Genomic DNA, 57,671 nt, shown 5'->3' on the forward strand with positions numbered 1-57,671 from the left:
AAGCGAATTCACGGAACTTTAGGGTACGTATCGCCTGTTCAGTTTGAGTCCATGTATTACAAAAGGGGAAGCTAAATGATTGATGTTGTCCACTTTCTTGACAGAGGTCCATTACTACAATGCAATTTCCTATGATTTACTGTTATACACGAAAACAGCGGATTTGATTGTATGAAATACAACCTAAAGAACTTATTACTACCATCCCTGCTGTTTTGATTGCACAAAATACAATGTAGCCTCCAGCTCGTGTGCTCTGAAAGCTATCATTAGGCCAGCGCTCAGAGCATCTGTCTGCGTGTAACATGACTCTGGAAGTCGTGGCCGATTTAGAGCATATCTATGCCGCGCATGCTGATTACACTATTAGCAGGAATGGCACTAGCGCTATCGGGCGCTATTCTACAGATTATTACTAGGAATAATCTGGCTGATCCTGGGCTGCTAGGGCGGCTATTATTTATCTATTCTCCTATCAGCGGAAGGTAGGCTTCACACCGTTCAAGCTTGTTCTGACTGGTGTAGGGTTCTCGTCGTCGCCTTAATTGGCGCCCCTTACTTCGTATACTTGCTGTACCGTTCGAAATAAGAGAATATAGACAAATCCATTTCTATTTCATATGATATAGAAAATAACAATGAAATGAGTAATAGATCCATATAGCTTCACGATAATAGCAAACCTGCCGAAAAGCAGCGACGCAAAACTATAGGGCCTAAGGGTGAGAACCTAGGGCAGCCAGTTGCCGAACGAAGATAGTGATAGGAACAGGCATTTATGCTCGTTGTTATTGCGTAATCTGAACACAGTTCGGGGTGAATCCGGACTGTGTTTTTATGTTCGCAATAATGAACGGGAGGATCATCTTATATGAAGAAAATCATAATTGCCTTATGCGCCGTACTTTTGACTTATATAGCGATCCCCGAGGTGATACTAGCGAAAACAATCTATAAGTATACGACCAATGCCAATTTATCAACGTGGCTGTGGGATACCTCAGAGATAGTTACTCGTCCTAATGCTGTAATGAAGGATCTTATCAACCATTCGGTGAAGGAATTAAGGCTGCAGATAGATCCTACTATTGCTTATAGCAGCTATAAAGCTTTTATTAGTAAAGCGAATGCGAATGGAATTAAGGTTCATGCATTGGATGGGGCACCTCAGTGGGTTGCCGACGATGGCACAGAGCTTCAAACCGCCTTTGTTAACTGGCTGAAAGACTATCAAAAGAAGGCAGCCGTTAATGAAAAGTTTGCAGGCATACATTTGGATGTTGAGCCTTACGAGAATGAAGATTATGAAGATCACAGTGAAAACTATTTGGAAGCCTACCAATCCATGATGCTTGATTTCAAAACCTATTCTAGTGAGCTTGAAATTACATTTGGAATTGATATTCCATTCTGGTTCTATGGTGTGAATTATACGAACCAGTATGGTGCAGGCAATATTGCCGAATGGCTGTGTCAGCATGTGAAGCTGATAACCATTATGGCCTACCGGGATAAAGCGGAGGGAACGAACGGTATCATCAATATTGCTGCTAAGGAAATGAAGCTATTCGAGCAATATAATGTAAAAGGCACGATTGCCGTTGAAACAGGACGGCTTACGGCTTCCACTAACTTTGTAACCTTCTATGAGGAGAGCAAAGCGTATATGGACCAGCAGTTAGAGATTGTATATGACAGCTATAAGACCCATTCGGAATTTAATGGAATAGCCATTCACTATTATGATAGTTGGATGCGAATGAAATAAGAGAGTAGAAGAGAGCAGCCCCAGGCATCGGAGGGGTTGTTTTTTTATCTTACAGTTTATTTCCAAATTTATATAGTTTTCGATAGATTTGTCATAGGTATATAGACATCGGTTCTAATTACCTATAAAATGTAAAAAGGAGGGATTTTGAGGGTGATGTCTAGGAAAAAGGTATGGATACTATTGTTGATGATTTTACTAATTACTGCTATTGTCATTGGTTATGAACAACTAGCCTCAGAGAACCACTCGGAGGAGCGGGCCGTTGTTCCTAAGGTGAACGGAGTTAAATATGTTAGTAAGACGGATGCTTCTTCCTTCTATGTCCTTCAAGGTGACCAGTGGAATAAAATGTTTATCAAGGGCGTGAATATCGGCGCAGGTAAACCGGGGACTTTTCCAGGAGAGGTCGCTATCACCTATGAGGAGTACTATAGATGGTTCGGTTATATATCCGCAATGAATGCGAATACGATCAGGGTGTATACGGAGCTGAGACCACAATTTTATAACGCTTTATATGATTTCAATCAAGAAGCCAAAAAAGAAGGCAAGCCGCTTATCTACGTCATCCATGGTGTTTGGGTGAATGAGAACGATATTCTAACCATTGATGATGCATTCGGCAGTGAAGATAAAATCATGAATGATGTTATCCAGAGCGGCAAAGATATCGTTGATATCATACATGGTAACAACTATCTCCCCGTTCGCAAGGGTCACGCAGACGGTACATATACAGCCGATATTTCGGAATATGTCGTGGGTTGGATATTAGGCATTGAATGGGAGCCTTCTTTTGTTATGGGTACGGATGAGAATAACACTGCACGCAATCATTATGATGGAGAGTTCCTATATACGGAGAATGCTTCTCCATTCGAGGCTTTTCTGGCAGAAGTAGGAGATAAGATTATCACGTATGAGATGGACAAATACAGTATGCAGAGACCGGTGGCATTCTCCAACTGGGTGACGACGGACCCTCTGGAGCATCCTAATGAGCCCTACTTAAATGAAGATCGAGTAGAAGTGAATGTAGAGCACGTGAAATGGCATGATACCTTCAAGCCAGGCATGTTCGCGTCTTATCACGTCTACCCTTATTATCCAGATTCAATGAGCTTCCAGACGGATTATATTGCATACATGGATTCCGAGGGTAAGCCTAACCCATATCTCGCATATCTGGAGGATATCAAGAAGGTTCATACGATGCCGATTGTCATATCTGAGTTCGGTATCCCGGCATCAAGAGGCAAAGCGCATGAGAACGCAGTAACAGGGTTTAACCAAGGGTTTATAGACGAGAAAACGCAGGGCGATATGCTGGTACATATGATTAACGACATTCACACAGCAAATCTTGCGGGAGGGCTGGTCTTCTCATGGCAGGACGAGTGGTTCAAGCGAACGTGGAATAACAGTGAGCTAGATTTGCCGGATTACCGTCCATATTGGTCCAATGTTCAGACCAATGAGCAGCATTTTGGCTTATTGGCCTTTGATCCAGGTGAGACAGAGAACATCAGCTATGTCGATGGGAAGGTTGATGAATGGGCGAATGATGCCCCTCTCTACTCGAAGGATGGAATGAACTTATATATCAAGAGCGATGAAGCGTATGTTTATTTAAGAGTAGATGCACCGGATTTTGACTTCAATAAGGATAAGCTGCTCATACCAATTGATAGTATAGATGGCCAAGGCAATGAGCAATATTCGGAATATGATACAACCTTTAGTCATCCAGCAGATTTTGTCATTAGCATTAATGGGTCTGCAGATTCTCGTCTGCTAGTGGATGCCTATTATGATAATTATTATTTCCGTTATGCGGTACAGAATAAGTTTATTGACAAGAATGAAGCATTTCAGAAGAAAAATTCTGGTCTATTCAATCCGATTATGTTGGCCTTGAGTAGAAGGATTACAATTCCGAATACGGATATCGAGATTCCATTCACCGGTTATGAAACGGGTCTTCTTGAGTATGGCAATGCCAATCCGGACAGTCCGGATTTCAATTCACTCAGTGATTTCTATTACGAGAATGGTCAATTAGAAATAAGAATACCATGGCAGCTGCTGAATGTGATGGACCCCTCGAACAAAGTAATCATTGATGACATGTATGCTCGCGGGAAAATATCGCCACTTCAGATTGAGGGCATTCATGTTGGGCTTGTCCGGATTGACAATCGTAATAAGGAAGAAGACATGCAGCAGGTGCCAATGAACAGGTATACGTGGAAGAATTGGGAGATGCCAACGTTCCATGAGAGGCTGAAGCCCTCGTATTATATTTTACAAAAAGGGTTCCTAGAATTAGAGTCTAGAAATTGAGGTCTGGAATAAAATGAACTGGAAAAAACTTAAAGTACGATACGTGATACTCATCCTGTTATTCGTCGTTCTAGCGGCACCCTTCGTGCTCTGGCAGAGTAAAGGCAGCAAATATCTTGATATCGTAGTGCTTAATAAGACCTTCCCTATACAGACTAACGCCTCTGGAGAGGGGAGTGAGCTGGATTACAGCAAGCAGAGAGGGCTGTTCTGGCTTCTTGGTTATATGGGCATTAAGCAGCCGGAGACTAAAAAAGCATATGATATTCATCGCGATTATTATGGTAACTTTCTGGTGGATGGAAGGCTGGAGAATAAACCGCTTGAGCAACGGCCAACTGTTCCTGATCTGATCTATTTATCGGATATGTATGGCACCGGAGGTTCTAGAATCAATGGGGTAGAGGCCGCAGGGATTTCTGGTATGACTGATGAAGAGATTGCGTTCATTGCAACCAGCTATGAGAAGGGGACAACTGTCATTGGGGAATACAACATTGCAGGAGACCCGACAAAGGCTAACGTATCGAAGGAGCTGGAATCGATCTTTGGCTTGCATTACACGGGCTTAGCGGGCAAATTCTTCTCCGACCTATCCTCAACTGCCGATGTGCCTAGCTGGATCAGAGCTATCTATGAACAGCAATACGGCAGACAATGGAATATGACTGGCGGAGGTATCGTTATAGCTGGCAATAATAGAATTGTCGTCCTACAGCGTGATATTGGTTTTACTGGACGAACACTCCAAGTGAGTATGACGGAAGAGAATACGGATGTCTATAATACGAAGGAGATTGACTATTATAACTGGTTTGAAATTGTGGAGCCAACGAATCAGGATTCGGTAATTGCTTGGTACAACTTGAATCTAACGAAAGAGGGAGAGGATCAGCTAAAGCCATTCGGCCTCAGCCAGAAGCTCCCTGCCATAATTGCTAATCAAGCGAATGGGAAGAGCTCCTATTATATGGCTGGTGATTTCACGGATTACCGAGCGCCGGACAAAATCAAACAGTTCTTGGGAGCAGCCGCTTTGTATCGTTATTTCAGTATCGATAATGAGGGTGATTTATCATACTTTTACTGGAATTTCTATATGCCCTTTATGTCTACCCTATTGCGAGATCTGAAGCCGTTAGACCAGAGCTTATCTTATACAGGGGAGACGGAGAGGTTAAGCGACGGGAAACAGCTCGTGTCCAAGATAACGGATGGGCAGTTCTCGGTGTACAGAAATGGCTCGTGGAATAAGCTGTATGTCAAAGGCGTTGATATCGGGGCTACCATTCCCGGTACGGTAAACAGCGGCTTGCCTGATGACCCAGCCTTTTATAAGGATTGGTTCGAGAAAATTGCAGAGATGAACGCCAATACCATTAGGGTTTATACGTTGATGCCTTCTGAATTCTACCGTGCCCTTGATGTCTATAATTTCAATCATCCTGATAGAGCACTATATCTCTTACAGAATATATCGACTGCTCAGACCCCGCTGGCAGATAACTATTGGGATAGTGACTATAATCGGTCTTATCAGGAAGCCATTAAGCATACAATTGATGCCATTCATGGCCAAGCGACGATCACTGATGGGCAGAATCAGGATACGTACAAGAGTGATGTCTCAGGCTATGTGCTGGGATACTTAGTAGATCCGGGACTCCGTTCAGTATCTGTTGCAGCAACGGATGCAGCGGCTTCCAGTGGGTACACAGGCGAATATGCATCTGCTGGTGCTAACGCTACACCAACCGAAGCATGGCTTGCATCTGTGGTGGATAACGTCTATCTGTACGAGCAGGTCAACTATAATATTCAGCACCCGACTGGCGTGGTTAGCCATCCAGAGGTGGAAAGCTTGTATCATAATCTGTACGGTTCAGCAGCTGATAAGGCCAGCGCGACTGTTACGCTGGGTCATATTGATGTGAGTAATAAAGTAACAAGCGGGCTGTTCGTGGCCCATCGTATTTTCCCTAATCAACTAGGGTTTGCGGAAGGCAGTACGACGGGACACTTATCCTCCTTCACAGGATTCAAGGAATATTTGAATGCCTATGTGAAGGCTCAGAACAAATACCCCGTATTAATTAGTGAATTTGGTCTTCCAACGAGCAATGGCTGGAGCGAAGAAGAGCAGGGTAAGGGGATTTTCACCTTGCTTGCTCATATTAAGGATAGCGGCGCTATGGGTGGTCTAATCTATGAATGGTCTGATGAGTGGGGGAAAAGCAGTGAATCCAGCGCGGACTTCATGATTCCGTATAACCGTGGGGTTCTATGGCATAACATGGTCGATTCTGCACAGCACTATGGCATTATGGCGATGGAGTCAGCAGTTCCTACCACGTATTCGGTTAATATGCGGGGGACCGAGCCCTTGGATACGCTAGCTCTGGCTGCGGATGAATCTTATCTGTACATGAGAGCAGATTTCAGCAAACTGCCTGATTTTAATAAAGAAAGCTTAATGATTTACCTTGATACGATTGATCGTAGGAACGGAGAATATAAGCTTGCTTCTAATCTGGCTGAGACATGGTCAGGGGTAGAGTTCAATATTCGGCTCGATAGTCCGGACCAAGCAGAATTGCTGGTCATTCCAAGCTACAATGCAGCCGAAGGGTCCTACTATACTGCAGTGTCAACCAAGGGTCTATTCGAGAGAATGAAGAAGGAAATCTCACCGGCTTATGTTACACAAGCAGGCAAAAAGGTAGATGCGGTGTATGAGGATGCATCAACCTTAACGGCGGGGTCTTTTGAGAACAGCTCAAGCCACTTTTATGTGGACGATAATCAGTTGAACATAAGAATTCCATGGGCAAGATTGAACTTCTCAGATCCATCCAGCCTTCTCGTAATCAATGATGATCAGAACAAGGGGAAACTAACGAAGAAGGATGCCCTTACAGTCAGAATGACTGATGGTATTGCTGTATCCTTGATGATCATGAACAAAACAACCGAACACATAAATTATTCCTTCCCAGAGAGCATTACTTCGTCAGGATACAAAATCTTTACGTGGAATACCTGGGATACACCAAGCTATAAGCAGCGGTTGAAATCGAGTTATGACATCATAAAGACCGCTTTTGCCGAATAATGCAGACAATGGATAGGAGGGGGACGCATTATGGATAGTGCATGGTTATTGCTGTGGATTTCGCTTGGATTAACAATCACTTTTTTTGTTGCTATTGTATGTTCTTGGATGTTTTCTTATTTGAACCAAATGAAAGTGCAGAAGTCGACTCGAATATTGGAAGAGAAGCTCTCCTTATTATTAGAGCAAGACGAAGAGCGGAAGATCCGTATACAAGGGCTGCGGGATTATGTGAAAAAGAGCATTGCTAGAAAAGAGCTGCTCATCAAAATCATGATTGCATATGATGAAGCCTTTTATAAGAACAATCATAGTCGAATGATTCATATATTGGAGCAGACTGAAGTTCTATCATACTTAATGAAGATGCTGACATCCAACAGCTCCAATAAACAAGCGCTTGCCTGTCGGTATATTGGCGACTTAGGGATAGACTCTATGACTGAGAGTATGTACAAGCTGGTTAATAGCAGCAATAATGATGTTATTTATAATCAGCTGCTAGCCCTTGCCAAGCTGGGAGATCTGAAGGGGTTATCAACGAGTTTGACTGCGGACTCCGGTAATATTAATCTTTCATTCAGAGCTGTTGTTGAAGTGATTAATACGTTTAATGGTTCCAAGGAAGAATTAATTAAAGAAACCATAGAGCTGAGCGATGATTATATGAAAGGAATCTTAATCAAAGCAAGCTCGGATAATGATTGCAGGGGATTAATTGACTGCTTCGTGAAGTATTCGACCAGTGACAATAAAAATTTGAGAATTGCTTGTGTTAGAGCGATTTCTGACTTGAAGGATGCTGCGAACGAGCCCTATGTGATTGCTATGCTTGAGGATAAAGACTGGGAGGTTCGGGCAGCAGCAGCCAAAAGCCTGGAGAAGCTAGGAACGTCTAAGAGCTTTGCTGCACTTGGGAGAACAGTTAACGATAGTGAATGGTGGGTAAGGCAAAATTCAGCTAGTACCTTAATTTCTATTCCTGGCGGAAGAGAATACGCGGATATAATCATTAACGGTGATGACAAATACGCAAGAGAAGCAATCTCAGGTGCTTTGCAAGTGACGTCTTAGCCTATTCGAATTATTCTAGAGAGTTGGTATTTTCATGTATATATTTTGGCAGTTTATTTTATATTTCAGTGGTTTCTGTATGGTGTACACGATTGCCATCAATCTATTCTACAATGGTCAAATGCTGTTATCGGCTCTCGATTTGTTCAAATATCTGAAAAAAATGAAATTTTCCGATTACAAAAGATATATTGATTCTAAAAATATGATTCCTATCTCTATTATTGTCCCTGCTTATAATGAAGAACAGACCATCGTTGATAATATTAAATCTCTGCTGGCGTTGGATTATTATGAATACGAGATTATCATTGTGAATGATGGCTCAACGGATTCAACCCGCGAACGCATCATCAGAGATTTTGAATTAACTAAAGTCATTCAGCCGGTTAAGAAAAGCCTGCCGACCAACGAGATCGATGGTATTTATCGGAACCCTAAATATGAGCGTCTTATATTGGTCGATAAAATCAACGGGGGTAAGGCAGATGCCCTCAATGCTGGAATCAATGTATCGTCATACCCAATCTTTGCGTGCATTGATGCGGACTCCATACTGGAGAATGAATCGTTGATTAAGCTTACTATGATGTTTGTTGAGGACCCTGAAACTATTGCAGTAGGCGGAATCGTTAGAATTGCGAATGGCTCTGATATAAAGGACGGCAAATTGATTAATATGAAGCTTCCAGCAAGCCGGGTAGCAACCTTTCAAATTGTGGAATATTTGCGGGCATTCCTAACGGGACGTACCAGCTTAAGCCGACTGAACTCTGTCCTTATTATTTCTGGAGCATTCGGCGCGTTTAACAAAAGCGTAGTGATTGAGTGCGGGGGATACAAAGTAAACACCATTGGTGAGGATATGGATATCATTATCAAGCTTCATGAAAAAATGAGGAGAGAGAAGAAAAAATACAAGATCAAGTTCATGGCCGATCCGATATGCTGGACGCAGGCTCCGGAATCACTTAAGGATCTGAGAGTTCAACGCAGACGCTGGCAGATTGGGTTGCTGGATAATCTAGTTGCGTACAAGAAGATGCTGTTCAACCCCAAATATGGCTCCGTTGGCATGGTAACTCTGCCTTATTACTGGTTTTTCGAATTATTCGGACCCATTGTTGAATTCCTAGGCTATATTTTCATTCCATTGGCTTACCTATTCGGCTTGCTAGAGTTCCAGAGCTTTATCATTTACTTCATTATAGCCTTTTTACTCGGTACGACGTTGTCCTTGGGGAGCTTATTGTTGGAACAGTTCTCATTCCGCAAGTTCACATCTTTCTGGGATATTATGCGATTAGTACTATTCTCCATGCTTGAGAACTTAGGCTATCGCCAGCTAACGATTCTATATCGTATTGAAGGAATTCTGAAGTTTAGAAAAGGACGGCATTCATGGGGATCGATTCAGCGCAAGAAATTCGTATCTAATGAATAAATGACTAAATGTAAATCTCTTTCCTAGAGTAATAGGGAGGAGATTTTTTTTGATATATGCCTCATTTCTCGAATGTTGCCCAAAAGTACACATTTTTCACTAAAGTTTGAATGGTTCATGAGTGTTTGTACTTATTTCTTCACTAAGCTTGCATTCGTATTCTACTTCTTCACTACGGACAAGGATACAATTAAATCGCTGAGGGAACAGATATTGGTGCGAAGGGGGATAACATCCATATGCTCAGGAAGCTTGGAGAACCATATTACGCAAGGGATCATTACTTAGCTGTTGCTCATTCTGATGTTATTGCTATTGCTGGATACACTCCAAATGGTGACTGGGTATAACCGGCTAGGAGAAAATGAAAGCGCTTTAATTAATTATTAATAGGGGGATTAGAAGACATGAAATCAATCTCTGCATTATCTAAGCTATTGCTTGCAATCATGATTGTATGGCCAAGCGCAATGGTCCCTGCTTACTCGGCATTTGCCGCAGAGCCGGAGATTTCATCGAGCGGGGTGCTATTCGAGGATGATTTTCAAGATGGCAATCTGGAAGGCTGGACGCTTAATAACAGCAATTTCTTTAGTGTTGCTAATGATACAGTCATTACTGGGAATAAAATGCTAAGTGTAACAGTTGGTGATGAGGCAATTGCATCAGTTGCTGCTGATGTAGGAAGTAACTATATCTATGAAGCAAGCATACAACCAGTGGGCGGAGGGTCGTATCCAGGTCTTCTGCTTCGCTATACAGATGTGAACAACTATTTCTTATTACAGCCGCAGCCTAAAGAGAAGAAAATCGTTCTCTCCAAGAAGGTGGCCGGAGTAGGAACTACGCTTAAGGAAATCAATTATCCTGTAAGCACGGCTCAGTGGCTGAAGCTTAGAGCAGTGGTTGAAGGAGATACAATCAAGGTTTATTTGAACGATAGCTTTATATATGAAGTGAAAGATGCTGCATTAAGCACAGGCAAGCCTGGATTCCGCTCAAGATGGGAAGCTGCTGGACTGGATAATGTGTTGGTCTACAGCATTCCAAGTCCTAAGCCTGAAGCGCCAACCGCTCTACAGGCACAGGATATAACTTCATCGGAGGCTACTATTAGCTGGGAAAATGCAGTAGAAGGAGCGTCCTATCGCGTCTATCGCTCAACGGATGCAGCTTCTGGGTTTGCTCCCGTGTATTATGGTACAGACAAAACCTTCCATGATACGAATCTGGCGTCTGGCGTGACCTATTATTATCAGGTTGCAGCAGAGGTCAATAAATACGAGGTCACCTCTTCCGTGCTTCCTGTGAAGACGGTACTGGTGCTGCCAGAAAAGCCGGAATTGCTGCCGGGTATCGTGTCCGCCTATCTGTTCAATGAGGGAACAGGTACGCAGGCTGCACCTGCAGGGGCAAGTGCGAATCAGACGAAGGCGACGCTGACAACGGGTGCCTCTTGGACAACGGATCGTCTGGGCAATGCAGGCTCAGCTGTCGATCTTAACGGTACGAATGGTCATGTGACATTACCGGCTGGGGTACTGAAGGATTTGAACGAGGTCAGCTTTGCCTTCTGGGCTAAGCAGGATACGTTGAAGCAGTGGACCCGTATTTTTGACATAGGACTTGGCACGAACAATTACATCTTCTTCACACCCGCAACGGGCGGAGGAGAATCCCGATTTGTTGTGAAGAACGGCGGCAGCGAGCAGATCGTGGGTATTAGTCCTGCTCAGCAGGCAACGGATCGCTGGATTCATTATGCTATGACCTTGTCGGGCAGTACAGGCGTGCTGTATGTAGATGGCGTTGAGGTTGCGCGCAGCAACAGCATGACGATCAAACCGAAGGATTTGGGCAGCACGACACTGAACTATATCGGACGCTCTATGTTCAGTGCTGACCCGTATTTTGACGGTAAAATTGACGACTTCTATATCTTTAACCGTGCGCTCGGACCAGCTGAGGTTGCGCTCTTCACCTATCCAGAGGATCAGAGCAAGGTAGCAGCGGACAAAGCAGCTCTGACAATTGCCGGAGACTTGTCCAAGGTGATGACGAACCTAATACTTCCCGCTAAGGGAACGAGCGGTGCATCTATTGTATGGGAATCGAATAAGCCTGCCGTTGTGAATGCAACAGGCACAGTAGCTCGTCCGGCTTATGGGGAGCCAGATGAAGAGGTTACACTTACAGCAACGATTAAACGCGGCAATGTCGCTGATACCAAGGAGTTCCAGATTACGGTGCTCGCAGAGCTGTCGGATGAAGCAGCGGTTGCGGTAGACAAAGCGGCTCTCGTCGTCCCTCACGCGGATGGGGCCACTGCGAAGCTGGCGCTTCCTAGCATAGGGGCTAACCGTAGTGTGATTACGTGGGAGTCTGATCATGCGGTTAACCTCAGACCAGATGGCATGGTCAGCAGACCGGCGATCGGTGCTGATGATTTGACCGTCAGGCTGACGGCAACGATCAAGCGGGGCAATGTCGTTGATACACGGACATTCGATGTTACCATTCTCGCTCAGGATGCGGACAGCGCCTACCTGTTCGCGTACAAGAAGCTGGTAAGCAACGTAGAGACACTTCATTATGCGGTCAGCCGCAATGGCCGAAGCTGGACGGAGCTTGGCACTAACCCTGCTTATGTAACGGATATTGAAGGATCGAATACATTCAAGCTGTTGTCCGAGGATAAATGGCTGAAGTACATGTATGCGAACAATACATGGACGCTTGCTTCCGGGGCGGATCAAGCTGGCGCATGGACGCAGGAAGCTGCAAGCTCCTTCACACTTCCTTCAGGAGCACTCGCAGGAAGCTTCAAGCGTATCAACGAAGCCGATTGGAGCCGACTGGTTCATGGCTTGTCGACGCCGAGAACGCTTGATCCGGTATTGACTATATATACCGAGAAGGGCATCCAGCCGCGCCTTCAGGATCTGGTCAAGATTGATTATACGAACAATCTGTATACAACCGTCCCTGTAACATGGGATACGCTTGATCCTTCCGCCTATGCGAATACGGGAACATTCAAGGCGCAAGGTACATTGACAGGTACATCAACAGTCATTAAGGCGGATATCATCGTACAGGATAACACCGGCAAGTCCGATATGATTCGTAACGGGGAATATTGGATCGACGATGAGGGCGGCATGATTCAAGCCCACGGCGGTTATATCATCAAAGTCGGCGATACCTACTATTGGTTCGGAGAAGACAAGGGGCACAATTCAGCAGTATTGAAGGGTGTTGCAGTCTATGCATCCAAGGATCTGAAGAAGTGGGAGTTCCGCAACACGGTGCTTACGACAGCTTCCCATCCAGAGCTTGCTTCGGCGAAGATTGAACGTCCGAAGGTCATTTATAATGAGACAACTAAGCAATATGTGTTATGGGGACATTGGGAGGAAGCGGGTAACTACAACCAAGCGAATGTCGTAGTGGCGGTATCTGATACCGTTGATGGCGACTACACCTATGTGAACCGGTTCCAGCCTGGTGGTATGCAGTCCCGCGACTTCACAGTATTCCAAGATGATGACGGCAGCGCCTATCTATTCGCTTCCTCTAATAATAATGCGGATATGAACGTATTCAAGCTGACGGATGATTATCTGTATACCGAGCAATTGCTGTATACGCTGTTCCCGGGCGGCAAGAGAGAGTCGCCGGCGATTGTGAAGAAGGACGGCATCTACTACATGTTCACGTCCGGGCTGTCTGGCTGGTATCCGAATCAAGGCTACTATGCTTCGACGAAATCCTTGACGGATAAGAATGCTTGGTCCGAGCTTAAGCCTTTTGGAGATCCAGCGACGTACTACACGCAATCCGCTTTTATACTTAGTGTATACGGCTCTGACACAACTTCCTACGTATATGTAGGCGATCGTTGGAATCCAACCGCTTTAAGAAATTCCCAATACATCTGGCTGCCGCTCGAGCTGAACAATGGCATTGCCAAGCTTACTTATGCAGGTGATTGGGATTTGGATGCAGTGACGGGGCATTTTGCAACCTCGACTGATCTGTTGGTATCGCAAGGCAAGCCAGCTGTGGCAAGTGCGCAGTCTGCCAGCAATCCGGCGACGATGGCTAATGACGGCATTTATTTCCATGATTCTACAGGTGACGGAGGCAACGATAACTTCTATGATCCGGGTAGTGTTGCTTATCCGGTGACATGGAGAGTTGATCTGGAGCGGGAGTATGACCTCAGCCGTATCGATACAAGCTGGAGAGAATGGAATGGCTCTGAGGTGTATTATACGTATAAAATCGAAGGCAGCAACAATGATGTGGATTACACGCTTATCGTGGACCAAAGCCAGAACCGTACAACCTCGTTCACCAGCGATAAGCTGACAGGGAAGTATCGCTATGTGAGGCTGACAATCCTCGGTGAGTATGGCCATACGAACAATGCAGGTAATCCAGTAACCTGGTACAAGGGCGTTCATGAGGTGAAGATTTATTCCTCGGATATGCAGATTGATGCGCCGAAGGGGCTGCTCGCACAGGCTGTGAAGACATCCCCTGCATCAGAGCTGACAGCAATCAGCCTGGATTGGAATGCTGTAGCAACAGCTTCTTCTTACAAGCTGTACCGTTCTGAGAGCGTGGATGGCGAGTATGAGGAAATATACAACGGCAGAGCGCTGGCGTACGAAGACTATGGTCTTGCAGCGGACACAACGTATTATTACAAAATAAAAGCTTCCCATGCTGGCGGAAGCTCAGAGTTCTCGGATTCTGCTAGTGCGAGGACATCGGTAGATTGGGATAGTCTCTTCAGGTATGACAATACGAAAGAGATGTTCTGGAAGGATGATGCTGGCAACAACGTACCAAGGGCAACCTTGAAGGGGCCGGATGGCACTTACTATCATTATCAGTACGTCTCCGATAATGGCTTCAAGGAGCTTAGGTTGTATACATCTGACGATGAGAAAGTCTGGGAGGATCTAGGTGTCGTCTTGTCGCGTGATGATCATGCCGAGCTCGCGGCAAGTAAGTTCGAGGCCATGAACTTCACGATTAATAAAGATGGCAAGGTTGTCATCTGGCTTCATTACGAGAACAACAAGGACTATACGCTTGGCAGAGCGGCGGTAATTTCTGGTGAGCTTGGCGGACAGCTGACGTTCCACGGCAGCCTGAGCCCAGGTGGCAATGACTCAAGGGATATTACTTTCTTCAAGGATGACGATGGCACTGGCTACATTGCCTCCGCAGGTAATTCGAATGCGGATATGTTCATCTACGAGCTATCCGACGATTATCTGACGGTTGAGAGAGTCGTAACGAAGGTCTTCGAGGGCAAGCATAGAGAGGCGCCTTCATTAATTAAGAAGGATGGCTACTATTACTTATTCACCTCTGAAGCGGCAGGCTGGTACCCAAGCAAAGGGATGTACGCATCCGCTACCTCGCTGGAAGGCCCATGGTCAGAGCTGCGCAGAATCGGCAATAATTCAACCTTCTCTGCTCAATCTGGCGGTGTCGTACGGCTTCAAGGAGCAGAAGTGACCAGTTTCCTGAACATGGCGAATAGATGGGTAAGAAATGCAGGCGAGTCCGCTCAGCGCTGGCTGCCGGTTACGCTAGGCAATGGCTATGCCAAATATGAGTATTACGACAGCATTATGTACAGCAGCGCCACAGGTGTAGTCGTTCCCGAGCAGAATGGCCGTCTGCTGTCTCTTGGCAAGCCGGCAATTGCGAAGAACGAGCTGGAGAACAGCCCGGCTACGTATGCCAATGATGGGAATTATACGACAAGCTGGGTTGGTACGAGCAGCACATGGCCATCATGGTGGCAGGTTGACCTTGGTGATGTGTACAGTTTGACGAATATACAGCTGTCCTGGTATTTGCATAATGGATCGGAAGGCTATCCGCAATATAAGGTGGAGACGAGCACAGACGGCGTTAACTTCACCACCGTGCTTGATCGGACAGACACTAACAAGATTTATGGCTTCACGTCCGACAGATTGAGCGGCAATGCAAGATACGTAAGAGTGCAAATGCTGAACTTCGTGCTGCACAACAACCCGGGCAACTGGTATACACCGCAGCTTGGCGAGGTGAAAGTATTTGGCTTGACCTTGGCAGAGGCGAAGGCGGCACCGACAGGTCTGAGAGTCGCAGCCGCGGATGGGTCTGCTGCATTGTCTTGGACAGAGACTGAGCATGCGATTGGCTATAACGTCTATCGCGCAGCATCTGCGAACGGCAGCTATGTCAAAGTGAACGTGAATCCGATCACGGAAGCGAGCTATACGGATATCAGCGCAGCTCCCCTGACGAAATATTATTATAAAGTGACGGCTGTTCATTACACGGCAGAATCGATGATGTCCTCTACACTTGTAGTGGAGACAATCATTGGTTTGAAGGTGGATGAAGCAACAATGACAAGCGTGAAGCTGTCATGGACAGCTATTGCTAATGCGACGGGCTATACGGTATACCGCGGGGAGTCGCTGGAAGGTGAATTCATGGCGCTTCAAGCAGAAGCATTAACAGCGACAGGGTATGAAGATAGTGAATTGGAAATAAACAAAACCTACTATTATAAGGTAACGGCGTGGGTGAATGGGCAGGAGTCGGCACCTTCGGACGCACTGATGGTGAAGACACTGGCAGATCCGCCAGCCATTCCTGCTGAGCTGGCTGTAGCTGAAGCAACGCTATCGAGCATTGCTCTGTCATGGACGGCTGTAGAAGCAGCTGAAGGGTACAACGTATACCGTGCTGCATCGGCAGATGGCCAGTATGTGCTGGTGAACGCTGAGGTGCTGGGCTCAGCAAGCTACACAGATAGCAGCCTTGCAGCAAATACGACGTATTACTACAAAGTAACCGCTGTTAATCCGAAGGGTGAATCCGAGCTGTCGACTGCTGTGGAGGCAAGAACATTGCCGCTGCCGCTGACAGTTCCGACGGACCTGAAGGTTAACGAAACAAGTGCAACAAGCGTATCCCTATCATGGATATCCGTTGATGGGGCAACGGGCTACCTTGTATACCGGGCACTAGCGGCAGATGGTCCGTATGAGGCCGCTACTGCACAACCGATTGCTCAGGCTAGTTACACAGATACTGGTCTAGCATCGGAGACGACTTATTACTACAAAGTAAGTGCAGTAGAAGGTTTGAACGAAACGGAGCTATCTGCAGAAGCAGAAGCAACAACGACAGAGGCCGTTGTCACACCTGAAGTACCGGTTGTGCCAACAGGACTGTCGATAAGAGAAGTTACTTCTACAAGTATATCGTTGACTTGGACTGAGGCAGATAACACAGTTGGGTACAACGTCTATCGTGCAGACACGGTTGAGGGTCCTTACACCTTGGTAACAGCTGAAGCATTGACTACAGCAGGTTACACGGATAGCGGGTTAGCGGCTGATACGACGTACTACTACACAGTGACAGCCATTAGTACGGAGGGTGAATCTGCTGGGTCGACTGCGCTTCCTGTGAAGACGCTGCAAGAGGACGGCGAGGTTAACCCTGAAGAACCGGGTAATGGGCCAACAGGATTGCTTGCTAGTTCAGCAACAACATCAAGCATTACAATCAGTTGGAACGAGGCAGCTGGTGCTATTGGCTATAATGTGTATCGCGCAGTAGCGGTTGATGGTGAGTATACGCTATTGACGGCAGAAGCCATTACTGCAGCAAGATTCACTGACAGAGGATTAAGTGCGAATAAGACCTACTATTACAAAGTAACGGCTATTCTTGAAACAGGTGAAACCGAGGAATCGGCTTCGTTGCAAGCGAAGACCAAAGCTGCTCCTGTTACACCGGTTGATCCTAATCCGACAACACCGCCAGTGACAGGCAGCACGACAACGGTGAAGCCTGGAGACAGCGGCATCATCGTACAAACTCCGGCTGATAGCAATGGCATATTGCAAGCGCAGTTGTCTGCAAGCGATATAGCCACAGCGGTTAAGGCAGCTAAATTAGGCTCGGTGAGCATTCAGCTAGAGCCTTCGGGTGCAGGTTCGGCTACAGGAGCCAAGGCAACAATTCCTGTTCAGAATGTGACAGGCTCTTCGCAGGCGGTAGAGCGAGTAGTTGTGCAGTCGGGCAATGTGACAGTCACGATTGATGTGACACCAGAAGCGGGCATTCTGACTGAAGGCTCTAAGCAATTGGTGCTTGAGATGAAGGAAGTGTCAGCCTACGCTCTGCAGGAGAGCGTAAGAGAGCAGCTTGGCGATCACCCTGTATATGATTTCAGCCTGAGTGTAGATGGTACAACCGTCAGCACCTTCGGTGATACGCAGTCGATCACGGTTGAAATGAACTATACGCTGAAGCCAGGTGAACAAGCGCATCAAATCGTTATCTACTATGTAGGCGACGATGGCAAGCTGGAAATCGTCCGCAATGTGAAATACGATGAGGCAACAGGTCTAATCAGCTTCCAGCCTGCACATTTCAGCCGTTATGCGGCAGCCTACAACAACGTTCAATTCACTGATTTGAATGAAGCAGCATGGGCACAAATAACGATTGAGACGTTAGCGGCAAGAGAAATTGTAAGTGGAACGGGCAATGGTGCATTTAATCCCAACCGTGCTGTGACGCGTGCGGAATTCGCGCAATTGCTGCTTGGAGCACTCGGCATGATCGATGATCAAGCAACAAGTACTCTGACAGATGCCAAGCAAGGTGCATGGTATTATGCAGCGGTAGCATCCGCACAGCAGCTCGGTATTATTAAGGGCAGAGCAGATGGAAGCTTCGGCGTCAACGACACGATTACTCGTGAGGAAATGGCGGTTATGCTATCTCGGGTGGCAGAACTGACAGGATTGCTGGATGGCTTGATACTCAACGAAGCTACTGCGTTCAAGGATCAACAGGCTATTGCAGCTTATGCGCAGAAGGCAGTCAGCGACATGCAGCAAGCCGGTCTAATCAACGGCTTCAATGATGGCAGCTACAAGCCTCAGGAGCAAGCAACAAGAGCTCAAGCAGCAACGGTTATTTACAAGCTGCTCGGACTGTAATAGCCAGCATGCTGGCACATAGTAGGTAAACGGCTCCCGCCAGCTTCTGTAGAGAAGCTGGCGGGAGTTTGTGTTAAATAGAGCCGTTCGCTTTCAACTGAAAGCAGAACGGCTCTTCGATTTACACGACAAAACGCTTATTCAGCTCTGTCAGTTCCGTAGACATGGAGCGGATCGAATCTGCTGAAGAGCTGACCTCGTCCATGGAGATGATCTGGGCAGCTGAATTGGCGGCGATGTCTTCGAAATGCTGGGCAGCCTGTCTTGAGATTCGTTCCATCTCTTCAACGGATGCTGCGACTTCTTCGAATTCCGCAGATACTTGCTCGGATGCAGGAGACACCTCCTGCAGCTGATCGTTCACCGTCACTAAGCTAGAGAGAATCGATTGGAATGCTTCTCCAGCTTCTTGTACCAGTTGAAATCCGTACCCACCTTCGCGGTGCTCGCTTCCATGCTGGAGGAGAGCAGGGCGGTTTGCTCCACGATTGTGGAGATGAGCTCACCGATCTGCGTTGCAGATTGCTGGGATTGTATCGCCAGCTTCCGTACTTCCTGCGCCACGACAGCGAAGCCTTTGCTATGCTCTCCAGCATGCGATGCTTCTATGGCTGCGTTGAGGGCTAGCAGATCTGTCTGTCTAGCAATACCGGACAGCACGTTCGTAATTTCTTCTATTAGCTTGGCGCGAAGCTCTGTATAATACGCTGTCTCGCCAGCTTCCACGCTAAGTTTCAGATATTCCGCGGAATCGATTAGCTTAGCCGCATTCTCAGCAACAAGCCTCGCTCGTGCTCCGAGTGAGCTTTCTACCAGCCCTGTAGAGGAGCGATAGATTGTAAACCCAAGCACTGCTCCAGCCACCAAGATGAGACAGGAATAAAAGACTACCATTCTTGTTAATAAACGATTCAACCCTATACCCCTTCCGTGGTACCAAACTTTTACTAGCATTATTTCACAAGATTCGACTAGGTTATGGCTAGCCCTAATATCAAAATGCGGCTAGTACAGCAGTTTTTCGTTGCAGACAGAGTAAGATGTAGTAATGAATATCGTGGCTGGAGTGCTGTCTAGCTCCCGCCAGTGAAAAAACTGCTCCTATATCTCCATTGTCGATTGCTATTCGCTGCCCTTATAATGGCTAATATAGTGATAATAATTATCAGTAAATAAAGAGGCAGTTATGGTTAAGATGAGAAACGGGCTTATGCTATGTGCATTAGTTCTGATGTTAAGTGTGGTTCTGGGGGCATGTGGCAGTATGAATGAGGCTAACAGCGTGAATGAGGTTAGCTCAAATACAAGCAATAACAGCTAGGTTAAGCAGACAGCTGGATATTCAGGCTGGATTACTGCTGACCGGGGGTACATCAAGTGAAGTGGGACCTTCATAAGGGGAAAGGGTTGAAATGGTGAGATGAGTGTAGATGATCATATTGGGATGTGGAATCAGGCAGTAATTCGCGTAATGGATGTTCGTCATATGGTGATGGAGTTCAAAGAGCAATTACTTGCCTATCGACTACCCAGCAGTGCTTTCTTGTTTACTACGCGCGGCAGTGCGCAAATCTCGCTTGATGGTAATGTGAGCATGGTGCGACGGTTTCATGTGCTGCATGGCGGCAAAGGTGCATGTCTGGACATCGAAGCGGGGAATGAATTTGAATGTTATCTTATTTTATACAAAGCAACGTTCCCGCCACCGCTTGGCTACGAGCTGCAGCTCATACTGGAAAGAGACAATCCATTCTTACAGCAATATACGTTCACTCCGCAATACCCAATTAGCTTGATGGACAAAGTAAAGCAGATGCATAAGGAATGGAGACAGCCAGAAGTGTTAGACAAACTTCATACTAAAGCGCTGTTCTATCAATTTGTTTATGAATTGCTATGGCAAATACAGCGACAGGGCATTGAAACGAGCAATCCAGATTTGTCTGAGCAAGTTGTTCGTTATATGAGGCAGTACTACCATCAGGCGATTACTATTGAGGATATAGCACAGCTGTTTAATTATAGTCCACAGTATTTATCCAGAAAATTCAAGGAACAGACGGGGCAGAGCCCCATTCATTTTCTGATTACATTAAGAATGGACAAAGCGCAGGAACTATTGCGAACGACGGATGCGAACTTGCAGGAGATTGCCACCAGAGTCGGATATGCAGACCTGTTTTATTTCAATCGGATGTTCAAAAAATATGTGGGAATAGCTCCAGGCAAGTATAAAAGTGGAAAAGTAGTTAGCAGCAAACTACAATATTCTGCAAAAAAAGCGTTAAAATCCTCCATTGTGAATCTGTTCAATCAACGATATATCGATAATGAGGATGACAATCATTATCAATTAGAGGTTGAGGGGGATTTTACGTTGTACAGAAAATCAATACCATCTATGTCAGCTGCCATGTTGCTATTCCTAACGCTTGTACTCAGTGCATGTGGAGCAGGAGGGGCTAATACGAATGCGGTGAATGGGGGGAATAACACTCAGGCAAACAACGTGACGAACGTTCAGAATGTAGAGGTAAATCAGTCAAGCTCTACTGTAACTGGGGAGACCAAATCAGTTACTACGATATTTGGAGATGTTGTAATTCCTGTAAGACCGCAGCGAATCGCAGCTGTTGATTATCTTGGAAGCTTGGTCGCTTTGGGGGTGACTCCTGTTGCTTCGTCGGAATGGCTTATGGAAAATCCTTATATACAAGACAAAATAGAGGGAATTGTGAATATTGATGACTCTTTGGAAAATCTAATAGAGTTGGAGCCTGACCTAATTATTACTTTATCAACTGAACAGGAGAAATATGATGCTTATAGCAAAATAGCTCCTACAGTAAGTGTTCCTTATGATAAATTCAACAGTGTTCATGAAGAAATAGCGTATTTCGGAGAACTGCTGGATTATCAACAAGAAGCATCCACATGGCTAGCGGAATATGATGCTCGTGTAGCTGAACTTAGAGCAGATTTAGATCAGAAACTTCCCTCCGGGACAACGATTAGCGTATTTGAGGATCAGGAGAAGTCTATCTATGTTTTCGGCAGTATTTCTGGTCGGGGAGGACGCGCCATCTATCAGGTGTTAGAGCTCGAGCAGCCAGCGGGAGTTAGTGATGAGATTAATAAAAATAAATATTCCCCTTTATCCAAGGAAATGTTGGTGGATTTCGCTGGTGATTATATTGTGCTGACGAGCAGCTCCAAGACGCTGAAGGATTATAAAGAAGACCCGATATGGGGGCAATTGGAAGCTGTCCAAAATGATCGCGTATATATCTGGGATGAAGAACGGTCATGGTTTCAAGATCCGGTCGCGTTGCTATCACAGGCTGAGGAACTATCGAACTGGTTGATAGAGCAGTCTAAGCTATAAGAGCCTACAGGCAACAGGGCATCTCTAGTACTTCGATGAAACTAGAGCGAATAAATGCACAGGCAGGCAACACCTAACAGAGAATGGAAAGCGGAAGCCCTCCTCACGGAGGAGGGCTTCCGCTTTCCATTTTATTATTGTCTGCCCAGCCGAATATGCGATTTATTATTAGCGACGTGTCTTTGGGTCGATTCATGTAAAGAATGGTTTACCGGTGTAAAAGTTTAGCATTGCTATTGAAATCGCTTTCATATATCTTCTTTATGAAAGAACAAATTTTTGGAATGAGAGGGTGCTGTTATGAGAGTCACAGTCAATAAGCTAGTTATGCTATTGGTAAGCATGTCCTATCTTCTGCTTACGGGGATACCGGGACAGTCAGGCTCAGCCTATGCTGCCAGCGATGAATTCGACGCTCTCCGCATGAAATGGTCAAATTTATTGACCGGAGCGAACGAGTACACTTTGCCGATTGCAGACTCGTCCTTGCAGGACAAGATCGAAGAAGCAGACGCCAAAGTTACATCCTGCGTTTCGGCTGCACCTTGTACGACTGGTACAGGCTATTGGGACCTTATGAATCGGGATACGGCAAACCGCACTTATTTATGGTTAGACAATGATTTCACTTCGACTGACTACAGCGCGGTCTCGGGTAATATCAGCAATTCATATGGCAGGCTGCTTGCGATGATGACATCATACTACCAGCCCGGCTCAGCCCTCTACCAGAACGCCACGCTTAAATCCGACGTCATTAGCGCATTGGACTGGCTCTACGCGAACAAGTACAACACGACCGTCACGCCTTATGGCAACTGGTTCCATTGGCAGATCGGCATTACTCAGACATTGACCAAAATAACGGTGCTTATGTACAGCGATCTCACTTCTACTCAGATAGGCAATTACATGGATGCGGTCTACCGATTTATTCCGGATCCTTACGCCAAAACTGTGCAGAAATCGTCCTATCCGAACGTTACCGCTTCAGCTCCAACGATGACGGGAGCAAATTTAGCTGATCAGGCCAACAGCGTAGCCTTGCGCGGCATTATCGTGAAAGACGGAGACGCGATTTCGGCTGCGCGCGACTCGCTCAGTGATATTTTTCCATACGTTTCTTCCAGCGATGGGTTTTATACGGACGGTTCTTTCATTCAACACACGTATTTTCCATATATCGGGGCGTACGGCTCAGCGCTTCTAAATGGCATTGGGATCATGTTGTATGTGCTAGATGGGTCTACTTGGGAAATAACGGACACTATAAAGTACAATGCATACAAATGGATCTTCGACTCCGTTGAGCCGATCATCTACAACGGGAACGCAATGGATATGGTACGTGGCAGAAATATCGCGTTTGGCCCGGATATTTCTACACCATTAGATAAACGGACGAATATTTCCACCATAACAGGGGCGGGTCTTATTTCCTCGATAGTATACCTGACCCTCTCAGCGCCGGATGATTCGTATACATTGGGCACGAACTACCCAAGTGATCCGAAGCATGCGTTGAAGAGCATGATTAAATATTGGCTTGAGCAGGATAGCGGGAATACGTATTTGACGAAATCGGCTTCGGTCTATTTGTATACGCAGGCGTCGGAGGTTCTTGATTCAGCATCCGTATCTTCGCGTGGTGAACTCGTGATGCACAAGCAATTCCCGAATATGGACCGTGCGGTTCAACTGCGTCTGGGCTTTGGGTTTGGGCTAAGCATGTCCTCCAGTCGAATTGCCAATTACGAGTCAGGCAACGGTAACAACGTTCAAGGCTGGTATACTGGTGATGGCATGACGTATCTGTATAACGACGACAACACACAATATGACAACTATTGGCCGACGGTTAACCGTTATCGGCTACCGGGCACGACAGTAGATACGCAATCACGGACGAATGCGGTCAGCTGGAAGAATTATTTAAGTGCAAATTCCTGGGTCGGCGGTACAGGCATTCTAGGGTTGTACGGTGTCAGCGGCATGGATTATAAGGCTTCAGGTGACCTCAACTCATCGGGCAACGTTCTAACCGCGTCGAACTTGACGGCTAAGAAGTCATGGTTCATGTTCGATGACGAAATCGTCGCACTGGGGGCTGGCATCTCGAACACCGGACAGAGCGGTAATGGCTGGAATGGGGAAGCGCGCCGCGTCGAGACCATCGTGGAGAACCGGAAACTGAACGATGCAGGTAACAATGCGCTGACAGTGAATGGCGAGGCAAGAACGACAAGCCTCGGTTGGTCGAATACGAATTCAGGTACGAACTGGATTCATCTGGAAGGAAATACACCGGCCAGCGGTTCAAGCATCGGCTACTACTTTCCGATGACGGAGACAGTTTCTATGGTACGTGAGGAAAGAACGGGAACTTGGTCCGACATCAACACGGCTACCCCGACAACGAAGACCATTTCGACAACAGCGGATGCATTCGTCCGTTCGGGCGACTCCAATCACGGCTCGGATACGACGATGATGGTCAAGAATGACAGTGGAACCTATTCTCGTGAAAGTTACATTAAGTTTGATCTGAGTAATCTGGTTCCTGATCATACGGTGATAAGCGGTGCTTCTGTTCAGCTTGTACCAGAGTTTAAAGGAACAACAACCAATACGATTCAACATACAGCGGAGCTCGTAACGGACAATTCTTGGACGGAAACAGGCATTGTATGGGACAATAAGCCAGCTTCGATGCAACTTGATCCAAGTCAGGCATGGACGAGTATAACGGTAGGAACACCAGTTTCCATCGATGTTACGAATGCCGTTGAAGCGGCGCTCGCAACCGGCAGTAAAGTTGTCTCACTGCGTATCTACGCCAGTTCGGGAACAGATTCCAATGGTTGGGTTCAATACGGAACCAAAGAGAATGCCAATTCGAATTATCGGCCAAAGCTTGTCCTTTCTGGCTATAAAGAGCTTCAAACCGCAAACTACATGACGATGACGATTAATCACGGCACGAATCCGACGGAAGCTTCATATGCCTACGCATTGCTTCCGAACAAAGACAGTTCGCAAATCGAGGCATACGCTGCAAATCCGGACATTGAGATTCTCGAAAATTCCTCTGATCTGCAGGCTGTTGCCGAAAATAGTCTGAACGTCATTGGGGCGAATTTCTGGAAAGACGCGTCGAAGACGCTAACAGTTAGCGGAACGTCGTTCTTAACGAGCAACAAGAAGGCGACCGTAATGACGAAGGAGAATGCAGACGCGGATCTGGAGGTTTCCGTATCCGATCCAACGATGCTGAACTCCGGAACGATCCAACTTGAAATCAATCGGGTAGCCTCTGGCATCATCTCTTCCGATCCAGAGGTAACGGTGACGCAGCTCAGTCCGACGATCAAAATGTCAGTTAACGTGAACAGTGCTAAAGGTAAAACGTTCAGCGTCAAATTTGAGACGCCATATGACGTGAAGCTAGGAGCGGAGGCGGATGCTATGATTCGTGATGGCTCCTATGAGAACACGAATTTCGGCTCGAATGCCGTTCTTGAAGTGAAGGACGACGCAACCAGTTACATGCGGCGATCATTATTGAAATTCGATTTGTCTTCTCTTTATGGTACCGTTACAAGCGCCAAGGTGCTGCTCGTGCCAACTACCGCAGGCATGACGGGGATAAGCAATAAAGCGGAATATATCAGCGACAATAGCTGGACGGAGTCAGGTGTAACCTGGAGTTCTGCACCGGCTGTGGGCAGCGTACTTGGTAGCTGGTCCGTACCTTCGGTTGGTAAGGCAGTTGAGCTTGATGTGACAAACCAGGTGAACGATGCGCTGGCAGGAGATAAGAAGCTATCCATCATGCTGTCCGCTGTTGCCAACTACGGCGCTAATGGCTGGGTGCAATACGGCTCGAAGGAAAATGGAACCGTTGCGTACCGCCCGGCGCTAATCGTAGATCAATTGTAATAGTGATTGATTAAAGAACCTATCCCGAGGCCAAGCTTGAAGCGGTTCAATACCCTGTACTTAACAAGGGAAATGAATCCAAGTTTTGCTTTACCTCATGGAACTACGACAATGTAGGTGCGGTTATCATTAGTGCCAACAAGAATCCGGAAGAGACAATCAAGACACTGGATTACTTGTTCGGTGAAGAAGGAGCAATTCTCAAAAACTTCGGTATCGAAGGGGAAACTTACACGCTTGTGGACGGAGAACCTATTTACACCGACATCATCTTGAAAAATCCGGACAACCTTCCGATTGGTCAGGCAATGGCGAAGAACTTTATTGCTAATTACTCATGGCCAGGACTCGATGACGATCGTTACAACGAGCAGTATTATGCATTTGATGAGCAGAAGAAGGCGCTTGAAGTATATAGCAAATATGCGAACAACAGGCTATCAGGGAACCGGTTATGGTAAGGGGGAGTAGGACAATGAAACGTTCCGCATCGGATTATTAATGTAACCCGTGACAAATGGAACTATGGTCCTTATCTCGTAGAGAAAGCTGTTGACGCATTGATTGAACAGGTGGCTCTGTCACAGAAATAAAGTTGAATAGAGTATAGTAAAGTCCCGGTGTATCACCGGGGCTTTACTATACTCTTCACAATCTTCTTTTAAGAGATTGTATAAACGATTTTGTCGAGAATGTGTATTGATGATAGACGATATCGTGGGGTAAAATCAATTCATAATTATGATAATGATTATCATTATTGTGGTATAATAGATGAGACATAGGAGTGAATGGGGTCATGGCTTGGAGAGGGTTTTTAAAGACGGGATGGGTTTCCCTAATAGTAGCAGTAGTGATATTAACAGGTTGCGGAGCAGGCAGTAACACAAATGATGGGACTGCTGAGGAGCAATCTACGCCGACAAGCAGCTCGAATACAGTGGCGAATGCAGAAACAGCTCAAGAGAACACTAGAGTGGTTACGGATCAATTCGGTGAGGTGACTATTCCTGTCAATCCGAAGAGGATATCCGCTCTTTATCGGGAGGACTTTCTGGTAGCGCTAGGTGTAACCCCTATTGTGCAATACTATAATCCGATGTGGGGGAAGCAGGATTATCTGGAGCTTAATGTCCCACTATTCGATATAACAGGGAGTGTCGAGGGCTTGCTGGCGGCAGAACCAGATTTGATAATTGCAGCAGGTGAGGAACCGGCTCAGTACGATCTGTATAAAAAGGTAGCACCCACCTATGTACTGTCCAATGAAGTGTTGGCGGATTCTCGCCAAACGCTATCCGTAATAGCTGATCTTCTCGGCATCGAGGATAAAGGGGCTCAGGTGCTTCAGGAATATGATAATCGAATTGCTCAGGTCAAGTCAGAGCTGAAGGCAGCAGTAGGGGACGAGAAGGTCGTCGTATTGCGAATGAATGTTGTGGACAAGTCCATTAATATATTCGGTATTAGCAATGTGTTTATTGGCCAGATTCTGTATAAGGATCTTGAGCTCAAGGCCCCTACTTATGTAGAGGATATGACAGAGGGGAATATTGTGTTGTCGCTGGAAGTCATTCCGGAGCTTGATGCAGATCATATTATTCTGCTTCCGTCGAATGGGTCATGGGAAGATGAGGAGAATGCCGCAGCATTAGAAGAAATGCTGGCTAATCCACTCTGGAAATCAGTCTCGGCAGTTAAGCAGGGACATGTCTATCCAGTAGAGCGTTCTTACTGGCAGACAGGTGCCATCACGGCCAATTACAAAAAAATGGATGATCTTCTCCAGCTTCTTGCTCCATAGCAAACTTTATTAAGACAACAGCCTTCTATAACGTTCACACCAATAGAGCAGCTTCTTCAACTTAGGTTGAAGGGCAGCTCTATTGGTTTTAGATTTTACATGCATAGGGGAGGGAGTGGTTATACAATGGAACATCAGGATACCCATCTAGTATCACAAGCGCCCTCGGCCTTTTATAGGCTGCATTCCATTCAGCTCATTCAAACCCTGCAGCAGCTCGTTCAGCCGGAGCAGAGCAAAGACTGTTTCACATTGATCATTGTTATGAGAGGCACAGGACGTATTGTCATTAACGAGGAGGATAAGCTGCTTGGACTGGGAAAATGCTGGATTATGATGCCCGGGACAACCATGTCTCTAGAGTCGGATCATCATGGTTGTGCTTATTATCAGCTGTCATTCTCATTAGGCTCAGGTCAGGAGAATAGCGTTGCTTGGAGTCTAATTCCGACAAAGCCTGATCTATCCTGTACTCCGTTCACTAAAGTGCTGGAGCTGCTGGAGGACATGTATAGATACCGTCATGCCGAGGAGGAGCTGCTGGTATTTCAGCGGTATGTTCGCTTCCAAGAGCTGTTGCTGCTATTATTCACCCAGAATGCAGACGATTCAGCGGATAGTAAGGGTGCTGGTTCCAATGATAAGCGAGGCTTGGAGCAATCCATTCGGCATATTGAACAGCATTACCGAGAGGTGCTTACAGTGGAGGAGCTTGCTGCCATCGCGGGCATCGATCGTTGGAAGTATACCCGACTATTCAAGGAAGCTACTGGGCTGGTACCGCTTCAGTATGTGAATGATATGCGAATCATTCAGGCCAAAAAATGGCTGCTCGGAGGCGAGGATAAGCTCTCAGAGATAGCACAGCATATAGGCTTCACGAATGAATATTATTTCAACCGACGTTTCAAGCAGTCAGTCGGGATCTCACCTGGACAATATCGGAGCAGTCATAAGGAACAGCTGAGAGTGGTTGCACCCTATCTTGAGGATTTCATGGTCGCACTGGATATGAGACCTGTCGCACAGTATTCACATGCCAAATGGGGCAAGCAGGATTATTTGGCGCTGCATGATATACCGACCTTCGATGGGATGAGAGGTGACTTCAAGGTTTTTTCCAGCTATAAGCCGGATTTGATTATGCTTCGTGACCACTATCATAACAATCAATACTCGCAATGCCGCCGTATATGCAGCACTTGCATTCTACCTGAGCTTAGCGATAACTGGCGGACCTTGCTGCGCACGGTGGGAGATTATTTTGGACGTTCAGAGCGTGCGGAAGAGGTTATTGCTGTCTATGAGGAAAAAGCGAGCTCGGCCCGTCAGAAGCTGAGCCGTTCCATGAATGGGGAGACGGTCGCCTTTTTGCGTATTTCAGCTGATTGTATTCATCAATATACGCATGCGGGCAGGGGATTCGCTACAGCGGTCTTATACGATGATCTTGGCCTAAGTCCTTGTTCCAAGGGAGAGGTAAGTGCTGAGGCAGCTCAAGAGAGAATGACTCGGTTGACACTAGAGGAGCTGTCTACTCTGCCAGCAGACCATCTGTTTATCACATTTGATAAATGGCATAGCCAAGCTGAGGGAATGGAAAGAAGTGTCCTGCAGCATTCAATCTGGCGTACATTGCCAGCTGTGCGGAATAACCATGCCTACGAAGTCGACTTTTTGACATGGATGAATGACGGAGTTATTTCTAATGGGAAGAAAATAGATGATATTTTGCAGGTATTGGCCTAAACTGTGAGCGGGTTAGTCTCGAACGGTAGCTCCGGCGTGCTGGATGGCGCTCTCCTGTGATGTGTGGCCTGTTCATAATCATAAGCGTAGGCAAGCAGCTCCGCTTCTGTATATGGAAGACCTAGTATGGAGATTCCTGCCGGAAGCCCGCTGGACGTGAAGCCTGCTGGTACAGTAACTACCGGAAGACCAAGTCCTGAGGCAAATCCAGACCAAGTGTCATTGCTGTAGTTAGCAGCTACTGGAATGCGGGATGCTGTTAACGTGTCGGTAGCATATACGATGGCATCCAGCTTCAGGTCGGAGAACATCCTCGTCAGCTTGGCTATGCTAGCCAGCTTGGTTGCTTCTGTTGCCTCGATAACCGCAGGCTGATCTTGATACAACAGCCATTCCTTTGACTCCATAATTTCCAAGATGGCTTGCCCATCAGCAATATAATCATCCAGCGTGAGATTGTCGGCAGGCTCAGCTAAGGCAGCAAGACCTTCAGGCCAAGTTGCCTTGGTCTCTTCAAGCCAGTGGTCTACATAGCTCTTCATTCCTTGCCAGCCATACCCTTGCATAGCGTTCAGATCCTCTTCTTTGATCATAATGACGGTCGCTCCCCGAGTCTCGAGCACAGCCTTGGCTTGATCGATAAGCGCTAGAACCTCATTGCGCTCTGCAGCTTGATTGGCATATCGATGCTCAGGATCATCGGATTGATCAATGAAACCGAGCGTCTTGCCTTGAAGCGCGGTATCGCTTAGCAGGCTTGTGAAGGAGTTGATCGTCTTGCCCTCCAGTGCCTTCGTATAAGGGTCCTTCGAGTCATAGCCGGCAGCCACATCGAGCAGAATTGCAGCATCTTGTACACGAAGTGTCATGGGCCCAACGGTGTCGAGCGGACCTATCTGCGGTGTAACACCAGCCATACTGATGAGGCCATGAGTAGGGCGAACACCGACGAGGGATTGATGTGTACTCGGGTTGCGAATCGAACCATAGGTGTCAGATCCGAAGCCAGCGGCTGCCAGGCTTGCTGCAATCGCAGCACCTGTCCCGCCGCTTGAACCGCTGGAGGTACGCGTCTGGTCATAAGGGTTTCTTACTTCCCCTCGGATGCTGCTAACGGAGTCGTTCCCTGACCATGCGAATTCGGACATATTGGACTTAGCGAGAATGACAGCACCTGCTTCACGCAGCTTCATAACGATGGTTGCATCAGATTCTGCTTGATAATCCGCGAATGCCAGAGATCCATTCGTTGTTGGCATATCCGCTGTTGCGTAATTGTCTTTGACGATTATTGGAATCCCATGCAGCGGGCCGCGAAGCTTCCCAGCAGCGCGTTCTTCATCGAGCCTCTCAGCCTCATTCAGAGCATGCTGATTCACGGTAATGATAGCATGAAGCCCTGGCTCGGTTCCGTATGCATGGTCATAGGCGTCGATTCGCGCAATATATGCCGACACAAGCGCATAGGAGGTTGCATCTCCGCTCTGAAGCAGAGCGAGCGCCCCGGACAGTCCTAGCTCAACGACACGGAGATGGGGGGGAGCTTGACCTATATTCGTTGTATTCACCTCATTACTGCTGCAGGCAGTCAACTTTACGCGGAGTGCAATAAGCAGGATATTTTTGTTATTTTAGGACACATCGTCAATGATTACAATGCATTTTTGTGTGGAGGCGGCCTTTTTTTTGTGCAAAAATATTACTTGATCTCATACGGATCAATCATCGTAGATAAAACAAATTTTAAATATTCCTTTACAGGAATATTCCAATAATGGTATATTGGTTTCAACAAAAGGAAATACGAACATGAAGCAATTAAATGAAATGAATGGATGAGTTGCGTATGGATGCTAACGTTATGAGTGCCTTGGCTGAGCCTAACCGGCTGCAGATCGTTGAGCTATTGCGAGAGAGTCCGCTAACGGTTGGGGAGATTGCTGAAAGGCTCCAGTTACGTCAGCCTCAAGCATCTAAGCATTTGCGAGTCCTGAATGAGGCTGGCATTGTAGAGGTGCAGGCGGTTGCTAACCGACGCATATGTAAGCTGCGTCCTGATCCTTTCAAGGAGCTGGACACTTGGTTGGAATCGTATCGGCGTCTGTGGGAGGAACGGTACGATCGCTTGGATGATTATTTGCAGGAGCTTCAGAGCAAAGAAACGCAGGAATAAGAGTAGCAGCAGGTAGTAGACAGTGTGATCATGCAACCAAATTGAGGAGGATGTAATGATGAATAATTCTAATCTGACTAATCAATTGGTAACCCGTGTTGAAGGCAGCACCCTTGTATTGGAGCGTTATTTCCAGGCGCCGCGCGAGCTTGTGTTTAAGGCTTTTTCGGAGGCAGAGCATTTGAAGCATTGGTGGGGTCCTAAGGGCTGGACTCTTCCTGTCTGTCATGTTGATTTCCGCCTCGGCGGGATTTGGCACTATTGCATGAAATGCGAGGACAAGAATCAAGGCGATTTCTACGGCATGGAGTCGTGGGGCAAGGCGCTATATCGGGATATTACGGTGCCAGAGCAAATCAAGTATACGGATTGGTTCTCGGATGCCGAAGGCAATGTTGCAGACGATATGCCGGAGACACTGGTCACGCTTGACTTCATTGATGAGGCAGGGAAGACGAAGCTGGTGAACACTGGGGTATACACATCGGCTGAAGCGCTGCAGACAGTGATTGATATGGGAATGATACCGGGGATAACGCAAACCTTCGATAACCTGGATGTTCATCTGGAGAATATTCAGAAGAGCAGCTAAGGAGAAGCGGGAGCCGCTGCTTACTTATACATGGATCTCTACAAGGCCGACAGTCCTCGTTTTCTCGAGTGACTATCGGTCTTATTTATATTCTATGCATAATAGGAGATGATCCAATAGATGAGAGTATGGGTGGGATTTCCTTTTTTTGGACATACTAAGGGTTAGCGTCTATTCGTTCTAGAGAGGTGGATTTCTATATGCTTCATTCTCCCGCAGCGTCATCCTCTGAGGGGTCAAGGTGGCTGAGTATAGCTATCCCATTCAAGGACAATCGCCCATTACATATAATGATGGCTATATTTGTAGTGGCTTGGTTCGCACTTGCGATTGCTCCTGCTGATCGAAGAGATTGGCTTGTGGAGAACATCGTGCTGCTGCTGTTCGTGACCTTGCTTGCCATTGTGTATCGACGATATAAGCTTAATAATCTCTCTTATGCACTCATTACTATGTTTTGTTTGTTACATATGATCGGTGCCCACTATGCCTATCAGAATACGCCACTGGACATGGTGGTGAAGCACCTCTTCGATACGAAGAGAAGTGTATATGACTGGGTCGTGCATGGGGCCTTCGGCCTCTTGCTTGCCTATCCAATAAGGGAGTTCATAGCAAGGCTGATGAAGCTGAACAGCCTGCCTCTGCATCTGGTGACCTTCCTCATCATAATGACATCCAGCGCTTTATTCGAAATAGCAGAGATGGGTGTCATATTCGTCAGTGATCCTAAGCTTGCTGCGATGTACCTTGGGTACCAAGGAGATGATCTGGATACACAAAAGGATATGCTGATGACCTTAATCGGTGCCCTCCTATCGGTGGGGTTCATGCTATTGAAGAACCGAGGGAAACAGAAGCGCCATGCAGATGCTCCTTAGCCCGATGATAGGCGTTGAATCTTATAGCCGATTCCTCGAACAGTCGCTATGTATCGGTGTGAGCTTGTATCATCCTCGATTTTTCGCCTCAGGTTGTGAATATGCACCATAACGGTTCGCATGTCACTCCAGCCGTCAATTCCCCATATATGCTCATATAATTGCTCGACGCTAAACACCTGACCTGGATGGCTGGATAGATAATGGTTGGCAGTAACGAATGATCCGGCTTCATTTGAAAGGAGGTGAAAACAAGGGTACCAATGATTCCAAGCTTGAAGCAAACAGGGAAATCAGGCATTTTTAAGATTCGAGAACGTATTGAAACTGAATGAGCAATTATGAGTCGTTACAGTTTCTGCAGGTAAGTAGTCCTTATCCTTCTTTGCTTACATTGCGATACAACACGAACAAGTCGGCGTATACGCCGGCTTGTTTGTGTTGTATACAGAGTCTTGATTCCATCGCAGCAGCGCTTTTTATATGTGCTCGAATGGACAGCCATCTAAAATTACTGCACCAAAAGGTACCAACAAAGTATACCCCAGGCAATTGTATAATCAATTTGGGTCAATTATGTAAACGTTTACAAATCGGGAGAAGAAAGGGAGCGACACAATGAATCTCATAACCAAGCGCAAATGGGGAACAAAAATGCTATCCGTGATGCTTGCTGGGGTACTTGCCTCAAGTATCACCGCAAGTGCCATTCCGCCGGTGCAGGCGGCAGCGGGCATCGTATTTAAAACACAGCAAGGAGGCGTATTTGATGGCATGCCGTTGTTCGACGGCAATCCGGAGCATTTGGATGCGTATGTGGATACTTATTTTTCCTATACAGGATTGGAGGGTCCTGCGGTTTATGTGACGGGCTCGCGCAACCACTATACGCTGACGCAAGGGCCGAACGCAGGTAAGAAAATCCCAGGCGCATTGGCGGCAGCAGATAATGTGCAGGGTGTTTCTACAGACTTTCCCGCACTGGTGGGGATGGGACAAACCTGGAACAAAGAGCTGCTTGCTGATATCGGTGAGGTGATGGGGAATGAGAAAATCAGCTTGCTGAAGGTGAAGCAGGGAGAATCCAACATCCATGGAGGCGCCAATGCCTCAGCGACCGTGGCGTTCACAGTAGTCAGCGATATGAGAATTAATCCGTTAAGCGGGAGATTCGATGAAGGCTACTCTGAAGACCCTTATATGGCAGGCACCTTGATCGATAAGATGGCATCAGGCCTTAGCGGGATTGACCAGTCGGTAAGCGATGACGGGTTCTGGATGCGTGCGGCCGTGGGAACTAAGCATTATTCCGTATACAATGCGCAGTGGTTCCGGGAGTCCGCAAGCAACAGCGCTGGCGCAAGGTCCATGTTCGAATATCAGACAAGGAGCCCGCTCAAAGGCTTCGAATCTGGCTCCTTAGCTGGGGTTATGACTTCGTTCGGACGGACCAACGGGATTCCGAACATATTATCTCCTTTGCAGCTCCATGCGAATGACTTCTCCAAATATGGGGCTTACAGCTCTCCTGACTTTAACGGAGATGCCCATGTCTCTAATACAGGCAGTCTCAGCAACGGCTATGATACGAGCTATGCTGTCGATCGTACACATGCAACAGTCTTGATGGCGCTTGCCGAGGCTAACGCGGGGCGGCCATCAGGCACGACACCTGCTGATGTGCCTGATCTGGTTGCACTTGTGAACAAAGGGGAGTATGGCATTACTGCTGAGGATCTCATTACGGCTGCAAGGCCGCATGTGAACCAGATGGTTCGAGTGGGGATATTCAATGAGGTAGACGCGAACGGCATTCCTTTATATTATCCGTTTGCTCAGGATGCGAAGGATGTTCGTACGGTGACAGCAGCGACCTACAGCGTTCCGGAGCATCAGGAGGTTGCGCTGCAAGCCGCACAGGAGAGCATTGTTTTGTTGAAGAATGATGGTGTCCTGCCGCTGGACAAAAATAAAAATGCAGCTGTATCCGGCGTGTATGCTGATGCCAGATTCAAAACCACTTATTCGGTAGGGACTACGCCTGTTCTTCCGGAATCAGGGATATCACCACTACTGGCGCTGATTAACGCCAATGGCGCCGATCATGTAACATATGATTCAGCAGGGAAGGTCATTGCTCTGACTGCAATGAGCAATAATCAGACGGTTACGGCAAGTGTATATGAAGAAGGGGCACAGCTGGTTACAACAGAGGAGCCGCTGAATACGGAGGATTCCTCGCAGTTGTTCCAAGTATTCGATTGGGGACAAGAGGGCTACAGCCTGTTGTCGCTGGGCAATAATCGCTGGGTTACATCGCCGAATAGCAATAGCGCAGCGGTAGGCAATACCGATGGCACGAGATTAAATCTAACGAACAACGATTGGGATCTAGCAGCGATGCTGGGCAACACGAGCGCTATACCTCCAAGGCTCCGCATTGAAGCTAATGCAGACCAGTCCTTATCCCTGATTGCTAACGGCTACAGAAGCGGCTTCTCCGGTGACTTTACGAACTGGTATTATTCCAATGGCCGGTTCGTTGCTACAGGTGAGGATGGCAAGCTGAAGACAGCAGCAGCTACACTTGGTCATGCAGCGGGTGCTGCTAATCGAGGCACAGATGTGAAATTCAAGGAAACAGTAGTGAAGGACGTTGGTCAGGATACCGTGGCTAGAGCAGCGACAGCTGACTATGCCGTCGTATTCGTCGGTGCTATTCCTCGTCATAGCGCGGGCGAAGGCAATGACCGCTCCAGCTTGTATATGGGTGATGCTGATTACGAGCTTGTAGACAAAGTATCTGCTGCCTTTGCCGCTCAAGGCAAAAAGACGATCGTTGTGGTCAAGAGCAGCTTCCCAGTAGGCTTGGAAGAGATTCAGAACAACCCGAATGTATCAGCGATCGTCTATCAGCCCTATGGAGGTCAATATGATTCCCACGCGCTGGCACAGGTTCTATATGGCGACTATGCGCCAACTGGCCGTCTGACTTCCACTTGGTATGCGGACATGTCTGCATTCCCGGCAATCAATAAATATGTTATTCCAGAAGGCAATAAGACGGCATCACTGGCTACTATTGATCCGCGGTTTACACTGGATATGACGAACGCCGATCCGATTGAGTCCAAGCTGATTTATATGTATACGGATGCTCCGATTACGTATCCATTTGGCTTCGGTCTCTCTTACAGCAGCTTCTCCTATAGTGATTTGACAGCGCCTGCGAGTGCAAGCGGGCAAGAGCCCTTCAACGTCTCGGTGAAGGTGAAGAATGAGGGGAATGTTGCTACATCAGAGGTTGTTCAGCTCTACATTCGGAATAATCAATCTGGCTATGGAGCAGCTGCTCCGAAGCAGCAGCTGGTCGGATTTGAGAAGATCGCATTGGCAGCCGGCGAGAGCAGAACCGTTACCCTGTCGGTGGATGCGAATGATTTCGGTATATGGGATGTTAATAAAGGCAGCTTCATTGTAGAAGATGGCTCTTATACATTGATGGTGGGCTCCTCATCCGAGGATATTCACGGTGAGAAGACCATCCGAATTGTAGGTGACGCTATCGCTGGGCTGGAGCTCAGCAGTCCATTCAATGTGTTCGATCATGCATTCACCTCACATGAGGTGATCTATCATGAGGTGTCCAAAGAGCGTACTGCACAAAATCTGAAAGCGAAAAAGGTTGTGGGCGGCTATTATGCGGTCAGATCGAAGCAGAATGGCTCCTATGCGGCAATACCGAGTGTGAATCTGACAGGTGCAACAGCTGTGAAGGCATCGGTTGCTTCTGATGCGGCAGGCGGAATTATTACGCTGCACGCGGATTCTCCAAGCAGTGCGCCTATTGCCATGATCGAGGTTCCAACCACGCAGCCTAGATCCTATACGATCGCCAATGCAGCGGTTCCTGTTACGGAGCTTGGCTATGTAGAGGTCGAAGCGGATTTAAGCAACACGAGTCTGAAGGGCAAGCATAATCTGTATGTCGTCTTCAAGGCAGCTGATCTGCGTATCGACAGCTTGGCGTTCACGGTTTCTGGAGGAGGAAGCACGCCTGGTGGAGGCAGCTCTAATCCGGGTACGCCTAGCACGGATACCCCAGCTGTAACAGTAACAGCAGCGAGCGCAGCTGATCTAGCTAAGGTGAATAACATCAAGGCTGTGGGAGTTGCAGGAGTAGGTGCTCCTGTGGGGATCACGGTCAATAAACGCAGCGGCGCTTATGCTCCAGCAACGATTACGATGAACACGGAAGCGGGCAGCAAGATTACCGCACTGGCTCTAGTAGCTGCGGATGGCACATTGACGCCAGTACCTAGTCACATTACAACAGATGCCAGCGGCAAGACGGTTATTCAAGCACTCGTGTCCTTGAGCGGCACTTACGTGGCTGTCACCTCGGAGCGGGCATTCACCGACGTAGCACCACGTGCATGGTATGCGGATGAGGTTGCCAAGGCGAACAGCCTACTCTTAATCAATGGCACGACTTCGACTAAGATGGAGCCGAATGCTCCTACTACGAAGGCACAGACGCTTATGGTTGCGCTTAATGTTCTTGGCATAGCTCCAGACAAGAAGGAAGCGGATGCCAAATGGTATGATTCCGTCGTCAGAGCAGCCAGTCAGCATGAGCTGGTAAGCTATTCGGAGCTTTCCGTTGACACGCCAATGTCCCGTGAGGGCATGGCTGCGGTGCTCGCCAACGCTCTTCGTTATGCGGGCGTAGACATGGAGCTGAGCGAAGGGGAAATAAGCGAGCTCTTGAAGGACTTCTCAGATGCGAAGAGCATCTCTGAAGAGAACCGTACAGCTATGGCGATTGCGATCAAATACGGGATTTTCCAAGGAAACCCGGCACAGCAATTGCTGCCTTCCAGCACCATAACGCGTGCGGAGCTGGCTGCTGTAGCCCTTCGAACCTATAGTGTTATCGTAGATACGATTTCTTAAGAAGAGGAAGAAGAAAATAGCCTGCACCTCGTGAGAGGGGCAGGCTATTTCTGCTGCGGACATCAGCTTTTGCGGAACTCCTCCGGCGTGAGGCCAGACATTTTCTTGAATACCCGGAAGAAATATTTGGGGTTGTCATAGCCTAACTGCTTCGCGATTTTGTACACTTTATCATCCGTACCTTTTAACAGTAATTTGGCTTGCTCGATACGCAGCTGGTTAATATAATCGGTGAAATTGTGCGACGTCTTTTCCTTGAATAGAAAGCTTAGATAGCTGGGATTGAGATAAAAGAGAGAGGATACCTTCTCCAAAGTTAAATCCTTCGTATAGTTTTTGTGAATATAGGTTTTGATATTATCGATGACATTGTCTGATGAATAGGATGAGCTTCCCTGCAAAAGATCGGACGTGCTCATCAAGACCGTCAGCATGTATTGCCGGATAGAATCCAGATCGAAGGAAATGTTCAGCACAGACTCCAGGCTTGAGGAGGGTGCTCCGTCGGCTTGCGTTTGCAAGTATACAGACAGCATTTTTTTGACCTCTTGTATGATGGTCCGACATTGCTCCTTGAGCTGCCCGAGTGAGACGGCAGGCTGGCGGATATAGAAGGCGAAGAAATCCAGAACAAGGTCTTTTACCCTCACGGTTTGTCCAGACTCGACTAGAAACAGCAGCTCATCCGTGCTTTCCCACAGCAGCACATCGGGAGCTTCGCTATGCTTATTGTACAAGTAACAGCGGCCGAAATCGGCAATCGAACGTTGATCTAGCGCAGCAATCGTCTCATGGTGAGCTTGGCGCAGCATGCTGAAATCATGGAAGACGGTACTGATACCGACGCAGCCCTTGCTGTCTTTTCTCATGCTGACGGTATCGATGAACAGCTCTGCCGCTTGTCTGGCGTGCGCTAGACATGCATCCTCCGACTCGACAGCCGAATAGGACAGCAGGATGAAGGCAAGCTGATCGCTCTGGGAATGGGGAATATAGACATAATCTTGATGCTCCCCGAGTAATTCCTGTACGATAGGATCAGGCATATACAGCGTTAGCAGAATGTGTGAGGAAGCGGTAAGCACAACCTTCAGACGAGCCGATTGGAAGGCGGGCAGCTTGTCTCTTTGGTGGATGCCGATAATGAGATGGAGCAGGGATTGAATATCAGCATGGTAGCTGATGTGCTCCGTTTCGGCAGCTTTCAAGACGACTTCCTGCTTGACGCTTCGGTCCTTCTCAATGGCCTCAATCGCTTGCTCTAGCGTACGATGAATCTCCTCGCGGCTGAACGGCTTGAGCAAATAGCTGACGACCTTGGCTGATATCGCTTCTTTCATGTAGTCGAAGTCGGAATGTCCGCTAATGACAATTATTTTTTTGTCGGGATACTGCTGATGAACGATTCTCATCAATGATTTGCCATCCATCTCGGGCATACGCATATCCGTGAATATGATATCCGGATCAAGCTCTTGGATTAAGTTGAGCGCGTCTGCACCATTGTCTGCTTCCCCAGCGAAAGCAAGCTCAAGGCTGAAGGAATGTATTTTTTTGAGCAGCCCCTGTCGAATTAAGGGCTCATCATCTACGATAATGAATGAATACATCGGGTTGTCACCTCTTCTCCCAATTGGATGGGACTGCAACTATGATGGTTGTGCCTATATGGTGCTCGCTCTCGAAGGTGACTCCGTCGTTCAGCCCGTAGTAAAGTGCAAGCCTGGAATGAACATTCTTGATGCCAATGCTTTGCCTTGAGCGTTGACCAATCGACGAGAATTCGGGTGGAAGGGACAGCAGCTGCTTCAGCTCGGCTACTTGGTCCTGAGACATGCCGATCCCGTCGTCACTAATTTCGAAGAAGACCATCTCCCCTCGCTGGTAGCCTTTGAGCGTAATAGTCCCTTTGCTGCGTTTGTTCTCAAGGCCATGATAAATGGCGTTCTCGACAAGCGGCTGAAGAAGGAGCTTGAGCATTCTGGTATGCAGGACTGGCTGCTCGATCTCTTTCTTGAAGGTGATTTTGTCGCCATATCGGATTTGCTGGATAGCCATGTAATTATCGACATGCTGAATTTCCTCCGCAGCCATAACAAGCTCGCTGTCAGTCTTAATGCTATACCTGAACATATCACCCAGAGCCTTCGTCATGACAACAATACTCTCAACCTCCTCGATCTCAGCGATACTATTAATCGATTCTAGTGTGTTGTACAGAAAGTGCGAGTTAATCTGCGCCTCAAGTGCTTTCATCTGGGCGTCCATCGTAAGAATGCGGTTCTGGTAGCTCTCGCGAATATGGGTATCGATATCTCGCATCATTTTGCTGAATTCATGGTAGAGAATGCCGATTTCATCGACTCTTTTCTTATCCGTCTCAATGGTGACGAAGCGCTGTGACTTGCTCTTGCGCATCATCTTCGTTAGCTGGATGATCGGCTTCGTGATGAGATTGGATAAGAAGAGTGATAGGAATAGAAAAATGATGGCACAGCTGGCTGACACATAAATGATTAGCTTCTGTGAAATACCGTATTGCTCATAGATTTTGGCAACGGATATATTGGCAATGACCTTCCAATTATTGCTGGGGACAGCTTGAATGATCGTTAAGCTGGCAGCATCGGTGAACTGCTGCATCGAGCCGACCATATCATGCGACTTGCGCAGCAGCTCCTCCGGCAGAGCTTCACCGATATGCTGGTTCGTGCTTGCGTACATAATTTTCCCAGCCTCGTTAGCCAAATAAATGTTCGATATGCTCGGCGCGGGATCGCGGTTCAAGCCTGCGAAGATATCCATGCTGCAATCAAGCATGAATACGCCGAGAAATTCATTGGTATTGGGATCGTACAGCGACCTTGAGAACCCGATTGATGGTTTGGCATTGATAATATATGGCTTGGTGTCTACCTCTCCAATGTACAGCTCACCCTTGCTGGCAACCGTCTGTGTATACCACTCGTCTGCAAACGGGATATAATCGACTTGCAGGTCTGTTCCATTGCCATAGCTAATATATTTGCCATCCGGAGTGAATAGATAAATGCCATTAATGTAATTATAACCCAGTAAAATATTCTCGAAGATTAGCTTCAATTTGGCGCGCGTTATAAAAATTTCATATTGATCTTCGGTATTTCTAAGCTTTCTCAGCTCATCACTAACGGTATTGTAAGCGGTTGCGGTCGAAGATTGCTGAAGCACAGTAATGGAGATGCGATCGATATTCTGCAATATTTCCTCGATGCTTTTGACTGAGTTGTTAATGGTGGTTAAGGCGACAAGGGAGGTCTGCTCATTGACGAGCTTCGTGTAGCTGCGATAGGAGCTTACGGTTACGACAATAATAGGCACAATGGAGACAAGGACAAGCACTAGAAACAATTTAGTTTTGATATTAAAAAAGAGCATACACGTATCCTCCTAGTTTGTCTAACCTAAAAATAGTGCACCAAATGAGCCAAAGCAATTATACTGTTTCTCACATTATTATAAAAGTGTGCTCAAGGCAATAGCGTTTCTTGAAATCGCAGGAGCGAGCAATCCTGCTCACAAAACGATGAAAACGGGGGAAATGCACATGAAATCTGTAAAAACAATGGGGCTTGCAATGGTAGTGCTGTGTATGGTTCTGCTTAGTGCTTGCGGCTCCAATAACGGTGCTTCTAATGCGACGACTACACCAGCAGCCAATGCAGGCACTAATGCGGAGGGCAGCACCAATACCGGAACAGATGAATTAGAGCCTATTACACTGACGATGATGATGTCCGGCAACAAAGCTTCCGAGGGCGAGGATTTCGAGCTGGAGACACTGCCGCGTCTGGTGAAGGAGAAGTTCCCGAACATTACGCTGGAAGTACAGAAGCTTCCTGATGATCAATACAATACATCGGTTCGCACGAAGCTCGCAGCTGGGCAAGGACCGGATATTTTCTGGATCTTCCCGAAAAATGCAGCAGGCGGCGTGATCGACTTCGCCAAAGCAGGCTTTGCAGCAGATTTGTCTGATCTAGCATTCTGGGACAATATCGGCACCGGAGCGAAGGAAGATATGTCTTACGAGGGTAAGCCTTACGGGGTAGCAGAGGGTCTTGATTACCTGGGCGTGTATTACAACAAAGAGATGCTGGAGCAAGTAGGCGTAACTGAATTCCCGCAGGACTGGGCTTCCTTCCTTGAGCTGTGCCAGAAGCTGAAGGATGCAGGCATCACACCAATCGTGCTCGGCGACAAAGATCCGTGGGTGATCCAATTCGGTATGTACCCCATTGCAGCCAACGTTGTTTATCCGGATGAAATGGACTTTGACGTGAAGGTTCAGAATGGTGAGAAATCGCTGAATGATCCGAAGTGGGTACAGACCATCTCCATGTACAAAGAGCTGTATGACAAAGGCTATGTTGTTAAAAATTCGCTTGGTGTAGGCAGCGCGCAGGCTTCCCAATTGTTTATTGACGGCAAAGCAGCTATGACCTTCACTGGCACATGGGACTATGCTTCCATGACCTCCCAAGGTGCGGCTGAATTTACTCGCGGCTTCGCTTCACTTCCAGGCAATGAGGCAGGCAAGCCAACCTTTGTATCTGCGGCAACGGCTGCAGGCTATGCCCTGAATGCGAAGTCGAAAAATCTGGATGCGGCTAAGCAGATTCTGAACTACCTGTTCGATGGCGAATCCGATCTGTTCCAGGCATTCGTTGCTTCCAACAGCTCAATCAGCGTGTACAAGGATGTGCCTCTGACCAATGATCTCTTCAAAGCCGTGAACGAGAATTATCAGACGAACGGCAACTCGGTATACTTCAGCAATCAGATGTGGCCTGCTGGTGTTTCGGATGTCATGCAATCCAAGTTCGCTGAGATTATTGGCGGTCAGAAAACAACACCAGAGGATGTTGCCAAAGCGATGGATGAGAAGTTCAAAGAGCTGTGGGCAAGTAAATAAAGAAAGAAGCATGAGATAAGTAGAGCAGTAGCGGGGGGGAGACAACCGTCTTCCCTACCGGTACGAGGTTAGCTGGAGAGGATGGAGCAACATGAATTCGACCGTTATGAAAAAATCAATGTACTATTTTGCAATACCAGCGCTCATTTTTTATTTGATTTTTTGGATTTTTCCGATTCTACGCTTGTTTCAATATAGCATTACGGATTACAACGGCTTCTCTCAAGCCTATAACTATATCGGATTGGACAATTACAAAGCTCTCTGGAACGGTGATACATTAGGGATTTCCGTCAAAAATACATTGATCTATACGTTAGTTACGGTCGTGCTGGGCAACATCATTGGTCTCGCGCTTGCCCTGCTCCTGAACATGAAAATTAGAGGGAAAGGGATTTACCGCTCCTTGGCTTATATTCCGACCTTATTCAGTGCCATCGTTGTCGGATTCATCTGGAGCTACGTCTATATGCCGGATTACGGCATGATCTCAACCTTCCTTGATAAATTGGGAATCAACGATGACAACATCAATTTCTTAGGCAGCTATTCCACTGCTTTGTATGCCATTATTTTTGTAGAGATATGGAAAAACATAGGAACCACGATGATTATATTTCTTGCGGGTCTGCAGACGGTACCGAATGATCTGCTCGAGGCGGGGAAGATGGATGGCTGCGGCCCATGGAGACTCCTGCAGCATGTCAAGCTGCCGCTGCTCGCAACTGCCATTACGATTAACGTAACACTTAGCCTCATTAATGGGTTGAAAGCATTCGATTTCCCATTCATTATGACCAATGGAGGTCCAGGTACCTCTACCAATACGTTAATCTATTCGATCTACAAGATGGCGTTCACAGAGCAGCTATTCGGTAAAGCATCAGCGCTTGGCGTCATTTCCTTCGCTCTAATTATCGTACTCACAGCAGCCTTCGTTATCCGCATGAACAAACGGGAGGTGTCGGCATGACCATCGGCTCTTTAACCAAAAAGACACTGATCCAGCTTGGTGTTATTATCGTTATGGCTGTCAATTTGATTCCGCTCATTATTGCATTGTCCACTTCACTGCGAGATCCGAAGAACAATGCGAATCCGCTTAATCTATTCAGCGAAATTTCCTTGGCCAGCTATCGAACCGCCTTCGAGCGTATGCACTTCACGGACGCCCTTATGAACAGCATTATTCTTACCGGCATTTCTGTTATATTCGTCGTCCTGCTTGCTGCTATGGCAGCGTATCCGATGGCAAGGCTTAGAACGAAGTGGAGCAAGTTTTTGTATCTGTTCTTCCTCTCGGGGTTAGTTGTACCTTCTCAAATGGTGCTTATTCCGATCGTACAAATGATTAATTCCCTGCATATCCCGACTTCGCAGTATACGCCTATTCTCATGTTCATTACATGCAGTCTACCGTTTTCTACGTTTCTGTACACGGGCTTTATTAGAAGCGGAGTGCCTGAAGAAGTGGAGGAGGCAGCACATATTGATGGAGCAGGTCTGTTCCGCCGCTTCTGGCTGGTCGTATTCCCACTGCTCATTCCGGTAACCGTCTCTGTCGTGATTACACAAGGCGTATGGATATGGAATGATTACTTCTTCAATATGATCTTTATTTCCAGAGCAGCTGATTCTCCATTGCCGCTTGCTATGCTGGGCTTCCTCGGTGATCAGCAGAATCCAACTCAGTGGAATGTCCTGTTCGCAGCTTGCTTCTTATGTGCGCTGCCGCTGCTTATCGCCTTCTTATTCTTGCAGAAATACTTTGTTGGGGGCATGACAGTAGGTGCTGTCAAAGGCTGATCAAGCGTACAATGACTACATTGAAACAGGAGACTATGCGATGACAACCAAACGAACGAATCAATCATTCGTGGAGCTGGCGGAGACGCTGATTCCACCTTTATATGAGGCACAAGTGTATCCTGCTCATATCATCGACGTGAAGGAAGATCCAGATGCTTTTCAGGGCTGGAGAACGGAACGCATCGGGACTATAGAAGAGTTCACTAATCGAGTGTTAAGCAAAGGCGACAGCATTACACTTGATTTCGGTGATCATCATGTAGGCTATCTCACCATGTCGATCAAGAATGTGAATAGTAATGCCGATGCGCCGCTTCGATTGAAGCTCATCTTCGGGGAGATGCCTTGCGAGATTGGGGAGGACTTCGACCACTATGAGGGCTGGCTGAGCCGCTCATGGCTGCAGGATGAGATTGTGAATATCGACGTGCTGCCGGGAACCATTACCTTGCCACGACGCTACACCTTCCGTTATTTGAAAATAGTCGTATTAGCGACTTCACAGCGCTATAGCATTTCCTTCCCGGATCTGTATTGCACAACGGTAACCTCCGGTGATGTCACCAAGGTAGAGCCGCTGCCGGCTCACCTATCGGAAGAGCTAAGAGAGATGGACCGTATTGCAATTAAGACGCTGCAGGATTGTATGCACACGGTGTTCGAGGACGGGCCGAAGCGGGATCGAAGACTATGGATCGGTGATCTTAGGCTTCAGGCGTTAGCGAATTACGAGACCTTCAATAGTAATGATCTCGTGAAGAGATGCTTGTATCTCTTCGGCGGGATGCTGCTAGAGGAGGGTCAGGTTGGCGGCTGTTTATACGAGAAGCCTGCTCCATTCGTGGATGATATCTATTTATATGATTACGCACTCTTCTTCGTTGCGACCGTCTATGACTATTATGAAGCAACCAAGGATCGCGATACGCTGGAACAGCTATGGCCGATTGCGCTGGAGCAGCTCCACATTGGCTTGCGAAGGCTGGACGAGAGGGGAATAGTCAAGGATGACGATACGTGGTATTGCTTCCTCGACTGGCATGATGAGCTGAATAAGCAGGCAGGTGCTCAGGCGGTGTTGATCTATTGCCTCAGGAGAGGCTTGGCTCTTGCTTCGACACTGGAAGATAAGGAGGCACATGCTGTCATTTTTTCGGCGATCCAGCAGGTTAGCGAGGCGGCCATTGCACATTTGTGGGATTCAGAGCAAGGCTACTTCGTAAGCGGCGCTAATGCCCAGGTATCCTGGGCCTCGCAAATCTGGATGGTGCTGGCCGAGGTGCTGGATGCCGAGCAAAGTGCAGCCTTGCTTGACCGGCTATACGAGCAGCCCCCGGCAATCTCGATGTCAACGCCATATCTGTATCACCACTTCATCGAGGCGCTGCTCTTGTGCGGGAAGAAGGAGCAGGCGCTTACGCAGATGCGGGCTTATTGGGGCGAGATGATCAAGGATGGAGCAGATACATTCTGGGAGCTGTACAATCCGGCTGATAAGAAGCTGTCTCCATACGGCAGTAATCTAATCAACAGCTACTGTCATGCATGGAGCTGCACGCCAACATATTTTATACGCAAATATTTTGTGGAATAGCCTTATATATCGCCATGAATATCGATATATAAGGTGGTGCAGCGATAACCTCGTCCTATTTGGGCGAGGTTTTTTGGTGATTCAGCTGGAAATCGTGAATATGATTCACAATGTTATTCGAAGGGAAGGGGATATCTGTGCCGAATAAGATTTGGGAAGGCTTAATGATTTTGTGAATAGAGCCTAAGTTGACGGCTGTGTCAAAATAGAGCTTTTCGAGCTTCGATATCTCGGCTTGATTCTTAGGAATTCATTAACGTTCTCAGCTAATGCAGTTACTGCAATTCTCCACATAATATAAGGAACCATACCTCCCGTATGTGGGATGATGAATTGTATATCAGGGAATCGGTCGAAGATTTTGTGAACAGCCATTGCTGTTACATTTGAGGCTCTACAAACATTGGCGATCCAGGTGAAGATAACACTCCCATGGATATCCCTTCCAATTCCATCTGCTCGAGGTGGAATGCTGGAGACCAGCCAGCTAATTGTGGAGGAAGGGAAAGATTCATTTCTTTCATTTTTTTGACGACCGGAGCTGAACCAATGTGGGTATGGGTATCAATTAATGGATAGCTGTGCGGACTAGACATGATACATTTCTCCTCTAATGAAATATTGTTGATAGCTAAGCAGTGTTTCTAGCTTCCAGCAAGCATAAGGTTCATTGGAGCCGCATAATTTGAGTAGTTAAGATTGGGCACAGGACAATGGGTAAGTGAGTAAGCTGTTCTTGAACACAAAATGGAGGGATATGAGGGTTTCTTGAGTGAAGTTCATATTATTAACTATAGCCCAGCCATTTCGTAAAGTCATTGTTGCGATCGTACAGCTATTTATGGGGGGGGTTGTACGTTACTCCTAATTCGTACTTCATCAAGTTAAGAACGCGTTAGATATCATCATCTAATTTCCTGTGTAGGAGGCTCTAATGGTCAATATGAGAATCGTCAGATCTATCGTTATCCTGCTTGTTGTTATTGTGGGGCTGGACCACCTGATTAGGAATGGGGAAGACAAGTATCCGAAGTATTTGACTCAAGAGATTGAAGCATTGAAGGGCGAGGGGCATTTTGTCGAAATCAATGGATCCTATAACCTCGGCAGCAAGCGTATTTGGATATATGGCGTAGGCTTCGATTCGGGAGATCGAACCAAGCCCATCGTGTATTATGATGCATTCGAAGATAGCGGCAACACGACTCTGTTCGGTATTGACCCGCCTATTACAGGAGGTGGGGGTACAGTGGGCAAAGAAAGCTGGCAAACGACTGGGCCAGTCGAGGACTCTCTATCGTTCCAAGTTGTATTCACACAGCCGAATAGAGAAGAACATGTCATTACGCTCAAGCTTCTGCCCGAATGAGACATAAGCAGCCGTGTCGTCAAACAAATAACGACAAGCCGATAAAAGGGAATGAACCCTATACTGGCTTGTCGTTGTTGTCTTCACTATAGAATTCTACATAGATATTCGGCTTTCTTCAGTTCGCACAATTCTTCGGCGAATGAGCCACTCAGCTAGGATCAGGTTCGGTACCCAGCAGATCCAAGCGATAACGGCAAAAGTATCATTCGTGTCGGTTAGTCCCAGGAAGATAGCTGCAAGCGTTGTATAGAGTCGAAGGGCGATTGCCGCACAGGATAACGCGTAATTGCGCAGCATCCATTGGCCATGCGCAATCGGGTTGCGATCTACAATAATGCTTTTTAATCCACGGTAGAGTGTATACAGCCACAGGAGGGCTAGCAGGCTGAAGCCGAGCTTCGCTATCCATCCTCCGTTCGCGTAGAAGGCTAGATAGAGTCCAGTGAAGCCGCCAATGACAATCATGATGGAATAGACGCCGCCAATGATGCGATGGACATATACGGCTCGCTTACGAAGCCGCTTAATGAATTGAAGGGGACCTATAGCAAGCGCTATGCCTGCCGAGATGGCGTGTGCCCATAGGATGTGATACCACAGCTCAGGTAGTGTACCTTTCTCTGTTGTGAACGGCTGTTCACGAAGGCCGTCAGGGGAGCCATACATAAGTAAAGCGTATGCTCCAATTCCTAAAGCTAAAATAAATAAAATGCCGAATGTACTCGCACGTAACACTCTTCCTCGTCTGTTCATTATCCACCTCATAACTGTCATTTTTTACTAATTTTAGATTAGCATTAACCAATGCCCTCCTCAACCGTCCAAAGGTGGGGCAGCTTCCCCGCCTCTAGTCTTGTATATGAGCACAAGCAGCCGGGCACTCCTTGCGGTGGGGTTTAGTCTGATTTCTCAATGGTCATACTGTGTGGAAGACGGCCAACACAGAGAAGGTAGCATATGCCCATGAAGAGACAATCATCGAATCATCATCGTCATAAGGCTGTAGACAATCAAATGTCAGAGTATGCAGGTATTCCTATAGATCAGATATTAGATTCCAACATAGAGCGTATCGTGCACGATATGGGTGGAAGTGATGATGTAGTCATCCGAGAAATCCGGTTCGAATCTGCGAGGCCGGCAGCTGGAGCAGTTGTATATATAGATGGCTTGTCGGATACCGCTATTATTAACAGTTATATATTTGATGTGCTGAATCGTTCGCTGAGCTCTGCCGATGTGGATTGGGGAGGGGAAGGGAGCGAAGCAGCTCAAAAGGCTCTGTCAAGAGATCTGCTAGCGGGGATAGGCTCGCTGCATACCTTGTCAGAAATGGGATCATTGTATTCAAGTTTGTTGGCGGGCCATGCTATTATTCTGCTGGATGGAATAGATTTTGCTTATTCCGCGGACATTCGCCAGTGGAAGGGGCGAGATGTTACCGAATCGACGAACCAGACCTCGGTTAGAGGGCCGCGGGAAAGCTTCACTGAAACGCTGCGAACGAATACGTCGCTTGTGAGGCGTAAAATTAAAGATCCGCGGCTATGGCTGGAGACCTACTCGGTCGGTCGAATGACTAAGACTGACATTAGGCTATTCCTGCTTGCTGGAACGGCACTTTATGGAGCTCTGACATTAGAAGTCAAGCTTCCTAATCCTTTCGCTATACTCAAGCTGGTGTACAGCGGGGCTGCTTAGCGAGTTGTGGGCAAGGGGGCAAGGAGAGGGCTTATGAACAAATGTGCCAGTGGTAAAATAACAGTTCGCCAATTCACGATCTTGATTACATTGGGGGTCATTGGTGATTCTATTCTTGTCGTACCAACCATCGTAGCGGGCTCAGCCAAGCAGGATGCATGGCTGTCCACGCTGTTTGCTTTAATGCTCGGGCTTCTTATTGGCGGAATCTTCGCAGTGCTGGCCAACAGGCTCCAAGGGAAAAGTCTGATTGAAGCATCTCAGCAAAAGCTTGGGATCATCATTGGGAGTTTCGTTGGCTTGCTTTTTTAATTAACTTTTTCAGCTGCATTCTTACGCTCTTGAGTGAGATTGGCCAGTTCATGACGACACAATTGATGCCGGAGACGCAACCCAACGCTATACTTCTAGTCTTTATGGGGGTCATTATTATTGCATACCGATATGGTCTCGAAGCATTCGCTCGTATGGGTGAGCTGCTTTTTCCGATATTTATGGCACTGCTTGCCTTTTTGGTCGTTTTCTTATTTCCTCAGGTAGAGGTCTCCAATCTACAGCCGATAGCGGCCAAAGGCTTTGGTCCGATTATAAGCGGAGCATTTCCTGCGTTTTCCTTTGGTTTTGCAGAAATGGTATGTCTATTTATGCTTACACCTTACGTTACTGGAGGCTTAACGAAACCGATTATGAAGGGGTTTGCAGTTGGAGGAGTGATCTTGTTCATGATCATGCTTCTGTGTGTGCTGGTGCTTGGGCCTAATCTGATGGCAACCAAGTATTATCCGACCTTCGTGCTGGGCCAGAAAATTATGATTGGCAACTTTCTGGAGCGGTTGGAGGCCATAATTGCATTTCTGTGGATTATCACGGTTTTTTTCAAAATACTGCTCTTATATTTCGCGCTGACCAGCGGTATTGCTCAGCTCTTCAAGCTCAAGAAAAGTCACATGCTGACGATCCCACTTGCTATGATGCTAATCGTCTTCACGATTGTCGCTTCGCCTAATATTACTGTTTATAATGAAATTCTAATCCATGTTTACCAGTGGTTCGATATGACCTTTTGTGTCGTGCTGCCTATCCTATTTCTAGGGGTATTGTTGATAAGGAAAAGATCGACCTAATTAATGACCCTAATAAGGGCTGTCTCTCTAGTCTGTGGCGACCATGAGAGACAGCCCATTTTTATTTGAACGGTTAGAGTGATTATATGCAAAAATGAATTCGTGCTAATGTCGGTTGCTCTCATGACTTGAGCAGACTTAGGAAGAGAAGCGCTTCTCGTGAATAGAAATTCACAGTCAAGCATGTCAGTTCGATGTTAAATGCTATTGTAAGATAGATCGAAATTCAACACTTTGGCTATAGAGTAGTAGATGATCATTATGCACATTGCCGAAAATACGGTACTTTCATTGACGGGGTAGAAGCCACACAACTAGAATGTGAATATAGCTAACATCTCTATCGGCCGATATGATGATGAGTGATTCAGACAAAAGGTGGGAGAACAATGTCGAATAAGAAGGAGATGGAGATCTACAGGAGCATTAAGCTGGCGATTACGACGCATAGGCTGCTGCCGAACATGCAATTAGTGGAGGATGCACTCGCCGAAGCATTTCAAGTCAGCAGGACGCCTATACGTAACGTACTGCGTCGCCTGGCGATGGAAAAGCTTGTAACGGTTATTCCTTACCGGGGAGCATTCGTTTCCTGCCCCAGTGTAGAAGAGGCAAGAGCTGTATTTGAAATGCGGCGTATTATAGAGTCATCAATGGTACGTAAGCTATGCGGAATCGTCGTGCCAGAGAACATCGCTCAGTTGGAGGCGCTTCTGGAGAAAGAGCACCTGATCAGTCATGCTGGTGATGTCGTAGGCGCGTTGGATGTGACTGTTGATTTCCATTTGAAGCTGGCTGAGCTCGCAGACAATACTTATTACTATCATTTTCTTGAGGAGTTAATCTCATTGACGGCGGTCATTATTGCTCTCTATGGAACGAACCGAAATTTCTGCAATGACCATGTAGAGCTCATCGGAGCCATCGTTCGCAAGGACGGAGATCAAGCGGCTCATATTATGAATGATCACCTCATGCAGATCGAACATTCTTTGAATTTCACGGTATCGACGAGCAATGTGATGAACTTGTCGGAAATCTTTCAATGCTAATTTTTTTTGTCCTACATTGTATCCAATCTTGGATGCCAAATAGAGATAGCTGTGAGAAAAAACAATTAGGGAGTGGAGAGTATGAGGAATTGGCCATCTGTGCTTAGTGTGGTATTAGTTACTATGTTAACTTTAGGGGCATGCTCCAATGCCAAGCCTTCGGAGGAAACTGCTGGAGAGCCGACTGCTGAAGATGGAATTACGATTACTCTCATGCATCGTTACCAAGAGTCCAATATCGGCAAAAGTCCGGAGGATACAGCTGTGCTTGATGGGGTAAAGCGATTTAAGCAGGATTATCCTGATATTGAGATTATTGAGGAGCAGATGCAAAACGACGACTATGCTATAAAAGCGCAAGCACTGGCTGCCGCGGATGACATGCCGGATGTGTTTATTGTCCCAGGATCATGGATGACGAACTTTGTCACCAATGAAATTGTACTTCCGTTGAACGAAGAGCTGGATAAACGACCGGAGTGGCGCGACGGCTACAGGCCGGGAACGCTGGATGCGGGAACGCGTGAAGGCCAAGTATACGGTATTCCGATTGCAGCCGGACCGACTCACCTTATCTACTATAACGCTGACATGTTTGCGGACATTGGCTATGAGCATTTTCCTGCAACATGGGATGAAGTGATGGACGCAGGCCAGAAGCTTGCTGATAAGGGAATTAATCTATTCTCCTATGGCGACATGTCCAAAGGCTATGCCCTATCGAGCTGGATCAGCGCATTGACAGACCGAGTGACCGGTCCAGAATGGACAGAGTCCATATTAGCAGGAACAGGAGCAGCGTTCACTGACCCTGGATTCATCGAAGCGATCTCTATTATGAGTAACCTGTCCCAAGCCGGTTTTTTGAATAAAGATATGAATTCTGTTGATGGGGATACGATGGTTACCTACTTCTTTGAAGGGAGATCGGCTGCATTCGTCAGCGGTATATGGTCAGCGATGAATATCGTCAACAACGCTCCAGAGGCTGTAACGAATGCGACGAAGGTTGCTGTATTCCCACCTGTTGAAGGGGGCAAAGGCAATCCGTCCAGTTCTTCTGGGGGGGCCGGTGTTTATTACAGCGTGAATGCGAAGGTAGAGCCTGGCGATAAGCTGGATGCTATTGCAACCTTGCTAGATTACATGACGGGTGCGGAGAGCGCGAAGCTTATGGCTGAGGTTGGCGGTTTCCCTGCGTACGATCCGGGAGATTTCGATACGACTAAGCTTCACCCAGTAGCTCTCGGGGCGTATGACGCTAGTGCAGCTGCTGATGCAACGAAAATATTCGATCTATGGTTCGATGCTTCTATTGTCGAAGTGATCAATACGGAAATTCAGAGCGTAATGTCTGGTTCTAAGACATCAGAGCAGCTGGCTAAAGAGACGCAAAAAGCGTACGAGACGTTTCTGTCCAAGCCATAACAGTGAATCCGTAAGCGAAGGGCGGGTTACAGTAAGCGGCTCGCCGTTCGCTCGATGGATTAACCATAACGATGAGGTGATAGTATGGGCAAAGCATTGCGTCCTCCTAGCTGGCTGCTTCTGATATATCTACTACCAGGGCTGGCTGTCTACTCTTTTGTTGTACTCATTCCAATACTGTCCGCATTCCGATACGGCTTCTATTCATGGACGGGCGGCCCGAAGATGAGCTTCACGGGGCTCGATAACTACTTAGAGATTATGCGTGACGAGGTATTCTGGCATTCATTCCTGAATAACATCCTGATGACTGTGTATGGATTGATTGGACAAGTTGGGCTTGCCTTTATATTCGCTATGTTCCTGATGTCGAAGCTGGTCAAGCTGAAGGGACTGCACCGTACGATGAGCTTCTTCCCGTCCACACTCGCTCCAATTATTATTGCCTTCCTCTGGACACTAATCTACAACTACAACTATGGGATGCTGAACGAGGTATTGAAGGTGTTCGGGCTAGAGCACTTGGCGCAATCCTGGCTCGATCTGACTGGCCCAATTGTCCTCCTAGTATCGATACCGCTGTCTTGGCAAAATATCGGGTTTTTCACACTGCTAATGCTGGCAGGACTGTCATCCATCAACAAAGAAGTGCTGGAAGTGGCAGAGCTGGATGGGGCTACAGGCTTTCGTAAGGCTTGGTATATCATCATCCCACTTGCCAAGCCGACCCTGATCGTCGCTTCCCTACTATGTATAGCGAATAATATGAGAGGGTTCGAGCATATCTATGCGATGACTGGCGGGGGGCCAGGCAATGCTTCGTCGGTTATGGCTCTGTACGCCTATGAAACCTCCTTTCTAAGGTTTCGATACGGCTATGGCTCAGCACTTGCGATAACGATAATGGCCCTTACGATGCTTATTATTCTACTTAGCACCATCGCACTGCAAAGGAAACGCGCTGAGAACGGAGGTGAGGAATAGTGGAGCTGGAGCTGCAACGGAGCTATACGAAGTTTTCCCGCGCTGTACAAAAGACACTGCTTAATCTAGTTATGATGCTATTTACGATTAGCTGTATTTTCCCGCTTATATGGATAGGCTACTCTTCTTTGAAAACACAGTCGGAGTTCTCAAACAGCATTCTGAAGCTTCCGGAGACGCTGCATTTCGGTAACTACGTGGAAGCCATTAAGCTGACCAATATGCTGCAGCTCTCCTGGAACAGTGCTAGAGTGACATTGCTCTCGGTTATTCTAATTGTGTTGATTGCTTTTGTAACCGGCTATATCGTAGCTAGACTTCGGTTCAAAGGCAAAAAACTAATGGTGTTCTATTATTTGTTTGGGATGCTGGTGCCGATTCATGCCCTACTCGTGCCTATGTATCTGCTGTTCAAGCAGACAGGGCTTGCTGATCAATGGTTCACTCTTATTATTCCATATGTGGCCTTTAATTTGTCACTGCCGATTCTGCTTGTTACGAGCTATGTCATGGGCATTCCGAAGGAGATTGAGGAGGCCGCTGCTATCGATGGACTGAGCTTTAGCGGCACGATGTTCAAGATCATTATGCCAATGGCTGTCCCGGTATTGACAACCGTAGCGATATTGCAGTTTTTTGCATGCTGGAATGAATTTTCGTTCGCACTTGTGCTGCTGAAGGATGAGGCGATGAGAACGGTGCCGCTTGGCATGTCGTTTTTCAAATCACAGCACAGTACCAACTACCCTCAGCTAATGGCTGGGATGGTACTGTCGATGCTTCCAGTGACCGTCATTTATTTTGCCTTCAGCTCTCGCATTATAGCTGGAGTAATGGCAGGAGCGGTTAAAGGATAATGGAAATACAGTTAATACAGCTAATACAGTTAGCGAAGTTAGAAAAGTCCAATCACTTATGGGAGGAATTATACAATGCATAACATTGAACAATCGACTATTCGTACGCCTGACCGGTCCAAGTGGAATGAATCCTTTTACAGAAGATCAATGGAGCTGCCGGATGAGCTGCTCATTGGAGCCATTGACAGTCATGTGCATGCAGGTCCTGTATTGAACTCTAACCCTGGACACTTCGATCCCATTCAAGTAGCACAGGAAGCGGCTTCTGCAGGCATGAAGAGCATTGTGTATTATGATGTGTTCGGATGGGCCTCCGGCATGGCTTGGATCGTCAACCGTCATGTGCCTGGTATTCATACGTATGGCGGTTACCTGATGAACTCTTGTCACAATGGCATGAACCCTCGTGCGGTTAAGACGGCTCTTCATATGGAGGAAGGCTGCCGGTTCATTAGCTTCGGCTCTCACTGCACCCGTTACTCGGCTGAGCGTGAATCGACGCTTATCGATGGCAAACTCGTTCCATTCAAGGATGCATTTCCTAAGTTCGCAGAGAAGGAATTAACGGTAGCTACCTCTATTCCGGTTGAAGGACCTGTATCCGAGGAGCTGGATGAGATTCTAACGATGATTGCGGAGCATCCGGAGGTCTATTTGAACACGGGGCATGTATCTGTAGAGGAAGCGCTGCGCTTGCTCGATCTTGCTGAGGAGTATGGCATTCGTAAAGTGCTGATTGCCCATCCTGTCAGGGGTAAAATGACTATTGAGCAGCAGAAAGCAGCAGCGGCAAGAGGAGCCTTTTTGGAAGCGTGTCTGGTGGATTGGCTATACCCTGATGTGCCCCGCACCCATTATTATGTGGAGAAAGAATATATGGATATGGGAGCAGAGCTCGGACGCTACTCTAATGCGGTTGCTTGGATGAAGACGATTAAGGAAGTGGGCATTGACCGATTCGTCCTTGGTACAGACTATGGAATTCGCGCTGCTCCAACTCCTGTCCAAGGCATGCGCACGATGGTCGCGTCCATGCTGGATTATCAGTTCTCCCCAGATGACATTTATCATATGATTGCCACGAATCCAGCCAAGCTAATCGGTATTTAAAAAAAGACGAATGCAACGGACCCACTTGGGATGAGACAGCCGGGAATGGCTAATGGGAGTGGAGCGATTACGATGCTGGAAAACAGATCGAATGCGATGTTGTACGATCTCGTCATTATTAATGGTCAGGTTGTTCTCGAGGATCGTGTAGAACGGCTGGAGCTCGGCATTCGAAGCGGACGAATTGTGGAAGTAGCGGAGTCCATTGAGCGCAACGGATACTCTGTCATTGATGCGGCGGGCCTGACTATAATGCCAGGAATGATTGATGCGCATGTTCATTTCAATGAACCGGGATTAGGGCATTGGGAAGGCTACGCCACGGGTACGGATGCTTTGGCGGCAGGAGGCTGCACGACTTTTATTGATATGCCTCTGAATGGGCTTCCGCCAACCGTTACAGTAGCAGCGCTGGAGCAGAAACGAAAGGCTGCTGCAGGTGTTTCTCTAGTTGACTATGGCTTCTGGGGTGGATTAATGCCAGGGTTCATACAAGAGCTGCCTTTACTTGCAAAGGCGGGTGTTGTCGGCTTCAAAGCGTTCATGTCTTCGCCTGGAGATGAGCATAAGGATGCCTTCCGGCGCAGTGATGATCGTACGCTGCTCGAAGGGATGAAACGAATTGCTGAGCTTGACAAGGTGCTTGTTCTCCATGCCGAGGACGAACAAATAGTGAATCGGTATATGATGCAGGCACGAGCAGAAGGGCGAAGCTCAGCTGGTGATTATTCTAGCTCCCGCCCAATAGCAGCAGAGTTAGAGGCGGTGCAGAAGGCGCTGGATTATGCATCGCGCACAGGCTGTAAGCTGCATTTTGCCCATATTAGCAGCGAGGCGGCAGTGAAGGCTGTTTGGCAAGCGAGACGATTAGGCCAGGATGTGACGCTCGAGACATGTCCGCATTATTTGACGCTGACCGACGAGGATTTTGCAGCAATGGGTGCTGTGGCCAAGTGTGCACCGCCACTGCGAAGCGCGCAGGAACAAGCGAAGCTCTGGCATTGCTTGGAGCAGGGGTTGATTGATCTAGTGGCCTCTGATCATTCTCCTTGCCCAATTGAGCTTAAGGAGGTACCGGATATGTTCACAGCATGGGGTGGGATATCAGGTGCGCAGAGCTCACTTGAATTACTTGTGGACGAAGGACATCTGAAGCGGGGAATGTCACTGCCACAGATTAGCCGTCTACTGTCTGGTGCGCCTGCCAAGCGTTTCGGTCTTGAGCAGAGCAAGGGAGCTATTCGGCTGGGGGCAGATGCAGATCTTGCGCTGCTTGATCTAGGTGGTGCTTATCGGCTGACCGCCGATAAGATTCTGCATAGGCATAAGCATACGCCGTACTTAAATCGTGAGTTTGGATGCAAGGTTAGCATGACGCTGCTTAGGGGAGAGGTTGTTTATGACGAACGCAGCGGT

The 57,671-nt window shown here is 47.2% G+C and carries 35 protein-coding genes, 2 pseudogenes and 1 riboswitch (1 of these 38 running past the window's edge); of the genes and pseudogenes, 29 read left to right on the forward strand and 8 right to left on the reverse strand.

Annotated elements, in window-relative coordinates; genetic code table 11:
- Nucleotides 1-333: 333 nt before the first annotated feature.
- From AC6ESP_RS15155 to AC6ESP_RS15185, 7 genes and pseudogenes are all read left to right on the forward strand, one after another.
- A pseudogene (locus AC6ESP_RS15155) lies at nt 334-533 on the forward strand (iron chelate uptake ABC transporter family permease subunit); the annotation flags it as partial.
- A gap of 133 nt (nt 534-666) precedes the next feature.
- Nucleotides 667-751: riboswitch (cyclic di-GMP riboswitch) on the forward strand.
- Between the two features lie 120 nt (nt 752-871).
- Nucleotides 872-1,768 carry an amidase gene (locus tag AC6ESP_RS15160; protein WP_497097562.1) on the forward strand — a complete coding sequence of 299 codons (897 nt, stop codon included), beginning with the start codon at nt 872-874 and terminating at the stop codon, nt 1,766-1,768.
- Nucleotides 1,769-1,924: 156 nt separating this feature from the next.
- Nucleotides 1,925-4,114 carry a family 2 glycosyl transferase gene (locus tag AC6ESP_RS15165; RefSeq protein WP_497097563.1) on the forward strand — a complete coding sequence of 730 codons (2,190 nt, stop codon included), beginning with the start codon at nt 1,925-1,927 and terminating at the stop codon, nt 4,112-4,114.
- Between the two features lie 13 nt (nt 4,115-4,127).
- Nucleotides 4,128-7,226 (forward strand): hypothetical protein, encoded by a 3,099-nt coding sequence (locus AC6ESP_RS15170; RefSeq protein WP_497097564.1) that lies wholly within the window; start codon nt 4,128-4,130, stop codon nt 7,224-7,226.
- Between the two features lie 30 nt (nt 7,227-7,256).
- Entirely contained in the window at nt 7,257-8,300 is a 1,044-nt protein-coding gene (locus AC6ESP_RS15175) for a HEAT repeat domain-containing protein (RefSeq protein ID WP_497097565.1), read from the forward strand.
- A 79-nt stretch (nt 8,301-8,379) separates the two neighbouring features.
- Complete coding sequence (locus AC6ESP_RS15180; protein ID WP_497097566.1) at nt 8,380-9,744, forward strand: glycosyltransferase family 2 protein; 1,365 nt, start codon at nt 8,380-8,382, stop codon at nt 9,742-9,744.
- 407 nt (nt 9,745-10,151) lie between these two features.
- Nucleotides 10,152-18,788, forward strand: coding sequence for an immunoglobulin-like domain-containing protein (locus tag AC6ESP_RS15185; RefSeq protein ID WP_497097567.1), 8,637 nt, complete (start codon nt 10,152-10,154; stop codon nt 18,786-18,788).
- A 121-nt stretch (nt 18,789-18,909) separates the two neighbouring features.
- Here AC6ESP_RS15185 and AC6ESP_RS15190 read toward each other — a convergent pair whose 3' ends face one another.
- The gene (locus tag AC6ESP_RS15190; protein WP_497097568.1) at nt 18,910-19,152 is read right to left on the reverse strand and encodes a hypothetical protein; all 243 of its coding nucleotides are present in this window, start codon (nt 19,150-19,152) and stop codon (nt 18,910-18,912) included.
- 5 nt (nt 19,153-19,157) lie between these two features.
- Nucleotides 19,158-19,703: a methyl-accepting chemotaxis protein gene (locus AC6ESP_RS15195; RefSeq protein WP_497097569.1), complete on the reverse strand. Its 546-nt coding sequence runs from the start codon at nt 19,701-19,703 to the stop codon at nt 19,158-19,160.
- 505 nt (nt 19,704-20,208) lie between these two features.
- On the opposite strand from AC6ESP_RS15195, the gene AC6ESP_RS15200 reads away from it, so the two are divergent.
- From AC6ESP_RS15200 to AC6ESP_RS15220, 5 genes are all read left to right on the forward strand, one after another.
- Nucleotides 20,209-22,173: an AraC family transcriptional regulator gene (locus AC6ESP_RS15200; protein WP_497097570.1), complete on the forward strand. Its 1,965-nt coding sequence runs from the start codon at nt 20,209-20,211 to the stop codon at nt 22,171-22,173.
- A gap of 300 nt (nt 22,174-22,473) precedes the next feature.
- Nucleotides 22,474-26,112: a polysaccharide lyase family 8 super-sandwich domain-containing protein gene (locus AC6ESP_RS15205; RefSeq protein WP_497097571.1), complete on the forward strand. Its 3,639-nt coding sequence runs from the start codon at nt 22,474-22,476 to the stop codon at nt 26,110-26,112.
- Between the two features lie 176 nt (nt 26,113-26,288).
- Entirely contained in the window at nt 26,289-26,573 is a 285-nt protein-coding gene (locus AC6ESP_RS15210; protein WP_497097572.1) for a hypothetical protein, read from the forward strand.
- Nucleotides 26,574-26,911: 338 nt separating this feature from the next.
- Complete coding sequence (locus tag AC6ESP_RS15215; RefSeq protein WP_497097573.1) at nt 26,912-27,916, forward strand: ABC transporter substrate-binding protein; 1,005 nt, start codon at nt 26,912-26,914, stop codon at nt 27,914-27,916.
- Between the two features lie 126 nt (nt 27,917-28,042).
- A complete protein-coding gene (locus tag AC6ESP_RS15220) occupies nt 28,043-29,665 on the forward strand; it encodes a helix-turn-helix domain-containing protein (RefSeq protein ID WP_497097574.1) in 1,623 nt (540 codons plus the stop codon).
- On the opposite strand, the gene AC6ESP_RS15225 is transcribed toward AC6ESP_RS15220, so the two are convergent.
- Nucleotides 29,662-31,233 (reverse strand): amidase family protein, encoded by a 1,572-nt coding sequence (locus AC6ESP_RS15225; RefSeq protein ID WP_497097575.1) that lies wholly within the window; start codon nt 31,231-31,233, stop codon nt 29,662-29,664. The genes AC6ESP_RS15220 and AC6ESP_RS15225 overlap by 4 nt on opposite strands.
- A gap of 263 nt (nt 31,234-31,496) precedes the next feature.
- Between AC6ESP_RS15225 and AC6ESP_RS15230 the strand changes: the two genes are divergently transcribed.
- From AC6ESP_RS15230 to AC6ESP_RS15240, 3 genes are all read left to right on the forward strand, one after another.
- The gene (locus AC6ESP_RS15230) at nt 31,497-31,838 is read left to right on the forward strand and encodes an ArsR/SmtB family transcription factor (RefSeq protein WP_497097576.1); all 342 of its coding nucleotides are present in this window, start codon (nt 31,497-31,499) and stop codon (nt 31,836-31,838) included.
- A 58-nt stretch (nt 31,839-31,896) separates the two neighbouring features.
- Nucleotides 31,897-32,430, forward strand: a complete 534-nt coding sequence (locus AC6ESP_RS15235; RefSeq protein ID WP_497097577.1) for an SRPBCC domain-containing protein — start codon at nt 31,897-31,899, stop codon at nt 32,428-32,430.
- A gap of 293 nt (nt 32,431-32,723) precedes the next feature.
- Entirely contained in the window at nt 32,724-33,311 is a 588-nt protein-coding gene (locus tag AC6ESP_RS15240) for a DUF2238 domain-containing protein (RefSeq protein WP_497097578.1), read from the forward strand.
- On the opposite strand, the gene AC6ESP_RS15245 is transcribed toward AC6ESP_RS15240, so the two are convergent.
- A complete protein-coding gene (locus AC6ESP_RS15245; RefSeq protein WP_497097579.1) occupies nt 33,308-33,595 on the reverse strand; it encodes a winged helix-turn-helix domain-containing protein in 288 nt (95 codons plus the stop codon). The genes AC6ESP_RS15240 and AC6ESP_RS15245 overlap by 4 nt on opposite strands.
- 334 nt (nt 33,596-33,929) lie before the next feature.
- Here AC6ESP_RS15245 and AC6ESP_RS15250 point away from each other — a divergent pair, with 334 nt between their 5' ends.
- Complete coding sequence (locus AC6ESP_RS15250; protein WP_497097580.1) at nt 33,930-38,267, forward strand: glycoside hydrolase family 3 C-terminal domain-containing protein; 4,338 nt, start codon at nt 33,930-33,932, stop codon at nt 38,265-38,267.
- Nucleotides 38,268-38,329: 62 nt separating this feature from the next.
- Here the strand turns inward: AC6ESP_RS15250 and AC6ESP_RS15255 are convergent, their stop codons facing one another.
- Nucleotides 38,330-39,877, reverse strand: coding sequence for a response regulator transcription factor (locus AC6ESP_RS15255; protein ID WP_497097581.1), 1,548 nt, complete (start codon nt 39,875-39,877; stop codon nt 38,330-38,332).
- Between the two features lie 7 nt (nt 39,878-39,884).
- Nucleotides 39,885-41,684 carry a cache domain-containing sensor histidine kinase gene (locus AC6ESP_RS15260; protein WP_497097582.1) on the reverse strand — a complete coding sequence of 600 codons (1,800 nt, stop codon included), beginning with the start codon at nt 41,682-41,684 and terminating at the stop codon, nt 39,885-39,887.
- A gap of 169 nt (nt 41,685-41,853) precedes the next feature.
- Here AC6ESP_RS15260 and AC6ESP_RS15265 point away from each other — a divergent pair, with 169 nt between their 5' ends.
- The 4 genes from AC6ESP_RS15265 (at nt 41,854) to AC6ESP_RS15280 (ending at nt 46,624) form a co-directional block, all read left to right on the forward strand.
- Nucleotides 41,854-43,221, forward strand: a complete 1,368-nt coding sequence (locus AC6ESP_RS15265; RefSeq protein WP_497097583.1) for an ABC transporter substrate-binding protein — start codon at nt 41,854-41,856, stop codon at nt 43,219-43,221.
- Nucleotides 43,222-43,327: 106 nt separating this feature from the next.
- On the forward strand, nt 43,328-44,194 hold the full coding sequence (locus AC6ESP_RS15270) for a carbohydrate ABC transporter permease (RefSeq protein WP_497097584.1): 867 nt from the start codon (nt 43,328-43,330) through the stop codon (nt 44,192-44,194).
- A complete protein-coding gene (locus AC6ESP_RS15275; protein WP_497097585.1) occupies nt 44,191-45,027 on the forward strand; it encodes a carbohydrate ABC transporter permease in 837 nt (278 codons plus the stop codon). Before AC6ESP_RS15270 ends, AC6ESP_RS15275 begins: the two co-directional genes overlap by 4 nt.
- Before the next feature lie 40 nt (nt 45,028-45,067).
- Nucleotides 45,068-46,624, forward strand: coding sequence for an alpha-L-rhamnosidase-related protein (locus tag AC6ESP_RS15280; protein ID WP_497097586.1), 1,557 nt, complete (start codon nt 45,068-45,070; stop codon nt 46,622-46,624).
- A gap of 380 nt (nt 46,625-47,004) precedes the next feature.
- Here the strand turns inward: AC6ESP_RS15280 and AC6ESP_RS15285 are convergent, their stop codons facing one another.
- Nucleotides 47,005-47,220: a hypothetical protein gene (locus AC6ESP_RS15285; RefSeq protein ID WP_497097587.1), complete on the reverse strand. Its 216-nt coding sequence runs from the start codon at nt 47,218-47,220 to the stop codon at nt 47,005-47,007.
- Between the two features lie 338 nt (nt 47,221-47,558).
- Between AC6ESP_RS15285 and AC6ESP_RS15290 the strand changes: the two genes are divergently transcribed.
- Nucleotides 47,559-47,993 (forward strand): hypothetical protein, encoded by a 435-nt coding sequence (locus AC6ESP_RS15290; protein WP_497097588.1) that lies wholly within the window; start codon nt 47,559-47,561, stop codon nt 47,991-47,993.
- Nucleotides 47,994-48,089: 96 nt separating this feature from the next.
- Here AC6ESP_RS15290 and AC6ESP_RS15295 read toward each other — a convergent pair whose 3' ends face one another.
- Nucleotides 48,090-48,749 carry a DUF2306 domain-containing protein gene (locus tag AC6ESP_RS15295; RefSeq protein ID WP_497097589.1) on the reverse strand — a complete coding sequence of 220 codons (660 nt, stop codon included), beginning with the start codon at nt 48,747-48,749 and terminating at the stop codon, nt 48,090-48,092.
- A gap of 210 nt (nt 48,750-48,959) precedes the next feature.
- On the opposite strand from AC6ESP_RS15295, the gene AC6ESP_RS15300 reads away from it, so the two are divergent.
- The 8 genes and pseudogenes from AC6ESP_RS15300 to allB all read left to right on the forward strand — a co-directional run.
- Nucleotides 48,960-49,697, forward strand: a complete 738-nt coding sequence (locus AC6ESP_RS15300; protein ID WP_497097590.1) for a spore germination protein — start codon at nt 48,960-48,962, stop codon at nt 49,695-49,697.
- Between the two features lie 33 nt (nt 49,698-49,730).
- A pseudogene (locus tag AC6ESP_RS15305) lies at nt 49,731-50,821 on the forward strand (GerAB/ArcD/ProY family transporter).
- A 389-nt stretch (nt 50,822-51,210) separates the two neighbouring features.
- Nucleotides 51,211-51,873 (forward strand): GntR family transcriptional regulator, encoded by a 663-nt coding sequence (locus AC6ESP_RS15310; RefSeq protein WP_497097591.1) that lies wholly within the window; start codon nt 51,211-51,213, stop codon nt 51,871-51,873.
- A gap of 81 nt (nt 51,874-51,954) precedes the next feature.
- Entirely contained in the window at nt 51,955-53,301 is a 1,347-nt protein-coding gene (locus AC6ESP_RS15315) for an extracellular solute-binding protein (RefSeq protein WP_497097592.1), read from the forward strand.
- Between the two features lie 84 nt (nt 53,302-53,385).
- On the forward strand, nt 53,386-54,285 hold the full coding sequence (locus AC6ESP_RS15320; protein ID WP_497097593.1) for a carbohydrate ABC transporter permease: 900 nt from the start codon (nt 53,386-53,388) through the stop codon (nt 54,283-54,285).
- Nucleotides 54,285-55,142 (forward strand): carbohydrate ABC transporter permease, encoded by an 858-nt coding sequence (locus AC6ESP_RS15325; protein ID WP_497097594.1) that lies wholly within the window; start codon nt 54,285-54,287, stop codon nt 55,140-55,142. The genes AC6ESP_RS15320 and AC6ESP_RS15325 overlap by 1 nt, the downstream gene beginning before the upstream one ends.
- A 75-nt stretch (nt 55,143-55,217) precedes the next feature.
- Nucleotides 55,218-56,255, forward strand: a complete 1,038-nt coding sequence (locus tag AC6ESP_RS15330) for a DUF6282 family protein (RefSeq protein WP_497097595.1) — start codon at nt 55,218-55,220, stop codon at nt 56,253-56,255.
- Nucleotides 56,256-56,285: 30 nt separating this feature from the next.
- Nucleotides 56,286-57,671: the 5' portion of an allantoinase AllB gene (gene allB / locus AC6ESP_RS15335; RefSeq protein ID WP_497097596.1), read on the forward strand. The gene runs 78 nt beyond the window's last position; the window shows 1,386 of its 1,464 coding nt (coding positions 1-1,386); its start codon is at nt 56,286-56,288; its stop codon lies beyond the right edge, outside the window.

This window comes from Paenibacillus xinjiangensis (genome assembly GCF_059686975.1).

What these genes read in the sequence shown, in the direction of transcription:
- AC6ESP_RS15255 (WP_497097581.1), bottom strand. Translation starts at nt 39,877, where the DNA reads ATGTATTCATTCATTATCGTAGATGATGAGCCCTTAATTCGACAGGGG.
- AC6ESP_RS15175 (WP_497097565.1), top strand. Translation starts at nt 7,257, where the DNA reads ATGGATAGTGCATGGTTATTGCTGTGGATTTCGCTTGGATTAACAATC.
- AC6ESP_RS15170 (WP_497097564.1), top strand. Translation starts at nt 4,128, where the DNA reads ATGAACTGGAAAAAACTTAAAGTACGATACGTGATACTCATCCTGTTA.
- AC6ESP_RS15275 (WP_497097585.1), top strand. Translation starts at nt 44,191, where the DNA reads ATGACCATCGGCTCTTTAACCAAAAAGACACTGATCCAGCTTGGTGTT.
- AC6ESP_RS15200 (WP_497097570.1), top strand. Translation starts at nt 20,209, where the DNA reads ATGAGTGTAGATGATCATATTGGGATGTGGAATCAGGCAGTAATTCGC.
- AC6ESP_RS15310 (WP_497097591.1), top strand. Translation starts at nt 51,211, where the DNA reads ATGTCGAATAAGAAGGAGATGGAGATCTACAGGAGCATTAAGCTGGCG.
- AC6ESP_RS15180 (WP_497097566.1), top strand. Translation starts at nt 8,380, where the DNA reads ATGGTGTACACGATTGCCATCAATCTATTCTACAATGGTCAAATGCTG.
- AC6ESP_RS15290 (WP_497097588.1), top strand. Translation starts at nt 47,559, where the DNA reads ATGGTCAATATGAGAATCGTCAGATCTATCGTTATCCTGCTTGTTGTT.
- AC6ESP_RS15165 (WP_497097563.1), top strand. Translation starts at nt 1,925, where the DNA reads ATGTCTAGGAAAAAGGTATGGATACTATTGTTGATGATTTTACTAATT.
- AC6ESP_RS15235 (WP_497097577.1), top strand. Translation starts at nt 31,897, where the DNA reads ATGAATAATTCTAATCTGACTAATCAATTGGTAACCCGTGTTGAAGGC.
- AC6ESP_RS15260 (WP_497097582.1), bottom strand. Translation starts at nt 41,684, where the DNA reads ATGCTCTTTTTTAATATCAAAACTAAATTGTTTCTAGTGCTTGTCCTT.
- AC6ESP_RS15300 (WP_497097590.1), top strand. Translation starts at nt 48,960, where the DNA reads ATGAAGAGACAATCATCGAATCATCATCGTCATAAGGCTGTAGACAAT.
- AC6ESP_RS15280 (WP_497097586.1), top strand. Translation starts at nt 45,068, where the DNA reads ATGACAACCAAACGAACGAATCAATCATTCGTGGAGCTGGCGGAGACG.
- AC6ESP_RS15160 (WP_497097562.1), top strand. Translation starts at nt 872, where the DNA reads ATGAAGAAAATCATAATTGCCTTATGCGCCGTACTTTTGACTTATATA.
- AC6ESP_RS15295 (WP_497097589.1), bottom strand. Translation starts at nt 48,749, where the DNA reads ATGAACAGACGAGGAAGAGTGTTACGTGCGAGTACATTCGGCATTTTA.
- AC6ESP_RS15215 (WP_497097573.1), top strand. Translation starts at nt 26,912, where the DNA reads ATGGCTTGGAGAGGGTTTTTAAAGACGGGATGGGTTTCCCTAATAGTA.
- AC6ESP_RS15240 (WP_497097578.1), top strand. Translation starts at nt 32,724, where the DNA reads ATGGCTATATTTGTAGTGGCTTGGTTCGCACTTGCGATTGCTCCTGCT.
- AC6ESP_RS15250 (WP_497097580.1), top strand. Translation starts at nt 33,930, where the DNA reads ATGAATCTCATAACCAAGCGCAAATGGGGAACAAAAATGCTATCCGTG.
- AC6ESP_RS15285 (WP_497097587.1), bottom strand. Translation starts at nt 47,220, where the DNA reads ATGTCTAGTCCGCACAGCTATCCATTAATTGATACCCATACCCACATT.
- AC6ESP_RS15205 (WP_497097571.1), top strand. Translation starts at nt 22,474, where the DNA reads ATGAGAGTCACAGTCAATAAGCTAGTTATGCTATTGGTAAGCATGTCC.
- AC6ESP_RS15320 (WP_497097593.1), top strand. Translation starts at nt 53,386, where the DNA reads ATGGGCAAAGCATTGCGTCCTCCTAGCTGGCTGCTTCTGATATATCTA.
- AC6ESP_RS15185 (WP_497097567.1), top strand. Translation starts at nt 10,152, where the DNA reads ATGAAATCAATCTCTGCATTATCTAAGCTATTGCTTGCAATCATGATT.
- AC6ESP_RS15265 (WP_497097583.1), top strand. Translation starts at nt 41,854, where the DNA reads ATGAAATCTGTAAAAACAATGGGGCTTGCAATGGTAGTGCTGTGTATG.
- AC6ESP_RS15270 (WP_497097584.1), top strand. Translation starts at nt 43,328, where the DNA reads ATGAAAAAATCAATGTACTATTTTGCAATACCAGCGCTCATTTTTTAT.
- AC6ESP_RS15220 (WP_497097574.1), top strand. Translation starts at nt 28,043, where the DNA reads ATGGAACATCAGGATACCCATCTAGTATCACAAGCGCCCTCGGCCTTT.
- AC6ESP_RS15230 (WP_497097576.1), top strand. Translation starts at nt 31,497, where the DNA reads ATGGATGAGTTGCGTATGGATGCTAACGTTATGAGTGCCTTGGCTGAG.
- AC6ESP_RS15315 (WP_497097592.1), top strand. Translation starts at nt 51,955, where the DNA reads ATGAGGAATTGGCCATCTGTGCTTAGTGTGGTATTAGTTACTATGTTA.
- AC6ESP_RS15330 (WP_497097595.1), top strand. Translation starts at nt 55,218, where the DNA reads ATGCATAACATTGAACAATCGACTATTCGTACGCCTGACCGGTCCAAG.